Raw genomic sequence first — 56410 nt, 5'->3', positions numbered from 1 at the left:
TTGCGAGGCGAAGCCGGCGCCCACCGCGACCACCGCGCTCACGGGCAGGAAGGCGAGGCCCGCCCGCAGCGGGCTGAAGCCGAGCACGATCTGGACGAAGAGCGTCAGGAAGAAGAACATGCCGAAGATCGCGCAGGCGAGGAACAGCATGATCCCGTACGTGCCGGCCCGGTTGCGGTCGGCGAACATGTGCAGCGGGGTGATCGGCTGGGGCGAGCGCCGCTCGTTGAGGAAGAACAGGGTCAGCAGGACCACGGCGGCGCCGAAGGAGGCGAGCGTCCACGGGTCGCGCCAGCCCTCCTGGGCCGCGCGGATGAACCCGTAGACGAGCGCGACCATGCCGAGGGTGGACAGCAGCGCGCCCGCGAAGTCGAAGTGGCCCGGGTGCCGTTCGGACTCGCGGATGACCTTCGCGGCCAGCAGGGCGATGAGCAGGGCGATCGGGACGTTGACGAAGAGCACCCAGCGCCAGTCGAGCCAGGTGACCAGCATGCCGCCCGCGAGGAGTCCGATCGCGCCGCCGCCGGCCGAGACCCCGGCGAACACGCCGAAGGCGCGGTTGCGGGCGGGGCCTTCGCGGAAGGTGGTGGTGATCAGCGCGAGGGAGGTCGGGGAGGCGATGGCGCCGCCGACGCCCTGGAGGGCTCGGGCGGCCATCAACTGGCCCGCGTTCTGGGCGAGTCCGCCGAGGAGGGAGGCGAGCCCGAAGAGCAGGATGCCGAAGATGAAGACCCGCTTGCGGCCGAGGATGTCGCCGGTGCGCCCGCCCAGCAGCAGCAGGCCGCCGAAGGTGAGGGTGTAGGCGTTGACCACCCAGGACAGGCTCTCGGTGGAGAAGTCGAGTGCGGTCTGGATGTGCGGCAGCGCGATGTTCACGATGGTGATGTCGAGGACCACCATGAGCTGGCAGGAGGCGATGACGAACAGGGCGAGCCCGTTCCCGCTCCCTCGGACCTTGCCTTCGGTCCCGGTGCTGGTCGGCGTTGCGTTCGGGTCCACCCTGTCGACGCTAAGCCCGCATGCGGAGGGTCACCACTCGAACAGCCTAGGCGATGTGATATTTCACATGTCACACTACGATCATGGATGACTTCCTCAGGCTCTCCGCGAGCACCGCCCGGTTCACGCACGGCGCCCCGCGCGCCTTCGCTTTCGGCGACGGCGGACGGCTCCTCTGGTTCCTCCGGTCCACCGGCGCCACCGACCCCTTCGACAGCCTCTGGGTCCTCGACACGGCCACCGGCACCGAGTCCTGCCTTGCCGATCCCCGCGAGCTGTGCCCCGAGCCCGGCGAGCTCCCCGCCGCCGAGCGCCGGCTCCGAGAGCGGATACGCCTCGTCGCCGCCGGCATCGGCTCGTACGCGCTCTCCGGCGACGGCCGGCGCGCCGTCTTCGCGCTCTACGGGCGGCTGTACGGGGTCACCGCCGGCGGGACCGGACGGCCCGAGCCGATCGCGACCGCCGGACCCGCCCTGGACCCCCGCCCCAACGCCGACGGCTCCCGCACCGCGTACGTCAGCGACGACGCCCTGTACGTCGCCCCGGGCGGCCGGGTCAGCCCCGAGGACGGGGCCCGCTGGGGCGTCGCCGAGTTCGCGGCCGCCGAGGAACTGGACCGCGCCCGCGGACACTGGTGGTCCCCGGACGGGGTCACCCTGCTGGCGGCCCGCGTGGACGAATCCGCCCTCCAGCGGCGGTACTTCGCCGACCCGGCGCAGCCGGAGCTCCCGGCCGAGGACTTCGCGTACCCGGAGGCGGGCGGGCCCAACGCCGACGTCCAGCTCTGGGTGCTGGGCCCGGACGGGAACCGGGTACGGCTCGACTGGGACGCCGAGACCTACCCGTACGTCTCCGACGCCGGCTGGCACGCCGGTGACACGGCAGCCGAGGAGATCCTGCTGACAGTCCGGGACCGGCTCCAGCAGAACGTACTGCTGCTCTCCGCCGACCCGGCCACCGGCCGCACCCGGGAGCTGTCCCGCACCACGCACCCGCAGTGGGTGGACCCCCTGGTCCCTGGCACTCCGGCGCGCCTGCCCGACGGGCGGATGCTGACCGCCGCCGACACCACCGGCGGGGCCGCCCGCGCCCTCGCGGTGGACGGCGAACTGCTCACCGGCGACGGGATCCAGGTCCGCCGGGTGGCCGGGGTCCACGAGGGCCGGCTGCTGATCGAGGCCGGGCTGCGCGGCCCCGCCGAACAGCAGGTGCTGCTGCTCGACCTCGCGACCGGAGAGCCGACCCCGCTCGCCGACGGGCCCGGGGTGCACAGCGTGTCCGCCTCGGCCGGGACCCTGCTGCTGACCTCCGCCGACACCGACGGCATCCGGCGCACCGTACGCACCGCGGACGGGCGGGAGTTCACCCCCGCCGACCTGTCCCAGCCGCTGCCGTACCGAGTGGTGCCGGTCCTGGAGCGGGTCACCGAGCACGGCGTCCCCACCGCCCTGGTCCTCCCCCGCGACCACGTCCCCGGGCGGCGGCTGCCCGTCCTGATGGACAGCTACGGCGGCCCGGGCTTCCAGGACGTGTCCGCCGAGCCGCGCCGCTGGCAGGCCAGGCAGTGGTGGGCCGACCAGGGCTTCGCCGTGGTGACCGTCGACAACCGCGGGACCCCGTACGTCTCCCCCGCCTTCACGCACGCGATGTACCGCGGGTTCTCCGAGGTCACCCTGGAGGACCAGGTCGCGGCGCTCCAGGCGCTCGGCGCCCGCCACCCCGACCTCGACCTCGGCCGGGTCGGCATCCGCGGCTGGTCCTACGGCGGCTACCTGTCGGCCCTGGCGGTTCTGCGCCGCCCGGACGTCTTCCACGCGGCGGCCGCGGGCGCGGCACCGACCGACTTCCGGCAGTACGACACGGCGTACACCGAGCGGTACCTGGGCCTGCCCCAGGACAACCCGGAGGTCTACGAACGGGACTCGCTCCTCGCCGACGCCCCGAAGCTGAGCCGCCCCCTCCTCCTGGTCACCGGCCTGGCCGACGACAACGTCCACCCCTCCCACACCCTGCGCCTCTCCCAGTCCCTGACGGAAGCGGGCCGCCCCCACCAACTCCTGGCGCTGCCCGGCGTCACCCACATGACCCCGGGCGGCACGAGGGAGAAGGTAATGGCCCTGGAACTGGAGTTCTTCAAGCGGGAACTCGGCTGCTGATTTCGGCACGCCGCCCCTGCCCACAGGGCCCCGGAGACGCCTTTGGCTCCGGGGCCCTGCCTTCCCTGGTTCCCCGTCAGTCACCCGGGAAGTGGCAGGCCACCTCTCGGGAGGCGGCGAGCTGCAGGAGCGGGCGCTCCGTGCGGCAGAGGTCCTGGGCCTTGGGGCAGCGCGGGTGGAAGGTGCAGCCCGGGGGTGGGGCGGCCGGGCTCGGGGGGTCGCCGAGCAGCACGATCCGCTCCCGGCGCCGTTCCGCCGCCGGGTCGGGGAGGGGGACGGCGGACAGCAGGGCCCTGGTGTAGGGGTGTTGGGGGTCTTCGTACAGGGAGTGCTTGTCGCCGATCTCCACGATCCTGCCGAGGTACATGACCGCGACGCGGTCGCTGACGCGTTTGACGACGGAGAGGTCGTGCGCGATGAACACGTAGGCGAGGCCCAGTTCGGTGCGCAGCCGTTCCATCAGGTTGACGATCTGCGCCTGTACGGAGACGTCGAGGGCGGAGACCGGCTCGTCGGCGATGACGAGGCGGGGGCTGGTCGCGAGGGAGCGGGCTATGCCGATGCGCTGGGCCTGGCCGCCGGAGAACTCGTGCGGGTAGCGGTCGATGTGCTCGGGGATCAGGCCGACCAGCTCCATCAGGTCGCCCGCGCGGCGGCGGGCGTCGCCCGCGCTCCAGCCCTGGACCAGGAGCGGGTCGGAGATGATGCGCGCCACCGTCTGGCGGGGGTTGAGGGAGGAGTGCGGGTCCTGGAACACCATCTGGATGTTCTTGCGGAGCGGGCGCAGGGCGGACGGGGAGAGGCGGCTGATGTCCTTGCCGTCGAAGGTGACGCTGCCCGCGGTGGGTTCGAGGAGGCGGACCAGCATGCGGCCGGTGGTGGACTTCCCGCAGCCCGACTCGCCGACCAGGCCGAGGGTCTGGCCGGCCGCCAGGTCGAAGGAGACCCCGTCCACGGCGCGCACGGGCGCCCCCCGGCGCCCGGTCGCGGACCGCTTCCCGGGGAAGGTCATGGTGAGGTCCCGTACGGACAGGAGCGGGTCGGTCGTCGCGGTCATCGGGCCGCCTCCTCAGCGGTACGGGCGCCGGCGAAGTGGCAGGCCACCGTCCGCGCCGGGGCGGCGCCGTCCCCGTACGGCTCCAGTTCCGGGCGCTCACCGGTGCACCGCGCGGCGGCGCGCGGACAGCGCGGGGCGAAGGCGCAGCCCGGTGCCGGGGCGAGCAGGGAGGGCGGGGAGCCGGGGATGGAGGGAAGCGGTTCGTCGTCGGCAGTGTCCAGGCGGGGCAGCGAGTCGAGCAGGCCCCGGGTGTAGGGGTGCGCGGGCTCGGCGAACAGGTCGTCGACCGGGGCCTGTTCGGCGGCCCGGCCGCCGTACATGACCAGCACCTCGTGGGCGACGCGGGCGACCACACCCAGGTCATGGGTGATCATCACCACGCCGAGCCCGCGCTCCTGCTGGAGCCTGGCGATCAGCTCCAGGATCTGTGCCTGGACGGTGACGTCCAGGGCGGTGGTGGGTTCGTCGGCGATCAGCAGGTCGGGCTCGCAGGCCAGGGCCATGGCGATCATCGCGCGCTGGCGCATGCCGCCGGAGAACTGGTGCGGGTACTCGCCCGCGCGGCGGGCCGGTTCCGGGATGCCGACCTCGCCGAGCATGTCCACGGCCCGTCTGCGCGCGGCGGCCCGCCCGGCCTTGAAGTGCACCCGGAAGTGCTCGGCGATCTGCTCGCCGACCGTGTAGTAGGGGTGGAGGCTGGAGAGCGGGTCCTGGAAGATCATCGCCATCGTGCGGCCGCGGATCTTGGACAGCTCCCTCCCGGAGAGGCCGGTCAGCTCCCGCCCGGAGAGGGCCACGGAGCCGGTGACCTCGGCCGCGCCCCGGTGCAGGCCCATGACGGCCAGCGAGGTGACGGACTTGCCGGAGCCGGATTCGCCGACGATGCCCAGCGTGCGGCCCGCCTCGACGGTGAAGCCGAGCGAGTCGACGGCCCGTACGGTGCCGTGCGGGGTGGTGAAGGTGACGCCCAGATCACGTACTTCGAGGAGCGGGGCGGTGGTGTGTGCGGCCATCAGTACCTCACCCTCGGGTCGACGACGGCGTACAGGAGGTCGACGACGAGGTTGGCGACGACGATGAAGAAGGCGGCGAGCAGGGTGACCCCGAGGACCACGGGCTGGTCGGAGCTGACCAGCGCGCCGTAGAACAGCCGCCCGATGCCGGGGAGCCCGAAGATGGACTCCGTGATCACGGCTCCGGCGAGCAGTCCGCCGAGGTCCATGCCGAAGATGGTGAGGATGGGGGTCATCCCGGAGCGCAGCCCGTGTTTGACGACGACGGTGCGCTCGGGCATGCCCTTGGCGCGGGCGGTACGGATGTACGGCTCGGCCATCGCCTCGATCATCGAACCACGGCTCTGGCGCGCGTACATGGCGGCGTAGAGCAGCGCGAGCGCGGTCCAGGGCAGCAGCAGGTTGGCGGCCCAGCCGAGCGGGTCGTCGGTGAGGGCCTGGTAGGTGGGGTAGGGCAGCAGGCCGGCGATGCGGATGACCCCGTAGATGAGCATCACGGAGGTGAAGTAGACGGGCAGGGAGGCGGCGGCGACCGCGCCGACCATCAGGGCCTTGTCGGTGGTGGTGTCCTTGCGCAGGGCGGCGGTGACCCCGGCGCCCAGGCCGAGGACGAGCCACAGCGCGGCGGCGCCGACGGCGAGGGAGGCGGAGACCGGGAGCCGGTCCATGAGCAGGTCCCAGACGGGCAGGGAGTTCTCGTACGAGTAGCCCAGGCAGGGGAAGTCGCACTGGACGGCGTACTGGCCGGTGCCGAGGGTGCGGCCGGTGAAGATGCCGGTCAGGAAGTCGGTGAACTGCCGCCACAGGGGCTGGTCGAGGCCCAGGTACGCCCGTACGTCGGCGAGGCGCTCGGCGCTGCAGGTCTTGCCGCAGGCGGCGGCGGCCGGGTCTGAGGGCAGTACGTAGAAGATGAGGAAGGTGACGGCGGCGATGGCGAGGAGCACACCGGCCAGGGCGAGGAGCCTGCGGGCGAGGTAGAGGATCAACTGCGGCCGCCCCTCGGGTCGAGGATGTCGCGCAGGGCGTCGCCGAGCAGGGTGAAGGCGAGCACGGCGAGGAAGAGGAAGACGCTCGGGATGACGAAGTACATGGGGTCGGTCTCGTAGAAGGCGACGGACTCGGCGATCATCTGGCCCCAGGAGGGGGTGGGCGGGCGGACTCCCACGCCGAGGTAGCTGAGCGCGGCCTCGGTGCTGATCATGCCGGGGATGAGCAGGGTGGTGTAGGCGATGACCGGGCCGGAGACTCCGGGGAGGATGTCGCGGGTCAGGATCCGCCAGGAGCTCGAACCGCCGACGCGGGCGGCGTCGACGTACTCGCGGTGTTTGAGGGAGAGGGTCTGGCCGCGGACGACGCGGGCGACGCCGGGCCAGCCGAAGACGCCGATGACCGCGGTCATGAGGACGATGCGGTTGACGTCCTTGGCCACGGACAGCATCGCGATCATGAAGATGAGGGACGGGAAGGACATGGTGAGGTCCATCAGCCGGGACAGGACGGCGTCGGTGCGGCCGCCGAAGTAGCCGGCGGCGATCCCCGCGGCGGTGCCCGCGAGGACCACGATGGCGGTGGCGGCGAAGGCGATGAGCAGGGAGACCTGGGCGCCGTGGACCACGCGCGCGAACAGGTCGCGGCCGGTGACGGGTTCGACGCCGAGCCAGTGTTCGGGGCTGATCCCGCCGAAGGAGCCGAGCGGCAGGCCCCCGAGGTAGGGGTCGACGGCGGTCTTGTCGAACTCCTCCGGGGACCAGCCGCCGAGCGCGCCCAGCCAGGGGGCGGTCACGGCCATGAGGACGAAGAGCAGGACGACGCAGAGGCTGACGCGGACGGCGGGGCGGCGGCGCAGTTCCCGCCGGGCGAGCTGCCAGGGGCTGCTGCCGGGCGCCGTTGCCGCGGGCCCGTCCTTGGCGGCGCCGGGTGCGGGTGCGCCGTCCGGGGCCGGGGCCGGGGCGGCCTGGCCGCCGGCGCCCGGTGCGGTGGTGGTCATGGTGTCGGTGGCTCCGGATTCCTCAGCCCTGGCTCTTCGAGGGGTCCTTGAGGCCGACGGTGGCGTAGTCGATGGTGCCGGTCCACACCGGGTGGCCGTAGGCGCCCGCGATGTTGGGGCCGACGAGCAGCGGCTTGCGCTCCAGCAGGAGCGGGATCGCCGGGGACTTCTTCATGATCTCGGCGTCGAGGTCGATCCAGGCCTGGTTGGCCTGCTTGGCGTCGGCCATGGCGTTGATCTCGTCGATCCGCTTCATGGTGGCGTCGTCGCGGAACTGGGAGTTGTTGCCCTGGTTGCCCTTCTCCTTGATGGTGCGCCCGTCGAAGACGAAGGGGATCCAGGTGGAGCCGGAGGGGTAGTCGGGGCACCAGCCGCTGAGCGTCATGTCGGGGGTGGTGGAGAGGTCGCCGATGACGTCGTAGTAGGCGCCGGGGTCGATGGTGTCGACGACGACCTCGATGCCGGCGCGGGACAGGCCCTGCTGGATGGCCTCCGCCTTGCCCTTGTCCCCGGTGGAGACGGCGAGGGAGACCTTCAGGGTCTCCTTGCCCGCGGCCTTGAGGAGTTCCTTGGCCTTGGCCGGGTCGCCCGCCGGGGCGATCTTGAGGGTGTCGGCCTGCTTTCCGCCGGAGAGGGCCGGGGGCAGGTAGGCGGTGGCGATTTCGTTGAGGGCCGGGCCGCCGCCCGCGGTGATCACGGCCTCCTTGTCGACGGCGTACTGCATGGCCTCGCGGACCTTGGGATCGTTGAAGGGCGCCCGGGAGTTGTTCAGGGAGAGCATCTCGGTACAGCCCTGGGACTCGGCGAGCAGCCGCGCCTTGACCTCCGGCTTGGGGAGCACCTTCGGCGCGCTCTCGGGCCGCATGTCGGCGTACTGGACGGCGGAGGCGTCGGCGCCCTCGCCGGCGATGATCCGGTCGTCGATCTGGCCGCCCTTGAGGCCCATGACGACCACGAACTTGTCCGGGTAGGCCTTGCGCACGGTGTCGGTCTTGGCGTCCCAGTGCTCGTTGCGGACCAGGACCAGCTTCTTGTCGCGGTCGTACGACTCGATCTTGTACGGGCCGGAGGAGAACGGGCGGGCGTCGTACTGGGTGCCCTTCTCCTGGGACTGGGGCACGGGCGCGAAGGTCGGCAGGGTGGCGGTCGCGGAGAACTCGGCGACGGGCCGCTTGAGTTCGAAGACGATCGTGCGGTCGTCGGGGGTCTTGACGGAGTCGAGGTGCTGCCCCTGGAGCGGGCCCTTGTAACCCTCGGCGCCGGCCAGGTACTGGGCGGCGTAGTCGGGGCCGCCGGTGAGGTCGGGGGCGAAGGAGCGCTCGACGTTGTACTTGATGTCCTGGGCCCTGATGGGCGAGCCGTCCTCGTACTTGACGCCTTCCTTGAGGGTGAAGGTCCAGGTGCGGCCGCCGTTGGAGGGGGTGCCGAGGTCGGTGGCGAGGTCGGGGACCAGTTCACTGCCGGCCTTGCCGGGCTCGGCCTTGAAGGTGACGAGCGTGCGGTAGAGCAGCCGGGTGCCGAAGTCCATGGTCGGCATGACCCAGTTGCGGGCGGGGTCGAGATGGGCGAAGTCCTGGTTGGACAGGACGGTGAGGGTGCCGCCCTTGACCGGGGTGCCGCCGAGGATCTTGCCGTCGTTGGCGGCGGCGGGGTTGGAGGCGCCGGCGCCCGCCGTGCCCTTCTTGGTGTCGGAGCAGCCCGAGGCGCCGAGTGCGAGAGCGGCCACCAGGGCGGTGGCGAGGGCGAGTTGGGTGCGCTTGGTCATGGGTCACTCCAGTGAAGGGCCGCGCTCTATGATGTGACCGGTAACATAGTAATGTGAAATTGTACTGACAAGGGGTTGGGCGGCCCGTTATCCAGCCGTGTCCAAATCCCGGCGCCGGACGCGGTGTTGGGGCGGTGGCCTACGATCGCGGATCATGGACATGAACGTGGACGTGGACGTGGACCGGGGCATGGCCGGGATACCGGCGCCCGAGGTCGCGCACCTGCGCGACGTACTCGACGGGCTGGCCGACAATCCGGCACTGCCGGACGACGTGGCCGTCCGGCTCCTGGCGTACCGGCAGGGCCACCGCCTGGCCGGGTGGCAGGGGTTCACGCCGTCCCCGGACCTCTGCGAGGCGTTCGTCGCCGCCGGGCAGTCCGAACACCTGGCCCGGGTGCCCTCCCTGCCCGGGAGCGTCGCCGCGAAGCTCGCCCTCGACCCGGACGCGGACGTACGCCGCGCCCTCGCGGACAACCCGCGCCTGGCACCGGAGCTCCTGGGCCGCCTGGCAGCCGATCCGGACGCCGGGGTACGGGCCGCGGCCGCGGCGGCGTGGACCGATCCGCCCGAGGAGGCCCTGCGCGCGCTGCTCACCGACCCGGACCCGAAGGTGCGGGTGGCGGCCTGCACCCGCCGGCCGCCCCGGGACCTGTACGGGGAACTGCTCGCCGGCCCGACCACCCGGCTGCGCGTGATTCCCCACCTCGAGCTGGACCGGGAGACCGCCGCCCTGCTGGCGGCCGACCCCGACGAGGACGTACGCCGGCGACTGGCCGGGCACCCGGAACTCGCCCCCGAGGTGCGGGACCTGCTCGCACGCGACCCGAACGCCGTCGTGCGCGGGGGCGTCTTCGAGCGCGCGGACACGCCGCCGGAACTCCGGGCGGAGATCCACGCGGGGTTGCTGGCCGGATCCCTCCGCGCCGACGAGGACCCGGCCGCCGCCGACGAGGACGACTTCCACTGCTATGTCGCCCTCGTCGCCTCGGAGTTGACCCCGTACCCCTGGGTGACGGCCGATCCGGTCCCCTACGCGGACTCCCCCTACCTCGGAATGCGGCGTGCGGCGGCCCGCAGCGGGGCGCTCCCGGACGAGCAGCGGCGGCGCATGTACGAGGACGAGGACGCGACCGTCCGGTTCTTCGCCTTCGCCGGGTCACCGGACCCGGACCCCGTCGTGGCCGAGGGGCTCGAACGGCGGCACGTGCAGGGCAAGTTCCCGGGACGGCCCGCCGACCGCGTCCGGTTCCCGGCCGAGACGCTGCGCCGGTTCGGGGCCGACCCGTCCCCGCGCCTGCGCGTGCTGGCGCTGCGGGATCCGGAGCTGCCGGCCGAGCTCGCCGAACGGCTGGCGGCGGACGAGGACGCGGCCGTCCGCCGCGAGGTGGCGGGCTCCGGACACCCCCGGCTGCCGCTGCCGGCGCTGCTGCGCCTGCTCGGCGACGCGGGACGGCTCGTCGCCGCGGCGGCCGCGTCCTCGCCGATGCTGCCGCAGGCCGTCATGCGGCAGATCGTGGACCGGGCGGACGCGGCGGGCGGCCCGCCCCTACCGGACGACGACGACTTCGACGACGACAGCGACTGCGACTGCGACTGCGACTGCGGCGCCGCCTAGATCCCCGAGCCGAGGCGTCCCGGAGCACGGCCCACCGGCTCGTCGCGGCCCTGTGCCCAGAGGGAGCGGACGTGGCCGAGGTGGCGGACCATGCAGGCCTCGGCCGCCGCCGCGTCACCGGAGAGCATCAGGTCGAGCAGTTCGAGGTGCTCCTCCGCCGAGGACACCAGCTTGCCGGCCTCGTCCAGGCCGGTCAGCCCGTACAGCCGCGAGCGCTTGCGCAGGTCGCCGACCGTCTCGACGAGGCGGTCGTTGCCCGCGAGGCCGAGCAGCGTCAGGTGGAAGCGGCGGTCCGCCTCCAGGTAGCCGATGAGGTTGTGCTCGCGCGCGCTGGTGACGATCTCCTCGGCGATGGGGCGCAGCGCCTCCAGCTGCTCGACCGTGGCGATCTTCGTGATCCGGCCGATGGTCGGCACCTCGATCATCGTGCGCAGCTCGGTGTACTGGTCGAGGTCGCGCTCGCTGACCTCGGTGATGCGGAACCCCTTGTTGCGGACCGGCTCGACCAGGCCCTCGCGGGCGAGGTCGAGCATCGCCTCGCGCACCGGGGTGGCCGAAACGCCGAGTTCGGCCGCGAGACCGGGGGCCGAGTAGACGCTTCCGGGCCGCAGCTCGCCCGCTATCAGGGCTGCTCGGAGGGCGTGGCCGACCTGGTCGCGAAGCCGTTCCTGGGCCTTGATGAGACTGTGCTGCTTCAGGTCACCCATTGCTTTTCCTCCGAGACGCCCGACACTCCCCCAGCTGCCGCCGGGGGCACCCCGGCGATGGGCAGAGGAACAGCGTACAATGTCACGTTTCTCTGCTCGCCCCGGCGGCCCGGAACAACGCGACCGCCACGGCAAGATCCTCCCAGGCCATGCCCACACTCTTGAAGAGCTGTGGACAACTCGGCGGTCCGCCCACGGGCATCCGGCCCGTGACGAGGTCGCCGAGGGTGCCGGTGATGTGCCCGGGCCCGATCGCCCCCTCGGCCTCCGGCACGAGCAGGTCCCCCGCCTCGCGCAGGGCCGCCGCCCGCGACTCCACGTACACCGCCGCGCGTCGCACGAGGGCGGTGTCCGTCTCCCGCGCCGTCGGCTCGTGCGAACCGACGGCGACGACCGTGGCGCCCGGGCCGACGAGGCGCCCGTCGAAGAGCGGTTCCCGGGCCGTGGTGCAGCAGACGACCAGATCGGCTCCGGCCACGTCTCCGGGCGTGCCGGTACGGGCGGCCGGGCCCAGGGTGCGGGCGTACGCGGCGAGCTCCTCCGCACCCTCGGGCCGCCGGGCGACCACCACCACCTCGGCCAACTCCCTGGCCGCCAGGATCGCTTCCAGGTGCCCGTACGCCTGCGGCCCGGAACCGAAGAGCACCAGCCGCAGCGGCCGCCCGGCCGGCGCCAGGTGGCGCAGCGCGAGCGCGGAGACCGCCGGGGTGCGCAGGGCGGTCAGCGCCGCGCCGTCGAGCAGGGCGAGCGGGCGCAGGGTGGGCCCGTCCAGCAGCAGGTAGGACCCGGTGATCCGGGGCAGCCCGCGGGCCGGGTTCCCGGGCGCGACCCCGGCGATCTTCACCCCGGCGTACGTGCCGGACGCGGCGGGCATCAGCAGCAGTTCACCCCCGCCGGGTACGGGGAGGGCGGTGCGCTGCGGGCAGCCCTCGGGGTCGAGGCCGCCGAGCAGGGCCTGCGCCAGGGCGTCGGCGGCGTCGGCCGGGGTCAGGAGACCGGCCAGGCCGTCCGCACCCAGCTGCGGGATCACAGCAGGAATCCGGCGCCGAGCGGGTCGTACGGGTCCACCGTGAAGGCGTGTTCGCCGGTGCGGTAGGCGGTGCCGGTGACCTCGGTGACGCCACCGGGGAGGATCCGCCCGGTGAACACCGTGCCCGTGACCGACTCGTGCAGCAGGTCCTCGCCGGGGCCGAGCCGTCCGTCCTCCGCGAGCAGCGCGAGCCTCGCCGAGGTGCCGGAGCCGCAGGGCGAGCGGTCGATCTGCCCGTCGGCGAAGACGGTGACGTTGCGCTGGTGCGGCCCGAAGGGAGTGTCGGGCAGCTCCTCGTGGAGGATCACCCCGTAGACCCCGGACAGGAGCGGGCTGTCGGGGTGCCAGGTGGCGGGGTGCGCGGCCAGCGCGGCCCGGATCTCCTGCCCGGCCCGCACCAGGTCGGGCAGGGCGGCCCGGGTGACGTCCAGGCCGAGGTCCCGGGCGCGGACCGACGCGTAACAGGCCCCGGCGTGCGCGATGTCCGCCTCCGCCATGCCGAGGGTGGTCGCCACCGGCACCTTGCGGGCGCTCACCCGCGCCGCGACGTTGCGGAAGGTGACGCCGGTGGTGCGGCCGCCGTCCCGGTGCACGGTCGCGGCGACCCGCCCGGACGGTACGTCGATGCGCACCTGGGCGTCCCCGTCGTGGGGGGCGGCGACCCGGCCGGTGTCCACGGCCCACACGCCGAGGGCCATGGTGCCGTGGCCGCACGCGGTGGAGTAGCCGTCCTTGTGCCAGAACAGCACCCCGAAGTGGGCCCCGTCGTCGTCGGCCGGGACGACGAAGCCCCCGTACATCCCGGCGTGCCCGCGCGGCTCCTGCACGAGCATCCGCCGTACGTCGTCCAGCGCGCCCCGGCGCGGAGCGGTCCCGGAGCCTCCGGGGCCGATGGCGGTGGCGCAGCGCTCGGCGACGGTGTCCCCGGGGACGGCCGGGATCCCCGTCTCGACGCCGCTGACCCCGTCGACGATGCGGAAGGGCTCGCCGGCGGTGTGGTAGTCCGTGGTGCGGACGGTGATCACAGGAGGAAGCCTCCGGGGAAGGGGTCGGCCGGATCGAGGAAGTACTGGGCGGTGCCGGTGATCCACGCCCGGCCGGTGACGGTGGGGACCACGGCGGGGAGCCCGCCGACGGTGGTCTCGCCGATCAGCCGGCCGGTGAACTCGGTTCCGATGAAGGACTCGTTGACGAAGTCGGTGTCGAGGCCGAGCCGGCCGCGGGCGTGCAGCTGGGCCATGCGCGCGCTGGTGCCCGTACCGCAGGGCGAGCGGTCGAACCAGCCGGGGTGGATGGCCATCGCGTGCCGGGAGCGGCGGGCGTCGGAGCCGGGGGCGGCGAGGTAGACGTGCTTGACCCCGGCGATGGAGGGGTTCTCGGGGTGGACGGGACGGTCGTCGCTCCCGTTGATCGCGTCCATGACCGCGAGGCCCGCGGAGACCAGGTCGTCCTTGCGGTCGCGGTCGAAGGGCAGGCCGAGGGCGTCGAGTTCGACGAAGGCGTAGAAGTTGCCGCCGTAGGCGAGGTCGTAGGTGACCGTGCCGAAGCCGGGCACCTCGGCCTTGAGGTCGAGGCCGACGCAGAAGGACGGGACGTTGGTGAAGGTGACGGCGGTGGCCGCCCCGTCCTCGACGCGGACGTCGACGCCCACCAGGCCGGCCGGGGTGTCGAGCCGGACGGTGGTGACCGGCTCGACGACCGGCACCATGCCGGTCTCGACCAGGACGGTGGCGACCCCGATGGTGCCGTGCCCGCACATGGGCAGCAGCCCCGACACCTCGATGTAGAGCACGCCGAAGTCGGCGTCGGGCCGGGTGGGGGGCTGGAGGATGGCGCCGCTCATCGCGGCGTGCCCGCGCGGCTCGTACATGAGCAGGGTCCGCACGTGGTCCATGTGCTCGATGAAGTGGAGCCGCTTCTCCGCCATGGTGGCGCCGGGGATCACCCCGATGCCTCCGGTGATGACGCGGGTCGGCATGCCCTCGGTGTGCGAGTCCACCGCGTGGTAGACGTGGCGCGTACGCATGGGGTCCCCCCGTTCTGCTAGTTGAGGCCCTCGGCGAGGGCCTTTCCGGTGGCGGCGCGGACGGCGGCCTCGATCTCGCCGGCGAGCGGGAAGCGCGGCGGGCGGGTGGCACCGCCTGGGCGGCCTGCGAGGTCCATGGAGAGCTTGATGGCCTGCACGAATTCGGTCTTGGAGTCCCAGCGCAGCAGCGAGTGCAGGGACTTGTACAGCGGCAGGGCGGTGGCGAGGTCGCCGGCGACGGCGGCCCGGTAGAGGGTGGCGCAGGACTGCGGGAGGGCGTTGGGGTAGCCGGCGATCCAGCCGACCGCGCCGGCGAGGGCGAGTTCGAGGAGGACGTCGTCCGCGCCGATGAGCAGGTCCAGGCCGGGGGCGAGTTCGGCGATCTCGTAGGCGCGGCGCACGTCTCCGCTGAACTCCTTGACGGCGACGATGGATCCGTCGGCGTGCAGCCGGGCCAGCAGGGCGGGGACCAGGTCCACCTTCGTGTCGTACGGGTTGTTGTACGCGACGACGGGCAGCCCGGCGCGGGCGACCTCGGCGTAGTGGGCGCGTACGGTCTGCTCGTCGGCCCGGAAGGCGTTGGGGGGCAGCAGGAGCACGGAGCCGGCCCCGGCCTCGGCGGCCTGGTCGGCCCAGCGGCGGGCTTCGGCGCTGCCGTAGGCGGCGACGCCGGGCATGACGCGGGCGCCGTCGCCCGCGGCCTCGACGGCGGTACGGACGACGCGGGCCCGCTCCTCGTCGGTGAGGGTCTGGTACTCGCCGAGGGAGCCGTTGGGGACCACGCCGTCGCAGCCGTTGGCGATGAGCCAGGCCACGTGTTCGGCGTAGGCGTCGTAGTCGACGCTGAGGTCCTCTCGCAGCGGGAGCGCGGTGGCGACCATGATGCCGTGCCAGGGGCGGGTGCGGGTGTCCGTGCCGGTGGGCGTACCGGTGGGCGTGTCCGCGGTCGTGGCGGTCGTCGTGCGGGGCGCGGGGGTGGGCGCGTCGGTCATGAGGTGACTCCCTAGTGTGGTGTGTGACATTTTACTAGCGGGTGTGAGTCGGCCACAAGGGCCGGGACGGTCCGATCAGGGGGCGTCCGGGGGAAGTTCGGCGAGCCGGCGCAGCGGGACCGGGCAGGACAGCGGCCGCCGGTCGGGCGCCGGGTCCTCGCCGGCGAGGGCGGCCACGGCCGGGCCGCACATCCGGCCCTGGCACCAGCCCATGCCCGCGCGGGTGAGGAGTTTGACGGTACGGGCGTCCCGCGCGCCGAGTTCCCCGGCGGCCTCGCGGATCCGGCCGGCCGGCACCTCCTCGCAGCGGCACACGACGGCGTCGTCCCGGAGCCAGCCGGTCCAGCCGCTGCCCGGGCGGTGGGCGGCGGCCATCGCGTCGGCGAAGGCGCGGAGCCGGTCGCGGGCCCGGGTGAGCGCGGCGGGAACGGGGCGTCCGGCGATCGCGTGGGCCGCGATCTCCCCCTCGGCGAGGGCGAGTCCGGCGCCGCCGATGCCGCCCGTCTCCCCCGCCGACCAGACGCCGGGGACGGAGGTCCGCTGCTCGGCGTCCAGGTCCAGGGCGACCGTGCCGTCCGGGCTGCGGCGGGTGGCGCAGCCGAGGCCGGTGGCGAGCTCCAGCTGGGGGACGAGCCCGTGGCCCACGGCGAGGGCGTCGCACGGGATCCGGCGGGCCGTGCCGGGCAGCGGCCGCCAGTCTCGGTCGAGGCGGGCGAGGGTGACGGCCTCGACCCGGTCGGTGCCGTGGGCCTCGGTGACGGCGTGCCGGCTCAGGAGGCGGACGTGGTGCCGGGCCAGTGCGGCGCCGTAGGTCGCGGCTTCGGCGAGCTTGCCGGGGTTGCGCAGCAGGACCGGGATGCGGGTCGCATACGCGGTGTAGGCGGCGGCCTCGACGACCGCGGGGACGGTGGCTCCGGCGGCGGCGAGGGATCCGGCCACGGCGAGCAGCAGCGGGCCGCTGCCGGCGACCACCACGCGCTTGCCGGGCAGCACCAGCCCGGCCTTGAGCATGGCCTGGGCCCCGCCGGCGCCGATGACTCCGGGCAGGGTCCAGCCGGGGAAAGGGAGTTGGCGTTCGTAGGCGCCGGTGGCCAGGAGCACGGCGGCAGCGTGGACGGTGGCCGCCTGCTCTTCGGGGCCCGCCACGGCGTGCAGGGTCCACTCCGCGGCGGGTCCGGCGGCGGCCTGGCCGCGCGGGCCCGTGTCCGTGTCCGTGTCCGTGCGCCTGCCCGCGCCCGCGCCCGCGCCCGCGCCCGGGACCACCGTCCACACGTGGTGGGCCCTCAGGTACGTGATCCTGCCGGCCGATTCGTGGGCGCGCAGCGCGGCTTCGCGGGTGGCGAAGTCGGGCCAGGCGTGGTGGAGGGCCTCGGGGCGGGCGGCGCCGAGGGCGGGTGCGGGGTGTCGGTAGAACTGCCCGCCGGGGCGCTCCCCCGCGTCGAGGACGGTGACGCGCAGGCCCAGCTCGGCGGCGGTGACGGCGGCGGCCAGACCGGCGGGCCCGGCACCGACCACGGCGAGGTCGGCGGGCTCAGACGGCGAGGTCGGCATGGCCGGTTCCCTCCTGGGTGGTGACGGCGTCGCCCTCGTGGGCGGGGACCAGGCAGGCCCGCTGGTTCGGGCGGCCGTTGACGGTGACGAGGCAGTCGTAGCAGCTGCCGATCCCGCAGAAGGCGCCGCGCGGGGCGCCGCCGTCGCGGGTGGTGCGCCAGGCGAGGATCCCGGCGGACCACAGGACGGCGGCGATGGACTGGCCCGCCTCGGCGGGGAGTTCGCGGCCGTCGAAGCCGATGGTGTAGGTGGCCGCGGGGCTGCCGCCGACCAACGAGCGGGGGCTGCGTCTCATCAGGGGGTCCTCCTCGGGTTGGCGCGGGGGCCGGGGCCGTCCCCGGCGGCCGAGTCGCCGAAGCGGTCCGGGCGGAACGGGTGCAGGGGGACCGCTGGTTCGCTTCCCGTCAGGGCGGCGGCGATCAGGGCGCCGGTCGCCGGGGCCAGGCCGATGCCGGCGCCCTCGTGGCCGCAGGCGTGCAGGAGGCCCGGGCGGCGGGGGTCCGGGCCGATCGCCGGGAGGTGGTCCGGGAGGTAGGGGCGGAAGCCGTGGTAGGCGCGCAGGACCTTGACGTCGGCCAGGACGGGGAAGAGGGCTGCGGCTTGGGTGGCGAGGCGGCGCAGGGCCTCCGTGGACAGGGTGCGGTCGAAGCCGACGCGTTCGCGGGTGGCGCCGATCAGGACCGGGCCCGCCGGGGTGCCCTCGACCACGGCCGAGGACTGCAGGGCCGCGGAGCCGCTGGCCACGTCCGCGATGTAGTCGGCGGCGTAGACCTTGTGCCGGACCACCCTGGGCAGCGGCTCGGTCACCAGGACGAAGCCGCGGCGCGGCAGGACGGGCAGGCTCACGCCCGCCAGTTCCGCCACGGCGCCGGCCCAGGTGCCCGCCGCGTTCACCACGGCGGGGGCCAGGAGTTCGCGGCGTGCGGTGCGGACCCCGCGGATCGTCTCCCCGGAGCGCACGAAGCCCGTCACCTCCTCGCCGAGGTGGACCTCGGCGCCCGAGGCGGCGAGCAGCCGGGCCGCCGCCTGGGCGGGCTGGACCTGGGCGTCCTGCGGGTAGCGGAAGCCGCCCGCGAGGCCTTGTGCCAGATGGGGTTCCAGGCTGCGCAGGTCTTCGGGGCCCGCCTCGAGCGCCTCGACCCCGGCTTTGCGCTGGCCTTCGGCGAAGGTGCGCAGGGCCTCGAGCGAAGCCTGGTTCGGGGCGACGACGAGGCCGCCCTTGGCCTCGTACTCGATCTCCTTCGGGAGGACCGCCGCGAGTTCCTGCCAGAGCCCGGTGGACAGGAGGGCGAGGTCGAGTTCGGGGCCCGCCTCCTTGTCGGAGACGAGCAGGTTGCCCTCGCCGGCGCCGGTCGTGCCGCCCGCTACGGGGCCGCGGTCGACCACGGCCACGGAGAGTCCGGCGCGGGCCGCGTAGTAGGCGCAGGCCGCTCCGACGACGCCGGCGCCGATGATCACGGCGTCCAGGGAGTGTCTCTTGAGCACGACAGTAATATGTCACATTCTTCAGTGGCTGCCCAGACCGGCCCCGCCCCTCCTGTGGGACGGAACCGGTCCGGATACGGGTCAGCTGCGGAGCGGGCCCTCGCAGCTGTAACTCGAGGTTGCCGCCGCCTTGTTCGCCCAGATCTCCACCGGGCCGAAGGAGCAGTTCATGTCGGCCAGGTTGTTCGAGGCCGCGCCGGCGCGGTCGAGGATGAAGTAGTCGACCGTCTCGGACATGTCCTTGAAGTTCTGGTCGTCACTGCGCCAGTTCGACAGGTTCGCGGTGATGCGTCCGGTACAGGTGAAGCGGCGCTTGCCGGGGTCGCCGTTCTCCACGCAGTCCGGCGTGTTGTACGTGGCCGTGGCGAAGGAGGACTTCACCGAGGCCAGCGCCGCGTCGCGCAGCTGGTCGTTGGGGGTGAAGGTGGTGTTCGGCACGAAGAGCCGGTCCACCTTGGCGATCTGCGCGTCCAGGAAGCGGTCGTAGTCGCGCTGGAGGTAGGTGTCGGAGCTCAGGCGGTGGCGCCAGGCGTCGTAGGCCGTCACGTCGTCGGCCCGCAGGTGCGTGTACATCTCGCGCAGCAGGCTCGGCTTCTCCGTCCACAGGAACTCGAAGAAGGTGCCGGCGTAGCTGTAGAAGCGGAAGCCGTCGCCGTCGTAGGTGGCGTTCAGCAGCTGCTCGACCGACATGCGCGGGCCCCCGCCCGCGGTGTCGTTGATGATGCTCTTGACCAGGGACTTGCGGACGGCGATGCCGTTGTCTCGGGTCGCGCCGTCGAAGAACTCGGCCGTGCCCTCGTCCATGGCGGTCGTACGGTCGCCCTCGTACCAGGGGCCTTCGCCGAAGAAGCCGGGGACGGCGAAGCGGCCGTTGAGGTAGTGGGTGTACTCGTGGCGGAAGAGCTCCTCGAGGGTGAGGGAGGAGTCCTGCGGGACGCGGCGCTGGTAGGTGTAGAAGGTGGCGCCGTTCTCGATGTAGATGCCGCCGTTGTTGGTGTCGTAGCCCGTCAGGATCGGGTGGTAGTTCTCGTAGTCGGCGCGGGAGGCGTACAGCACGATGTTCAGCGTGGTGTTGGGGTCGCCGGCCAGCGGCTGGTCGGTGCCGATGACGCGGTGGAACTGCGTCTTGACCTGCTTGCTCGCGTAGTAGAGCTGGTCGACGGTGGCCCGGTCGAGGCCGGTGCGGACCTTGATGGCGCCGTTGTCGTAGACGAAGGTGTTCGGGAAGATCTGCTTCTCGATGTCCTCCTTGCACACCCCGTACTGCTTGCACGCCTCGTAGACGTTGAGCCAGGAGACGACCTTGGCCCAGGGCTCGGTGCCGAGCGCGGCCTTCACCGGCTCGAGCATGGCGCCGAGGTCGGCGACGACCTGGTCCCGCAGGCCCTGGACCTGGCCGAACCGGCCGTATTCGCTGAGGGCGTCGCGCGCCACCCAGGCGTTCCCCGTGCCCTTGAGGTGGGTGTAGTTCGCGAAGGCCTTGAAGGTGGCGCGGTAGGAGGCGTCGGCGGCCACGGCGGCATGGAAGGCCGTGTCCTGGTTGCCCGGATAGACGCCCAGGTAGTTGACGGAGAGGGCGGCGAGGGCGGCGCCCGCCCAGCCGGCGTCGAGGTGGGTGGCCGGGTGGGCCGGGTCCATGGTGGCCAGGACCTTCTTGATGAGGCCGAGCTGGTGCTGGCGCAGGCCGGGTGCGCTGGCCGCGTAGAGGGCCTCCCGCAGGGTGCGGGCGTTGGACGCGGTCACGTCGAAGGTGCGGGCGGCGTTGCCGAAGTCGGCGACGGCCTGGCGCATGGCGTTCACGGTCGGCGCGTCGGTGACGTCGATCTCGGAGCGCGAGTAGTCGTGGTAGGCGACCGCGTGCAGGTAGGTGAACATCTCCTCCAGGTGGGAGGAGTTACGGCCGTCGTGGGCGGCGGCCAGGCTGGATATCCGGCGCGAGACGGCCTGGACGTGCGCGTCCGACATCACCGGGGCGAGGCGTGCGTCCCAGGTCCAGATGAGGCCGCGCAGGCAGCCGTCGGCGGTGACCGCCTGGTCGGCGAGGAAGTCGGCGAACTGCTCCGGGGTGAGGCTCTTGATCCCGTCGAGGGTGCAGGGGACGCCCGCCGCGACACTGCGGGCGAGGGGGGCCGCCTGGGCGGCCGCCTTGCGGCTCTTCTCGGTGCGCTCGGCGGGCGCGGCGGCGGCCGTGGCCGCACCGGGAACCTGTCCGGTGATGGCCTGCCCGCCGGGGGCCGGGGCCGGGGCGGGGGCCGCCTCGGACGCGTTGGCGAGGTGGTCGACCTCGTCGAACGGGTTCGGCGCGGGCGCCGGGTCGGCCTGGGCGCCGCCGAAGGTCGCCGCGGCCCCGGCCCCGGTCGCAGCCTCGGCGGCCTGCGTGGTGGCCTGCCCGGCGGAGGCGAGGAGGGTCACCGCTACGGCGGAGGCAAGGAGGGACGAGCGCACAGCTCTGTGCTTGAACACCGAGAACTCCTGTGGGAGAGGTGAAGTGGGGGGTGGTGCGGTGAACGGCCCTGCGTCACACGGCGTTTGACGGGGATTAACGTGCCGCGGTGTGAGCTGTAACATAGTAATGTGAAATTGCACTGACAAGACCTGTGCGCCCATCAGTTCGCGCCTTCTTGAGGGAGACCCCGTGACCGACACTCCGTCCCGCCTCCACACGGGCAGCCACGACCTGCCGGTATCCCCGGAGTTGTCCCGTTTCATGGCGGGCCGTTGGGCCGCGTCCCCGCTGCCCGGCTCCGACCGCGTCCCCGGTCACGCCGTCACCCCGGCCCGCCGGGCGCGGCTCTCGGCCCGCTTCCCGGGCGAACGGCTGATCATCCCGGCGGGCGGGCTGAAGGTCCGCTCCAACGACTGCGACTACCGCTTCCGCCCGCACAGCGCGTACGCCTGGCTGACCGGCCTGACGGGCGAGGACCAGGCGGGCCACGTCCTGGTCATGGAACCCTCGGGCCCGCACGCGCACGAGGCGGTGCTGTACCTGCGGCCGCGCTCGCCGCGCGGTGACGGCAGCGAGGAGTTCTTCCGCGACCGCCGGTACGGGGAGTTCTGGGTGGGCCGCCGCCCGGACCTGGCGGAGGCGGAGCGCCTCACCGGCATCCGCTGCGCGCACCTGGACCAGCTGGGCTCCCCGGCCGGCCGCGACGCGTCCACCGACGCCGAACTGGCCGCGGCGCTCTCGGAGTTGCGTCTGGTGAAGGACGCGTGGGAGGTCGAGCAGCTCCAGCTGGCGGTCGACCACACGGCGGCGGGCTTCGAAGACGTCGTACGGGCACTGCCGCGCGCCCTGGCGCACCCGCGCGGGGAGCGGTGGATCGAGGGGGTCTTCGACCTGCGCGCCCGGGCCGAGGGCAACGGCACGGGGTACGAGACGATCGCCGCGGCGGGCGCGCACGCGTGCACCCTGCACTGGATCCGCAACGACGGCCGGCTGAACGGGGACGAACTGCTGCTCCTGGACGCGGGCGTGGAGACGGACACCCTGTACACGGCGGACATCACCCGCACCCTCCCCCTGTCGGGCCGTTTCACCTCCGTCCAGCGGCAGGTGTACGAACTGGTCCTGGCGGCCCAGGAGGCGGGCATCGCCGCGCTGCGCCCCGGGGCGAGCTTCGGGGACTTCCACCGGGCCGGGATGCGGGTGATCGCGGAGGGTCTGGCGGAGTGGGGCGTCCTGAAGGACGCGCAGGGCGACCTGCACCGGCGGTACACGCTGTGCAGCAGTGGGCACATGCTGGGCCTGGACGTCCACGACTGCGCGAAGGCGCGCGCGGAGACCTACCTGGCAGGGGTCCTGGAGGAGGGCCAGGTCCTGACGGTGGAACCGGGCCTGTACCTCCAGCCGGACGACGAGACCCTCCCGCCGGAACTGCGCGGCATCGGGGTGCGCGTCGAGGACGACCTGGTCATCACGGCGGACGGCGCCCGCCTGATGTCGGGCGCCCTGCCGCGCACGGTGGCGGGGATCGAGGAGTGGATGGGCCGCCTGCTGGAGGGCTGAGCCGGAGTTGACCGCCTAGGCCGTCTCTTCCGGATCTTGCCTGATCCACGCCGCCCGGCAAGATCCGAAAGAGACGACCTAGCTGCTGATCGGGGCGGTGAGGAGGGTGGTGAGTTCCTCGACGAAGGCCTCGAGGTGGGGCGGGCGCGGGCCGGTCCGGGTGGCGCAGAACCAGGTGCGGGTCAGCGGCTCCTCGCCGATGCGGACCAGCGCGAGGCCGTGCGAGGAGACGTACGGGGCGGCCACCCAGTTGGGGAGCACGGTCACGCCCTGGCCGCCCGCCACCATCTCGATCACCAGGTCGGTCACCACCGGCATGGTGGTGATCCGGCCCGGCCGGGCCCCGGCCGGGATCGGCAGGGGCATCGACGGGATGCGGTTCTGGTCGTAGCCGTCGTAGAGGACCAGGTCGGCGCCGTCGAAATCACGCGCGGTCAGGTGCCCGAGGGAGGCCCACGGGTGTGCGGCGGGCACCACGGCCATCATCTCGTCGTCGAACAGCTTGGTCAGGGACACCCGGTCCATCTGCAGGTCCGGCTTGGTGACCAGCGCGACGTCGACCAGGTCGGCGAGCAGCGCCGGGATCGGGGCGTCGTCGGCGACGGCCTCGATGCGCACGTCGATGTCCGGCTCCCGCGCGCGGAAGGCGCGCAGCACGGGCGGCAGCCACGGGAAGGTGGTGCTGCACTGCGCGGTGAAGCGGACCCGCCGGCCGCGCCCGTCGCGGATCTCCCGCAGGTCTCGGGAGGCCGACTCCAGTTCGCCGAGGATCTGGCGGGCGGCGACCAGCAGCCGGCGGCCCGCCGCGTTGGGCACCAGGCGGCGGCCCTTGCGGTCGAAGAGCTGCATGCCGAGGCGGGCCTCCAGCCGGGTGAGCCGCTGGCTGAGGGCCGGCTGGCTGACGTACAGCCGCTCGGCGGCGGCCGTCAGGGAGCCTGCCTCGGCGGTGGCGTCGAGGAGCTCCAGGTCACGCAGATCCACATCCATAACCTGGGATTATCACACGCTCCAATCTACGTCGTGGTGTTATGGGTTGAGGGTTCATAGGTTCTGAGGTGTCAGCCGGACGGACCAGTCCGGCGATCCGCCCCGAAAGGCACCCGCCATGACCACTGCTCTCATCACCGGATCCTCCAGCGGCATCGGCCTGGACATCGCCCGGGCCTTCCTGGCGACCGGCGCGAACGTCGTCCTGAACGGCCGCGACGCCGACCGCCTCGCCAAGGCCGCCGCCGGCCTCGGCCATCCGGAGCGCACCGCGTGGGTCGCGGGCAGCATCGCCGAGCGGGAGACCGGCGAGGCCCTCGTGCGTACGGCGCTGGAGCGCTTCGGCCGCCTCGACGTCCTGGTCAACAACGCCGGCACCTTCGCCTCCAAGCCCTTCACCGAGGTCACCGAGGCCGAACTCGACGGCTTCCTGACGGGCAACCTCAAGGGCACGTACCTCACCACCCAGGCCGTGGTGCGGGCGCTGCGCGCGCAGGGCGAGGGCGGCAGCATCGTCAACATCGGCACCGTCCTGGTGGACCACGGGCTGGCCGGCTTCCCGGCCAGCGCGCCGGTGGTCAGCAAGGCCGGTGTGCACGGGCTGACCACGAGCCTGGCCGCCGAGCTGGCGGCCGACGGCATCCGCGTCAACCTCGTCTCGCCCGGCATCATCCGCACCCCCCTGCACGAGGGCGCCGACGTGGACGCCTTCGGCGGGCTCGCCCTCCTCAACCGGGTCGGGGAGGCCTCCGAGATCGCCGAGGCGGTGCTGTACCTCGCGGGCGCCGGCTTCGTGACGGGCCACGCCCTGCGCGTGGACGGCGGCCACGTCACCGGCCGCTCCTGACCGCTCCCCACCCCCCTCCCCCGGAAGGACTTCCGCCATGCCGTACGTCAACGTCAAGATCACCCGTGAGGGCGCCACCGCCGCCCAGAAGGCCGAGATCATCGCCGGTGTCACCGACCTGCTGGTCAAGGTCCTCGACAAGGACCCGGCGACCACCTTCGTCCTCATCGACGAGGTCGCCCTCGAGGACTGGGGCGTGGGCGGCGTCCCCACGGACGAGTACCGCCGCCGCCAAGCCCGCGGCTAGCCGACGGGGCCGCCGCCGCGCGGAGGCGGTCCCCTCCCGGCGCGGCGGGGCTTCGCGGCTACGGGAGGACGGCCACGCCGTCGAGTTCGATCAGCGCCTGGTCGTCCCAGAGGCGGGTCACGCCGATGACGGCCATCGCCGGGTAGTCGCGGCCGGCCAACCGCCGCCAGATCCGGCCGAGTTCCCCGGCGCAGCCCCGGTACGCCGCCACGTCCACCGCGTAGACGGTGACGCGGGCCAGGTGGGCCGGGGCTCCGCCGGACTCCGCGAGTGCCGTCAGCAAGTTGGCCAGGGCCCGCTCGAACTGCTCCGGCAGCGTCTCCCCCACCACCTTCCCCGACCCGTCCAGCGCCGTCTGGCCGGCCAGGAACACCAGCCGGGAACCGGTCGCCGCCACCGCGTGGGAGAAGCCGGTCGGCGGCGACAGCTCCGCCGGGTTGATCCGCTCGAGGCTCATCGCGCACCCACCCCCCGGTACAGCTCCTTCGCGATGATCGTGCGCTGCACCTCGCTGGCCCCCTCGTAGATCCTGGGCGCCCGCACCTCCCGGTAGAGGTGCTCCAGCAGGTGCCCCCGCCGCAGGGCGACCGCGCCGTGCAGCTGGACCGCGTGGTCCACCACGTACTGGGCGGTCTCCGTGGCCAGGAGTTTCGCCATGGCCGCGCGGCGCGGAACGTCCGCCGACCCTCCGTCATAGGCACCGGCCGCCGCATACACCAGCAGCCGCGCGGCCTCCGTACGGGTGGCCATCTCGGCCACCCGGTGCGCCACCGCCTGGAGGTCGCTCAGCCGTCCCCCGAACGCGGCCCGGTCCGCCGTGTGCGCGAGCGTCGCGTCGAGCGCCGCCCGGGCCATGCCCACCGCGAACGCCCCGACGCTCGGCCGGAACAGGTTCAGCGTGTCCATCGCCACCCGGAAGCCCTGCCCGGGCTCACCGAGCAGGTCCTCGCGGCCGACCGGGACACCGTCGAAGGCCAGCGAGCCGATGGGGTGCGGGGACAGCATGTCGAGCGGTTCGCCGGTGAGCCCGGGGCGGTCCGCGGGGACCAGGAAGGCCGACACCCCCTTGGCCCCCGGCCCTTCCCCCGTCCGGGCGAACACCGTGTAGAAGTCCGCCTCCGGGGCGTTGGAGATCCAGCACTTCTCGCCGCTGAGCCGCCAGCCCCCGCCGGAGGCGGCGGAATCGGGGGCCGCGGCCAGCGCCAGCGCCGCCGCGTCCGAGCCCGCTCCCGGCTCGCTCAGCGCGAAGGCCGCCACCGCCCGCCCGGCACGCACCTGCGGCAGCCAGCGCTCGCGCTGCACCGCGCTGCCCGCCCGCAGCACCGGGTACGCCCCCAGCCCCTGGAGGGCGAGCGCCGTCTCGGCCTCCGTGCAGCCGTAGGCGAGCGACTCCCGAAGCAGGCACAGTTCCAGCGCCCCCGAGGCGAACACCCGCTCCAGCAGGCCCAGCTCCCCCAGCGCCGCGAGCAGCGGCCGGTTGACCCGGCCCGGCTCCCCCTTCTCGGCGAGCGGCCTCAGCCGTTCGGCCGCCAGTGCGCGCAACTGCCCGCACCACTCCTCCTGGTCCGCCCCGAGCGCGAATCCGTTCATCGGAACATCCCCGCTTCTATCGCGTCCTGTTGACTGCCGTCACCATCACGATACGCTGCGACGGGGGTACCTCCCAGCGGTGGCTGGGGAAGCCCGCACGGCCGGCTCCACCCGCCCGGGACCGTCTCAAGGGGGCGAACCCGCCTTGGATCTCAAGCCTTCCGCTCACGCCGACACCTTTGCGCGCGACCACCTGCCACCACCGGACACCTGGCCGGAACTCCTCTTCGAACTGCCCGAACTGGCCTACCCGGACCGCCTGAACTGCGCGGCCGAGCTGCTCGACGCCACCATCGCCCGGTTCGGGGAGCAGGGCGGCGACCGGCCGGCCTTCCGCAGCGCCGCGGGCGAGGTGTGGACGTACGGCGGACTGCGCGAGCGCGTGGACCGCATCGCCCACGTGCTCACGGTCGACCTCGGCGTCGTCCCCGGCAACCGGGTGCTCCTGCGCGGACCGACCGGCCCCTGGCTCGCCGCCTGCTGGCTCGCGGTGGTCAAGGCGGGCGCGGTGGCGGTCACCGTACTGCCGCAGCAGCGCGCCCAGGAGCTCGCCACGGTCTGCGCGATGGCCCGGGTGCGGCACGCCCTGTGCCACGTGGGCGTACTGGACGACCTGGCCAAGGCCGAGGTGCCGGGGCTGCGGATCACCGCGTACGGGGGCGAGGCACCGGACGATCTGCTGCGCCTGGCCGAAGGGCACGACGGCCGGCCGTTCCCCGCCGTCGCGACCTCCGCCGACGACGTCGCCCTGATCGCCTTCACCTCCGGAACCACCGGACGGCCCAAGGGGTGCATGCATTTCCACCGCGACGTGCTCTCCGTCGCCGACACCTTCTCCCGCGGCGTGCTGCGCCCCCGCCCGGACGACGTCTTCGCGGGCAGCCCGCCGCTCGGGTTCACGTTCGGCCTCGGCGGGCTGGTGGTCTTCCCGCTGCGGGCCGGGGCGTCCGCGCTGCTGCTCGAGGAGGCGGGCCCGCGCCACCTGCTGCCCGCGCTCGCCGAGCACCGGGTGACGGTGCTGTTCACGGCGCCCACCGCGTACCGGACGATGCTGGACGCGCTGGGCCCGTACGACGTGGGCGCGTACGACCTCTCCGCGCTGCGCCGCTGCGTCTCGGCCGGGGAGAACCTGCCCGCCGCGACCTGGCGGGCCTGGTACGAGCGCACCGGCCTGCGGATCATCAACGGCATCGGGGCCACGGAGCTGCTGCACATCTTCATCTCCGCCGCCGACGAGGACATCCGGCCGGGTACCACCGGCCGGGTGGTGCCCGGCTGGCAGGCCCGGGTGGTGGACCGCTCCGGCCGCCCGGTCGCCGACAACGAGCCGGGCCTGCTGGCCGTGCGCGGCCCGGTCGGCTGCCGCTACCTGGCCGATCCGCGGCAGGGGGAGTACGTACGGGACGGCTGGAACCTGACCGGTGACACCTACGTACGCGATCCGGAGGGCTACTTCCGCTACGTCGCCCGCGCCGACGACATGATCATCTCTGCCGGGTACAACATCGCGGGCCCCGAGGTGGAGGAGGCCCTGCTGCGCCACCCGGACGTGGTGGAGGCCGCGGTGGTGGGCCGCCCGGACGAGCGACGCGGGCAGGTCGTCGTGGCGTACACCGTCACGCGTGAGGGCGCGGTGCTCACGGAGGAGGACCTGCGCGCCTTCATGCGGACCGAACTGGCCCCCCACAAGTGCCCGCGCTCCTTCGTCTTCCTGCCCGCTCTCCCCCGGACCGCCACGGGCAAGCTGCAACGGTTCAGGCTGAGGGATCTAGAGTGAAGCCGTGGTCGAGCAGCACACTCCGCGATCTCTGATCGTCACGTTCTACGGAGCCTACGGGCGGGCCTTCGAGGGCCCGGTCCCGGTGTCCGCGCTGATCCGCCTGCTGGGCGCGGCCGGCATGGACGCCCCGTCGGTCCGCTCGTCGGTGTCCCGGCTGAAGCGGCGCGGCTTCCTGCTGCCCGCGCGCGCGGCGGACGGTTCGGCGGCGTACGAGCTCTCCGCGGAGGCGCGGCAGCTGCTGGACGACGGCGACCGCCGGATCTACGGGAGCCCCGCCGCCGGGGCAGGGGCGGCGGAGGACTGGCTGGTGGCCGTGTTCTCCGTCCCGGAGCAGGAGCGGCACAAGCGGCACCTGCTGCGCTCCCGGCTGTCCCGGCTCGGCTTCGGGTCGGTGGCGCCGGGCGTGTGGATCGCCCCGGCCCGGCTGTACGGGGAGACGGGGCACACGCTGGAGCGGCTGCACCTGACCCCGTACGTGGAACTCTTCCGCGGCGCGCACCTCGGCTTCGCCCCGACCGCCGAGGCCGTGGCCCGCTGGTGGGACCTGACGGCCCTGGCCAAGCAGCACGAGGAGTTCCTCGACCTGCACGAACCCGCCCTGCGCGCCCTGCGGTCGGGCCCCGAGCCGACGCCGGAGGAGGCCTACCGCGGCTACCTCCTCGCCCTGGACAGCTGGCGCCGCCTGCCGTACGCCGACCCGGGCCTGCCGCCCGAACTGCTCCCGGCGGACTGGCCGGGCGACCGCGCGGCGGCCGTGTTCGCCGAGCTCCACGCCCGGCTGCGGGACGCGGGCGCCCGGTTCGCGCAGCCGTGACCGGCCGCGCCTCGCCGTAGCCCGCGGGAAATGCGGGTGCGCGGGGGTCCGGCGCCGCGCCAGGATGTGCCATGACCTGGACCTTCACCTCAGACCTTGCCGCCTATCTGGCCGCGGCGGGCCCGGCCGTGGCCGCGCAGCCCGTGTCCAACACCCTCCTGCTGACCGTGGCCGACGCGCTGGAACGGCGCGGATCCCATGCCTACGGCCCGGCAGACCCCTTCTTCGGCTGGTGGACCGAACCCGACGGCACGGTCGCCGCCGGCCTGCTGTGCACCCCGCCCTACCCCCTCCAGCTCGGTGCGCTGCCCGCGGAGGCGGTCGGGGCGCTGGCGGACGCGCTCTCCGCCGAGCCGCTGCTCGCCGGGCTCCACGGCTTCAACGCCCGCCGCCCCGACGCGGAGGTACTGGCGCGGGCCTGGGGCCGGCCCACCCGCGTGGCCGAGGAGACCCGGCTCTACCGGCTGGGCGGGCTCGTCGCGCCGGATCCCGCTCCGGCCGGGCGGGCCCGGCGCGCCACCGGTGCGGAACTTCCGCTGCTGCGGGAGTGGATCACGGCCTTCGACGAGGAGTTGGGGCTGCCGGGTCCCGCGTCCGAGGCCGCGCTGCGTGACCGGATCTCCTACGGCGGCTTCCTGCTCTGGGAGCACGCCGGGGTCCCCGTCTCGCTGGCGTCCTTCTCCCGCCCGATCGGTTCGGCCGCCCGCGTCGGCCCGGTCTACACCCCGCCCGAGCTCCGCGGCCGCGGCTACGCCGCCGGGGTCACGCACGCGGCGAGCGAAGCGGCGTACGCGGCGGGCGCCTCGGAGGTCCTGCTCTTCACGGACCTGGCCAACCCGACGAGCAACGGCATCTACCTGCGCCTGGGCTACACCCCCGTCGAGGACCGCGCCGAGTTCGTCCCGGCATAGCGGGGGGCTTCAGCCGCGGCCCGTCGGGGGCTTGCGGCTGCCCGCCCGGTAGGGCAGCGGCCAGGGCGCGGCCGGGCCTTCGTAGGACTGGTCGGCGGCCGCGTGCAGGGTCCAGTGGGGGTCGTAGAGGTGGGGCCGGCCGACGGCGCACAGGTCCGCGCGCCCGGCCAGGAGCAGGGAGTTCACGTCGTCCCAGGAGGAGATGGCGCCCACGGCGATGACGGGGACGCCCAGCGCGTTGCGGATCCGGTCGGCGTACGGGGTCTGGTACGAGCGCCCGTACTCGGGGGCCTCGTCCGCGACGACCTGGCCGGTCGAGACGTCGATGGCGTCCGCGCCGCGGGCGGCGAAGGCGGCCGCGATCTCCACGGCCTCCTCGGGGGAGGTGCCGCCCGGCGCCCAGTCGGTGGCCGAGAGGCGGACCGTCATCGGCCGGTCCTCGGGCCATACGGCGCGGACCGCGTCGAAGACCTCCAGCGGGAAGCGCAGCCGGTTCTCCAGGCTGCCGCCGTAGGCGTCCGTGCGGTGGTTGGTCAGCGGTGAGAGGAACCCGGAGAGCAGGTAGCCGTGGGCGCAGTGCAGTTCGAGCAGGTCGAAACCGCTGTCGGCGGCGCGGACCGCGGCGGCCGCGAACTCCGAGCGGACGGCTGCCATGTCCGCGTGCGTCAGGGCGCGGGGGACCGCGGAGACGCCCGGCCGGTAGGGCAGTTCGGAGGCGGCCACGAGCGGCCAGTTGCCTTCCGGGAGGGGGTCGTCCATCCCCTCCCACATCAGGCGGGTGGAGCCCTTGCGGCCCGAGTGCCCCAGCTGGACGCCGAGCGCGGTGCCGGGCGCCGAGGTGTGGACGAAGTCGGTGATCCGCTGCCAGGCGGCGGCCTGTTCCCGGGTGTAGAGGCCGGTGCAGCCGGGGGTGATCCGGCCCTCGGCGCTGACGCACACCATCTCCGTCATGACCAGGGCGGCCCCGCCGAGGGCCCGCGCGCCGAGGTGCACCAGGTGGAAGTCGCCGGGTACGCCGTCCCGGGCCGCGTACATGTCCATGGGCGAGACGACGACCCGGTTGCGCAAGGTCAGCCCGCGCAGGGTGAAGGGGGTGAACATCGGCGGGGTCCGCTCGTCGGGGCAGCCGAAGTCCCGTTCCACGGACCGTGTGAACCGTTCGTCGCGCAGGCGCAGGTTGTCGTGGGTGACCCGGCGGCTGCGCGTGAGCAGGTTGAAGGCGAACTGCCGGGCGGGCTGGCCGGTGTAGCCGGCGATCTCCTCGAACCAGCGCATGCTGGCCGCCGCGGCCCGCTGGGTGCTGGCGACCGCCGGCCGCCGCGCCGCCTCGTACGCCGCGAGCGCGGCCGGTACGTCCGGTTCGGCGCGGACCGCCTCGGCGAGGGCGAGGGCGTCCTCGACGGCCAGTTTGGTGCCGGAGCCGATGGAGAAGTGCGCGGTGTGGGCGGCGTCGCCGAGCAGGACCACGTTTCCGTGCGACCAGCGCTCGTTGACGACGGTACGGAACTGGGTCCAGGCGGAGCGGTTGCCGTGCAGCGGGCGCCCGCGCAGGGCCTCGCTGAAGATCTTGGCGCAGCGGGCCGCCGACTCGTCCTCGTCGCACAGGTCGAAGCCGGCCGCCCGCCAGACCTCTTCGCGCATCTCGACGATGACGGTGGAGGCGTCCGCCGCGAACGGATAGGCGTGGAGCTGCATCACGCCGTGCTCGGTCTCCGCGATCTCGAAGCGGAAGGCGTCGAAGGCGAAGTCGGCGGCGAGCCAGACGTAGCGGCAGCGCCCGCCGGTCACGGTCGGCGCGAAGCGGCCGGCTCCGGCCTGCCGGGTCGCGCTGTGCACCCCGTCCGCCGCGACCACCAGGTCGTGCGAGCCGGCCAGGGCGAAGGCGTCGGGGGCCTCGGCGCGGAAGCGGAGCCGGACGCCCAGCCCGGCGCAGCGCTCGTGCAGGATCTCCAGCAGCCTGCGCCGCCCGAGGGCCGCGAAACCGTGGCCGCCGGAGGCCAGCAGCCGTCCGCGGTGCACGATGTCCACGTCGTCCCAGCGCACGAACTCCGCGCTCAGGGCCGCGTACACCATGGAATCGGCCTGCTCGATCCCGCCGAGGGTCTCGTCGGAGAGGACCACGCCGAAGCCGAACGTGTCGTCCGGCGCGTTGCGTTCCCAGACCTCGACGCGGTGGCCCTGGCGGGCCAGCAGCGCGGCGGCGTACAGCCCGCCCGGTCCGCCGCCGACGACGGCGACCCGCATGGCGTCCGCGGACATGCGGCTACCTGCCCTTCCACTGCGCCTTGGAGAAGCGCGGCGGCCGCTTCTCCGTGAAGGCCGCGTGGAACTCCGCGTAGTCGTGCCCGGTCATCAGCAGGGCCTGGGTGCTGGCGTCCAGTTCCACGGACGCGGCCAGGGGCATGTCGAGCTCGGCGGTGAGCAGGGCCTTGGTCTGCGCGTAGGCGAGGGCGGGTCCGGCGGCGAGGTGCGCGGCGAGTTCGGCGGCCCGTACGTGGGCCTTGCCCTCCTCGGTGAGCTCGCTGAGCAGGCCGATGCGTTCGGCCTCGGGGGCCCGTACGGGCTCTCCGAGCATCAGCAGCCGGGTGGCGTGGCCGAGGCCCACGACGCGGGGCAGCAGGTAGGCGGCGCCCATGTCCCCGCCGGAGAGTCCGACGCGGGTGAAGAGGAACGCGAAGCGGGCGGTGGGGTCGGCGATGCGGAAGTCGGCGGCGAGCGCCAGGACGGCTCCGGCTCCGGCGGCCACCCCGTGCACGGCGGCGATCACCGGGAAGGGGCATTCGCGGATCGCGCGGACGACCTGGCCGGTCATCCGGTTGAAGTCGAGGAGCTGGGCGGTGTCCATGGCGAGGGTGGCGCCGATGATCTCGTCCACGTCGCCGCCGGAGCAGAAGCCGCGTCCCTCGCCGCCGAGCACGAGGGCGCGTACGGACCGCTCACGGGACAGTTCGGCCAGCAGGTCGCGAAGGTCGGCGTAGGCGCCGAAGGTCAGCGCGTTCAGTTTCTCCGGGCGGTCGAGGGTGACGGTGGCCACGCCGTCCTGCCGGGTCACCCGCAGGTGGCGCCACCGTTCGGTCGCTTCTGTGGAACCGGTGAAGGGGCTCACACGATCGACGGTATCACCGGATCGTGACTGCCGTCACAGAAACGCGACATATTCGTCCGGACGGTCCGCCACACGAGGCGAAGGGCCCCTCCGCTCGACGCCCTGGTCCCCTGCGGTTCCGCCGGGGTGCCCTACTGGGTCGCAATTCGACTTCGTATGGTTGAAACCAGGATTTCCCGCTGCGTCCACCTCCCGCCCCCTTACGCCCCACGGATCGAGGGACCGCCGTGCCCGACGCGCCCGCCTGGCGGATCGCCCTGCCCCACACGGCGGCCGCCGTTCCCCTGGCCCGCGCCCTCGTCCGTACCGCGCTGGCCGACGTCCACGCGCCCGCGGACAGGGACACGGCGGAGCTGCTGACCGCGGAGCTGGTCGCGAACGCCGTCGAGCACACCCGTCCGGGCGCCCCCATCGAGCTGGTCGTGGAACTGCTGGCGGGCGGCTGCCAGGTGGAGGTCCACGACGGCGATCCGCAGCCGCCCGGCAACCTGGCGGCCCGCCCGGGCGGCGCCCACCCCGACCCCTGGCAGGAGCACGGCCGCGGACTGCTGCTGATCCGCACCCTGAGCTCGGCCTGCGGGCACCGGCCCACCGCGCAGGGCAAGGCCGTGTGGTTCACCCTGCCGGCGCGCGTATGACTATGCGCCAGATCCCGCGCCCGGCTTCGCGAGCGTCGCGACGAGCACGGCCTTGATGGTGTGCAGCCGGTTCTCGGCCTCGTCGAAGACGACGGAGTGCGCGGACTCGAACACCTCGTCCGTCACCTCCAGCGATTCCAGCCCGTGCCGCTCGTGGATCTCCCGGGCCACCTTGGTCCCCAGGTCGTGGAAGGCCGGCAGGCAGTGCATGAACTTCACGTCCGGATTGCCGGTGGCCCGCAGCACGTCCATGGTCACCGCGTACGGGGACAGCGCCCCGATCCGCTCGTCCCAGACCTCCTTGGGCTCGCCCATGGAGACCCAGATGTCGGTCACCACGAAGTCGGCCTGGGCCACGCCCTCGGCGATCTCCTCGGTCAGGGTGATCCGGGCGCCGCTCCGCGCCGCGAGCTCGCGCGCCGCGGCCACCACGGGCTCGGCCGGCCAGTAGGCCTTCGGCGCGACGATCCGTACGTCCATGCCCAGCAGGGCGCCGGTCACCAGGTAGGAGTTGCCCATGTTGAAGCGGGCGTCACCGAGGTAGGCGAAGGAGATCCGGTCCAGCGGCTTGGCGCAGTGCTCGGTCATGGTGAGGACGTCGGCCAGCATCTGGGTGGGGTGCCAGTCGTCGGTCAGGCCGTTGAAGACGGGGACCCCGGCGTGGGCCGCGAGCTCCTCGACCGCTTCCTGGCTGTCGCCCCGGTACTCGATCCCGTCGAACATCCGGCCCAGCACCCGCGCGGTGTCCTTGACCGACTCCTTGTGCCCCATCTGCGAGCCGGCGGGGTCCAGGTAGGTCGTCCGGGCGCCCTGGTCGGCCGCGGCGACCTCGAAGGCGCAGCGGGTGCGCGTCGAGGTCTTCTCGAAGATCAGCGCGATGTTCCGGCCCTGGAGCAGGGGCTGCTCGACTCCGGCCTTCTTGGCCGCCTTGAGTGCGGCGGCGAGCTCGATCAGGCCGCGGAACTCGGCGGCGGTGAAGTCGAGCTCCTTGAGAAAACTGCGGCCGGCGAGGTCGGTGGCCATGGGGTCGCTCCAGCGTCACGGTGACAGGGGATGATGACTGGAAGTCTATACGATGCTCCGTATTGATATACGGAAGTGAGCGGCACCTCACTCCTCCGCCGCCGGCCCCCGCCCGATCCGCCTTCCGCGCCCCGGCCCGACCCGCCCCGCTCAGGCCACGGCATCCCGCTCCACCGGACAGCTCATGCAGCGCGGCCCGCCACGGCCCCGGCCCAGTTCGCTGCCCGGGATCTCGATGACCTCGATGCCCTCCTTGCGCAGGTGGGTGTTGGTCGTCACGTTCCGCTCGTACGCGACCACCACCCCCGGTTCGACGGCCAGCACGTTGCAGCCGTCGTCCCACTGCTCGCGCTCCGCCGAGTGCACGTCCTGCGTCGCCGTCAGCACCCGGATCGCGTCCAGCCCGAGCGCCGCCGCGATGGCCCGGTGCATGTGCTCCGGCGCGTGGTCGGTCACCTTCAGCTCGTGCGCCCCGGCGCCCGGCTCGATCGTGTAGGAGCGGAGCATGCCGAGCCCCGCGTACTGAGTGAACGTATCTCCGTCGACCATCGTCATCACCGTGTCCAGGTGCATGAACGCCCGTCGCTTCGGCATGTCGAGGGCCACGATGCTGGTCGCCGACCCGGCGGCGAACAGGCCCCGCGCCAGCATCTCCACCGCCTGCGGGGTGGTCCGCTCGCTCATCCCGATGAGCACCGCGCCGTTCCCGATCACCAGCACGTCACCGCCCTCGATGGTCGAGGGGTAGTCGGCCTGCCCCTGCGACCAGTAGTGGAAGGCGCCCGAGGAGGTGAAGAGCGGGTGGTGCTTGTAGATCGCCTCGAAGTGGACGGTCTCCCGCTGCCGCGCCGGCCAGCGCATCGCGTTGATGGACACCCCGTCGTAGATCCACGCGGAGGTGTCCCGGGTGAACAGGTGGTTGGGCAGCGGCCCCAGCAGGAAGTCGTCCAGTTCCATGGCGTGGAAGCGCACCGACACCGGCTCGGCGTGCCGCTCCAGGAACTCCCGCTTCGTCATCCCGCCGACCAGCGCCTCCGCCAGCTCGGCCGAGCTCAGCCCGTCGAAGACCGCTCTGAGGTGGTCGGTGGCGAGCGGCCCGTACTCCTTCTCGTCGAACACCCGGTCCAGGACGAGGTGTCGTGCCTCCGGGATGTCGAGGGCCTCGCACAGCAGGTCGCCGAAGAGGTGCACCGCCACGCCCCGGTCGCGCAGCACGTCCGCGAAACCGTCGTGCTCCTGACGGGCCCGGCGCACCCACAGCACGTCGTCGAACAGGAGCGCGTCCTTGTTGCTCGGTGTGAGCCGCTTCAGCTCCAGGTCGGGCCGGTGGAGGATGACGCGGCGAAGCCGCCCGGTCTCGGAGTCGACATGGAATCCCATGGCGTACACGTTCCCAGACCGGACGGCTTTTTGACGTGGCGTCCGCTCAGCGAGGGGTGCCGAGGCCGAGAAGTGCCGACGGGGCGCCGACGAGCTCCGGGCCGACCACGCCCAGCTTGGGCATGGTCAGGTTCGGCAGCCCGGAGTTGGAGGCGTCCGGCATCGTCAGCGGAAGGCCGAGGACCGCACCGGGGGTCCGGGCGCGCATGGTGGTGGCCGGCGCCTCCAGGGAGCCCTCGCCGTCCGTCGACGGCTCGCCCAGCAGGTTCGGCACCGGGGACGTGATGAGGGTGTTGCCGAGCTCGGTGGCGATCGGGACCGCGGGGAGCAGTGGGGTCGGGAGCATGTCCCCCGAGTGGAAGCGGGGCGCCTCGGGCGCTCCGGCGACCGGCACCGGCACCCCGGTGGCCACGCGGGGGGTGTCCACGCCCAGCGTGGTCTCCACGGCCTCCAGCGGGACTCCGACCGGGACCGAGCCGGCCACGGCCGGGGTGGCCGCTCCGGCCGCCGCCATACAGGTCAAGAGCGCCGCAAAGCTTCCGCGCGCGGTCATCTTCATAGGTGATGTTCCGTCCTTCCAGGGTCGCGGACAGTCCGCTCCCTGGATGAACGATCCCGCCGGTGGTTTTCCCGGCGTTCTCCGCGAAAGTTCCCCCATACGACCTAATTCGCGGCCGTACGGGGGCCTCCGCTTTACGCGCGTGCACCCGGCCGGGTCGCCCCGGGCGGTGTCAGAGGCGGGGGTCGACCGGCTCCGACTCGAGGGCGAGCACCGCGAAGACGGCCTCGTGGACCCGCCACAGCGGCTCGCCGGCCGCCAGCCGGTCCAGCGCCTCCAGCCCGAGCGCGTACTCGCGCAGGGCCAGCGAGCGCTTGTGGCCGAGGAAGCGCTCGCGCAGCCGCTCCAGGTGGTCGGGGCGGGTGTACTCCGGACCGTAGATGATCCGCAGGTACTCGCGTCCGCGGACCTTGACCCCGGGCTGGACCAGGCGGCCCTTGCCGTCCCGGGCGTACGCCTGGAGCGGCTTGACGACCATGCCCTCGCCCCCGGCGGCCGTCAGCTCCAGCCACCAGTCGGTGCCCGCCCGTACGGAGTCCTCGTCCGCGGTGTCCACCAGGATCCGGCCGGTGCGGCGCAGCAGCCCGGTGCCCGCCGCCTCGTCCGCGGCGACCAGCCGGTCCAGCCAGAACAGCTGCTCGTCGTGGGGTACGGCGGCCAGCGACCGCCCGGCCGCGGCCAGCAGCTGGAACGGCGCGAACCGTACGCCGTCCAGCCCGTCCGTGGTCCAGCAGTAGCGCCGGTACGCCTCGGTGAAGGCGGCCGCGTCGGCGGCCCGGCCGCGCTGGCGCTCCAGCAGCTCGCCGGTGTCGATGCCCCGTGCGGCGGCCGCCTCCAGGGCGGCGATCGCGTCCGGGAAGACGGCGCCGGAGGCCGCGCCCACGGCGGCGTACTGGTTGCGCAGCAGGCCGCCGGACTTCAGGGACCAGGGCAGCAGCTCGCCGTCGATCAGCAGCCAGTCCGTGCCGAGTTCCTCCCACAGGCCGGCGTCGGTGACCGCCGAGCGCAGCCGCTTGAGGACCTCCTCGGTGGCCTCCGGGTCCTTGAAGAAGGGCCGCCCGGTACGGGTGTAGACGGACCCGGTCGGTCCGTCCACGCCGAAGCGCTCGCGGGCGGCGCCGGCGTCCTTGCAGACCAGGACGGTGGCGCGGGAGCCCATGTGCTTCTCCTCGCACACCACCTGGGCGATGCCGTCCTTGCGGTACTGGGCGAAGGCCTCGGCCGGGTGCTCCAGACAGCCGTCCTCTGTGGAGGTCGCCGTGGGCGCCATGGTCGGCGGCAGGTACGGGACCAGCCGCGGGTCGACCGCGAAGCGGCTCATGACCTCCAGGGCCGCGGCCGCGTTCTCCTCGCGCACGGTGACGTTGCCCAGGTGGCGGGTCTCCACGATCCGGCGCCCGTGCACGTCGGCCAGGTCCAGCGGACGGCCGTCGACTCCGCCCGGCGCCTCGGCGGCGAGCGGCTTGACCGGCTCGTACCAGACCTTCTCGGCCGGTACGTCGACCAGTTCGCGCTCGGGCCAGCGCAGGGCGGTCATCTTCCCGCCGAAGACGGCTCCGGTGTCGAGGCAGATGGTGTTGTTGATCCAGGCGGTGGTCGGGACCGGGGTGTGGCCGTAGACCACGGCCGCCTTGCCGCGGTAGTCCTCGGCCCACGGGTAGCGCACGGGCAGGCCGAACTCGTCGGTCTCGCCGGTGGTGTCCCCGTACAGGGCGTGCGAGCGGACCCGGCCGGAGGTGCGGCCGTGGTACTTCTCGGGCAGCCCCGCGTGGCAGACCACCAGCCTGCCGCCGTCGAGCACGTAGTGGCTGACGAGGCCGCGGATGAACTCCCGTACCTCCTGGACGAACTCCTCCGGCTCCCCCTCCAGCTGCTCGATGGTCTCGGCGAGGCCGTGGGTCCGCTGGACCTTGGAGCCCTTCAGGTAACGGCCGAGCTTGTTCTCGTGGTTCCCGGGCACGCAGAGGGCGTTGCCGGACCTGACCATGCCCATCACGCGGCGCAGGACGCCGGGGCTGTCCGGGCCGCGGTCGACGAGGTCGCCGACGAAGACCGCGGTGCGCCCCCCGGGGTGGACCCCGTCCTCGTACCCGAGCTTGGCGAGCAGGGTCTCCAGCTCGGAGGAGCAGCCGTGGATGTCACCGATGATGTCGAAGGGGCCGGTGAGGTGGGTGAGGTCGTTGAAGCGCTTCTCCAGGACGACCTCGGCGGCCTCCGCCTCTTCGACGGAACGCAGCACGTGCACCTTGCGGAAGCCCTCGCGCTCCAGTCCGCGCAGCGAACGCCGCAGATCGCGTCGGTGGCGCTGGATGACCGCGCGCGGCAGCCCGGCCCGGTCGGGGCGGGCCGCGTTGCGCTCGGCGCAGACCTCTTCGGGCAGGTCGAGGACGATGGCGATGGGCAGGACGTCGTGCTCGCGGGCGAGCTGGACCAGGCCGCGGCGGGCGTCGGCCTGGACGCTGGTCGCGTCGACGACGGTGAGCCGGCCCGCGGCCAGCCGCTTGCCGGCGATGAAGTGCAGGACCTCGAAGGCGTCCCGGCTGGCGCTCTGGTCGTTCTCGTCGTCGGAGACGAGCCCGCGGCAGTAGTCGGAGGAGATGACCTCGGTCGGCTTGAAGTGCTTGCGGGCGAAGGTGGACTTGCCCGAGCCGGTCGCCCCGATCAGGACGACGAGGGACAGATCGGTGACGGGAAGGACGCGGTGGGTCCCGGTCTCGGTCGCGGTGGTCATGCTGCCTCACCCTCCTTCGGGGTGTCGGTGGCGGTGGCGGTGTCGGTCTGGGTGAAGACGGCCATCTGGGTCGGCGGCCCGACCTCGGGGTCGTCTTCCCCGACCGGGACGAAATCGACGCCGTACCCGTGCCGTTCGGCGACGGATCCGGCCCAGGCGCGGAACTCCTCGCGGGTCCACTCGAAGCGGTGGTCGCCGTGCCGGACGTGCCCGGCGGGCAGGGACTCCCAGCGGACGTTGTACTCGACGTTCGGCGTGGTGACGAGGACGGTCCGCGGGCGGGCCGAACCGAACACCGCGTACTCCAGCACGGGCAGCCGCTCCGGGTCCAGGTGCTCGATGACCTCGCTGAGCACGGCCGCGTCGTAGCCGGCCAGCCGCTTGTCGGTGTAGGCGAGCGAGCCCTGGAGCAGCCGGACGCGCGTGCTCTGCCGCTCCCCCATCCGCTCCAGCCGCAGCCGCTTGGCCGCGAGGTTCAGGGCCCGCACGGACACGTCCATGCCGACGATCTCGGAGTATGCCGGATCCTTGAGCAGCGCCTGGACCAACTGCCCCTGCCCGCAGCCGAGGTCCAGCACCCGCTGGGCGCCCGCGCCGCGCAGGGCGGCGAGGATCGCGTCCCGCCGCTGCACGGCGAGCGGCACCGGCCGCTCTTCCGTATCGCGAGACTCGTCGACGGCGTTGTCGAGCTCCTCGACCTCGGTGCCGTCGGCCTCCGCGAGGCGGACCAGCTCCAGGCGCTCGAGGGCGTCCTGGGTCAGCCGCTTGTGGCGGGCCAGGTAGCGGGAGCTGATCAGACCGTTCTCGGGGTGCGCGGCCAGCCAGCCGTCTCCGGCACGGAGCAGCTTGTCGACCTCGTCGGGGGCGATCCAGTAGTGCTTGGCGTCGTCGAGCACGGGCAGCAGGACGTACAGCTGGCGCAGGGCGTCGGCGAGCCGGAGCTCGCCCTCCAGGACGAGCCGTACGTACCGGGAGTCCCCCCACTCGGGGAACCGCTCGTCGAGCGGTACGGGCTCGGCCCGTACGAGGTCCCAGCCGAGCGGGTCGAACAGCCGGTGCACGAGCTCCGTCCCGCCGCGCGCGGGCAGCGCCGGAATCTCGACGCGCAGCGGCCGTGCCTGCTCCGGCAGCTCCGGGCGGGCGGCGCACTGGCCCTTGAGCGCACTGCGGAACACCCCGCTGAGCGCGACGGCGAGCAGCGAGGAGGCCGCGTACGGCCGGTCGTTGACGTACTGCGCGAGCGCGGCGTCGGGCGCTCCGCCCCGGCCCTTGCCCTGTCCGCGCCGCACGAGCGCGACGGGATCCACCTCCAGCATCAGGGCCGCCGTGCACCGCTGCGCGGTGGCCTCGGGGTAGAACACGTGGGCGGTGCCGTGGGAGGTGGAGAACGCCTGCGTCTTCCCGGGATGCTTGTGCAGCAGGTAGCCCAGGTCGGTAGCGGGTCGTTCAGGGGAGCCGGTGGTGGAGATCGTCAGGAACACACGACCGATTGTTGCTGGTCACCGCTCTTCGATGCCCCCCATTTTCCGGCGGAGGGCGGCGATCCGGTCGGGGCCGACGCGGCAGCAGCCGCCGAGGAGGCGGGCGCCCGTACGGTGCCAGGCGGTGGTGGGCCAGGAGGGCTGGGTCCGGGGGGCGTGCCAGGTCGCGGTGGCGGCCTCCCAGACGGAGCCGTCGTTGGGGTAGGCCAGGAGCGGCGTGCGGGTGGTGGCGGCGGCCGCTTCGAGGGCGGGCAGGACCTGCGCCGGGTCACAGCAGTTGACGCCGACCGCGATGACCTGCGGGGCGGCCGCCGCGAGGGCGAAGGCCTCGGCGAGGGGTGCGCCGGAGCGGGTGCGGCCGCCGGCGACGGTGTAGCTCAGCCAGGTCGGGGCGCCCGTCTCCGCGAGGACGGTGAGCAGGGCCTCCGCCTCGTCGGGGTCGGGGACGGTCTCCAGGGCGAGCACGTCCGGGCCGGCGGCGAGCAGGGCCTCGATGCGGGGGCGGTGGAAGGCGGCGAGTTCGCGCACGCTCAGGCCGTACCGGCCGCGGTATTCGGAGCCGTCCGCGAGCACCGCCCCGTACGGGCCCACGGAGGCGGCCACCCACACCTCGTGGTCGGCTGCGTCGGCGACGCGGGCGGCGAGGGCGACGCTGCGGTGCAGCAGGTCGGCGGCGCGGGGGTGGCCGGGGCCGATCTGGTAGCTCGCGGTGATCAGCACCTCGGCGCCGGCCCGCGCGTACGCCGTGTGGGCGGCCTCCACCTGGTCGGGCCGCTCGTCGAGCACCCGGCCCGTCCACAGGCCGCCGGACAGGTCGCAGCCCTGGGCGGCGAGCTGGTTGCTCAGCCCGCCGTCCAGGAGCACGGTCCGCTGGGCGAGGGCTTCGGCGAGCGGGCCGTACGCGCGTGGCATCGCTGCTGGGCCCCCGTCAGCCGAGCTGGGTCAGGACCTGGGAGGAGATCAGCTCCAGGTGGTCCAGGTCGTCGAGGTCGAGCAGCTGGAGGTAGACGCGGGAGGAGCCGATGGCGCCGTAGGTCCCGATCTTCTCCACGATCTCGGCCGGGGAGCCGGCCAGGCCGTTGGCCTTGAGTTCGTCCACGTCCCGGCCGATGGCGGCGGCCCGGCGGGCGACCTCGGCGTCGTCCTTGCCGGCGCAGACCACGAGGGCGTTGGAGTAGACGAGGTCGTCGGCCTTGCGCCCGGCTTCCTCGGCGGCCTCCCGGACCCGCCGGAACTGCCGCTCGCTGTCGGCGAGGGAGGCGAAGGGCATGTTGAACTCGTCGGCGTACCGGGCGGCGAGGCGCGGGGTCCGCCGCGCCCCGTGGCCGCCGATGAGCACGGGCACCTTGGCCTGGGCGGGCTTGGGCAGCGCGGGCGAGTTCTCCACCTGGTAGTGGCTGCCCGCGTAGTCGAAGGTGGCGCCGGTCTCGGTGGCCCACAGGCCGGTGACGATGGCCAGCTGCTCCTCCAGCCGGGCCATCCGCTCGGCCGGGAAGGGGATTCCGTACGCCTTGTGCTCCTCCTCGAACCAGCCTGCGCCCAGGCCCAGTTCGATCCGGCCGCCGGACATCTGGTCGACCTGGGCGACCTGGATGGCGAGCACGCCGGGCAGCCGGAAGGTGCCGGCCGTCATCAGGGTGCCCAGCCGGATCCGCCGGGTCTCGCGGGCCAGGCCCGCGAGGGTGATCCAGGCGTCGGTGGGCCCGGGCAGGCCGTCGGCCGTGCCCATTTTCAGATAGTGGTCGGAGCGGAAGAACGCATCGAAGCCCAGGTCCTCGGTGGCCTTGGCGACGGTCAGGAGGGTGTCGTAGCTCGCGCCCTGCTGGGGTTCGGTGAAAATGCGAAGATCCATGCCCCCCATCCTGCCCGTCCCACCCCTGCCGGGTGAATCTGCGTCAACCGGACGGTCCACCCCGGACGCCGCCAGTGACCACCCCGGAAAGGGATCGTTGGCTCGGACGGAGCCGGACCGCCCGGCCCGCGCGCCGGCGGCAGCATCGCCGGTGCGTCCACCGCGCCCTTCCGCCCCGGAAGGGCCAGGGCCGAGGAGGCCGCCATGTCCCACGAGGTCGTGCCGGAGACCCCCCGACAGACCGGACAGTCCGGACAGGCAGCACACGACGACGCATGCCAGGAGTCCCCGGTTCCCGCCGGGGGCGGCGCACCGAAGGGCCTGCTGCAGCAGATGGAAGAGCTGATGGCGGCGCTGAACGCCGACCTGTCGCAGCTCGACGCCGACCTCCAGGCCTCCACCGACCGCGCCCCGGGCACGCCCGCTCCCGAGGGCGAGCGCCCGTCCTACCGGTCGCTCTGACCGTGCGGGTCCCGTCGGGCGCGGCGGGACCCGTGTGACACCTCGCCGCCTCGCGACCTCGCCGCCTCAGGCCACGCCGCCTCAGGCCACGCCCGAGGCGGATCCCCGCTCTCGCACCGCCATGCGGCGCAGGATCGCCCGCACCCGGTCGCTCGACTCGTCAGCCGCGTCGATCGACTCTATGCACTGCCAGTACAGGGTCTCCTCGTCCGTCCCGCAGGCCACCCCGACCAGGGCTATGCCCACTTCGCCGAGCAGTGCCTGGAGTCCGAGCAGCGCTTGGCGGACGTCCGACACCGCCGTCAACTGCGCGGCCCGCGGCGGATAGTCGGGCGCACTGCCCTCTCCGCGCAGGGCCGCCCGGTCGATCACCCCGCAGCCTCTGCCTCCCGCTTCCCCCAGTCCCCGTGCCTCCGCTCTCATCTCCGGCGGCCCGGTGACCGCCAGATAGCTCCCTACGCCCTGTGCGAGCGCCTGGGCCTGCCAGGCCTCGCCCACGATGTCCCACGCAGCCCCACTCTGTGCCAGCGCGTGCCGGCCGGCCGCGATGAGCCGTACCGCATCCATATGCCGTCCCCCGTCCGCACGACATCCCACCTTCTCACCACTACCCAGAGTGAGGGCAATGAGTCAGTAAAGCCAGGGGTATTCGGAAAATGTGGACACAAATGTGATTGTGAGGGAGTCCATCACTCCGAAGAGTGACGATTCGGTGCCGGTGCACCCGCCACCGGGAAGCGGAGCTCGTTCCTCTCGATCTTCGCGGCGAGCGCATCCAGCACATCCACCCCGAGAACCTCACAGAACTGCAGCAGATACGCCAGTACGTCGGCCACCTCATCGGCCACGCGGTGGGCCGTCTCCGGCTTCTCCATGACCTTCGCCGACTGTTCCGGCGTCAGCCACTGGAAGATCTCGACCAGTTCGGCCGCCTCCACGCTCAGCGCCACCGCGAGGTTCTTGGGCGTGTGGTACGGCTCCCAGCCGCGCGCCGCGGCGAATTCGGCGAGCCTGCGCTGCAGCAGGTCCAGCCGCTCGCGGCGCGGTACGCGGCTCTCCCCGGTGTCGTTCGTGTCGTGCTCGTCGTTCGCGTCCTTGGCTTCGCTCATGGATCACCGATTTCTCCCAGGGGCCCCGGCCTTCGGGCCGGGGAGGAATCAAAGGTCTACCACCGTGACACCCGGCAGGAGCCGCGCGGCCGCCGCGGTCTCCTCCCCGGCCGCCGCCACCAGCCGGACATGGCCGCGCCCGCCCGACAACAGGGCCAGGCGGAGCAGTTCGGCGCTCTGGCGCCGGTCCAGGCCGCGGTCGAAGCCGTCGGCGAGCACCGTCAGGGCCTGCTGCGCGGAGAGCAGTTCGGCGGCCGGATCCATGGCGAGCACGCCCGGGCCGGTCAGCAGGACCAGCGCCAGCGCGAGGAAGCGCAGTTCGCCCGCGCCGAGGCGGGCCAGCTCCGTGGCGGGCCGGTCGGGGCCGCGGTCCAGTACCGCCGTGACCGGGCCGCCGGCGGGAGCCCGTACGTCCAGCCCGGCGACGGGTCCCGCGCAGCCGGTGCGGGCGGCCTCGGCCAGCAGCGCGTGCCGGGTGCCGCATTCATGGCGGGTCCGGCGCAGTACGTCGGCCAGGTTGGCGCAGTCGCCGAGCAGCCGGCCCTCCCCCGGCGGGACCGGCGCGCGCATCCGCCCGGGCCGGGGGTCGCACGGGAACACCGAGCGCAGCGCGACCACCACCTGCTCGGCGGCGGCCAGGACCTGGCGCTGGCCGGCCGTGGCACCGGCCACGCGGAGCGGGAGCAGGGCGGTGCCGAGCCGGTCGTCCGGCAGCGGGGCCCGGGTGACGCCGATGGCGCCGCCGGTCAGCCAGGCGCCCTGCACGGAGCGCCGGCCGGGGTCGCGCAGCGCGGTGGCGAGCAGGATCTGCCCCGGCTGCGAGAGGCGTTCGCCCACGATGCGCAGCGTGGGCTCGGCTTGGACGGCGAGGTCGAGGCGGACCGGTCCGGCCGGGCCGTCGACGGTGCAGCCGATACGGAAGCCGCGCCGCCGGTCGGCGTCGGGCACGGCCTGGTCGGGGATGCGGGCGCGCGGCTCGGGGAAGGCCTCCTCGAGGGTGGCTCCGGAACCGAGCGCGGCGAGGGCCCCGTAGGCGGCCAGGGCCTGGGACTTGCCGCTGCCGCTCGGCCCGGCGAGGAGGGTGACGGGGCCGAGCGCGATGGCGGCGCCGCGGTGCGGTCCGAAGGCGGACAGCCGCAGTTCGGTGATCCCGGGCCGGTGCAGCCGTACGGCCTGCGCGGGTACGGTCCGCGCGGGCACGGCCGGATGGCCGTCGCCGGCTAACCCGGTGGTGGGACGGGCGGCGGGGACCCCGGCCGGGACGACCGCGGGCAACTCGGCCGAGACGGCGGCGGACAGGGCGGCGGAGGCAGCGGCGGGGAGCCCTGCAGGGAGAGCGGCAGGGAGAGCGACGGGAAGACCGGCAGGGAGCGCAGCCGGGCGGGCCGCAGGGAGGGTGGCGTCCATGCGGCGGACGGTACGGGCCGCCGGACCCCGCGGGGGCCCGGCGAACCGTTACGTCGCGGCGACCTTCCTACGATCGGGGGACGGCCGCGGCCGCGATCCCCTCGACCTCGGTCCCGACGGGCGCCAGCAGGAAGACGTTCCGGTCCACCCGGTGCATTCCGCTGCCGAGTCCGAAGACCACACCACTGCTGAAGTCCAGGATCCGCTTGGCCACTTCGCTGTCGGCCCCGGTGAGGTCGAGCAGCACCGGGATCTGCGCGATCAGGTACTCCGCCACCTCCCGCGCGTCCGCGAAGATCTGAACCCGGATCACCACGAAGCGCCGCTGCTCCGCCGCCGACGCGCCGGGCGCGGTGGGGATGGTGCGGTGGTCCACCCGGGACGGCCATTCGTTGCGGCTGCGCAGGGGGACCACCTGCGCGAGCCCCTCCCACTGTTCGTCGGTGACGTCGTACCTGCTCACCGGGCCGCCTCGGCCGCGCGCTTCATGTGCATCCCCCCATCCTCTCGCGTTTCACCCGTTCAGCCCAACACCGACACGAACCAGACCGGCTACTCCCCGCGAAGGAATTGAGTTAGGTTAGGCATACCTAAGTTCTCGGGACGATGGAGAGATCCAGATGCGCATGTCCGGTGCCCCTGCCACCCCGGCCACCCTGCCCACCGACGCCGAGCGGGTGCGGTCCATCCTGGCCGCCGCCCACTCCATGACCGCGGTCACCGACGGGCTGCGCACCGAGGTCCGCCACCTCGACGGCGGCGACCCGATGGGGCGGCTGCACCTGCATCCCGCCGAACCGGGCGGGCACGCCGAGCACCGGCCCGCGATCCGGCTGGAGTTCACGGACGTCGCCCCGACCCCGGTACGCGACCGGGTGCGGGCCCGGGTGACCATCGTGGGCCGCCTGCTCACCCCGTACACGGGCGAGGGCGCCGGCTTCCCGAACGGCAGCGACAGCGACAGCACCTGCATGGAGTTCGGACAGGCCGTCCTCGAGACGGCGGACGGCTTCGCGCACATCGGGCTCGAAGAGCTGGACGCGGCCCGCCCCGACCCGCTGGCCCCGTACGAGGCGGGCATGCTGACGCACCTCCTCGACGACCACGCGGACCTCGTCACCCTGCTGCTGCGCCTGGTCCAGCCGCTGCCCGCCGCCTCGGTGCTCCGCGCGCTGCCGGTCGCCATGGACCGCTACGGGATCACCCTGCGGCTCGAGGAGCGGCGCGGCCACCGCGACGTCCGGCTGCCCTTCCCCTCGCCGCTCGACGACGTCGAGCAGTCGGGCGCCCAGATCCAGGCCCTCTTCAGCGCGGCCCGGCGGCGCTCGCACCGCAACACCCTGCCCGCCTGAGCCCTGTCGGAACCGGCGGTCTCGCGGTGCGGCCGTCACGCGCGCACTGCGCCGCTCGCGTAGCGGTTGGCGGGGCGCGGCAGGCCGTAGTTCTCGCGCAGGGTGCGGCCGGTGTACTCGGTGCGGAAGAGTCCGCGGCGCTGCAGGATCGGCACGACCTGGTCGACGAAGTCGGTCAGGCCGGTGGGCAGGACGGGCGCCATGATGTTGAAGCCGTCGGCGGCGCCCCGGGTGAACCACTCCTCCAGCTGGTCGGCGATCTGCTCGGGGGTGCCGGCGAAGACCCGGTGGCCCCGGCCGGCTCCGAGGCGGGCGATCAGCTCGCGCAGGGTGAGGCCTTCCCGGCGGGCCAGTTCGGCGACGAGGGTGAAACGGCTCTTGTTCCCGTTGATGTCCCGCTCCTGCGGGAGGTCGGGCAGCGTGCCGTCGAGGGGGCGGCCGGTGAGGTCGACGCCGAGCATCTGGGACAGCTGGGCGAGGCCGTACTCCGGCACTTGGAGGTCGGTGAGCTGCCGCTCCAGGGCCTTGGCCTCGGCCTCGGTGGAGCCGATGACGGGCGCGATGCCGGGCAGGACGAGCAGGTCGCCCTCGGCCCGGCCGTACGCGGCCAGGCGCGACTTGAGGTCCTTGTAGAAGGTCTGGCCGTCGGCGAGGGTCTGCTGGGCGGTGAAGACGGCTTCGGCGTACCGGGCGGCGAACTCCTTGCCGTCCTCGGAGGAGCCGGCCTGCACCAGGAGCGGGTGGCCCTGCGGCGAGCGGGGCACGTTGAGCGGCCCGGCCACGGCGAAGTGCTCGCCGCGGTGGGCGGCGGGGTGGAGCTTGTCGGTGTCGGCGTAGATGCCGCGCTCCTTGTCGAGGACGATCGCGTCGTCCTCCCAGCTGTCCCAGAGCTTGGTGGCGACCTCGAGGAACTCGCGGGCCCGGTCGTAGCGGCGGCCGTGTTCCAGGTGCTCGTCCCGGTTGAAGTTGCGGGCCTCGTCGGCGCTGCCGGAGGTGACGATGTTCCAGCCGGCGCGGCCGCCGCTGATGTGGTCGAGGGAGGCGAACTTCCGGGCCAGGTTGTAGGGCTCGTTGAAGGTGGTGGAGACGGTCGCGATCAGCCCGATGTGCTCGGTGACGGCGGCGATGGCGGAGAGCAGGGTGAGCGGCTCGAACCCGCCGACGGCGTTGTAGCGGGCTTTGCCCCAGAGGGCGACCCCGTCGGCGAAGAAGATCGAGTCGAGCCGTCCGCGCTCGGCGGTGCGGGCCAGTTCCTGGAAGTACCGCAGGTCGGTGACGCGTTCGGGGGTGCTGTCGGGGTGGCGCCAGGCGGCGTCGTGGTGTCCGGCGTTCATGAGGAAGGCGTTGAGGTGGAGGGTCCGGGGGGCCGGGGCGGCCGCGGGGTTGGTCATGGCGTGTCCTCGGGTGGGTCGGCGGAGAGGGGGGCGGGCGGCGTCAGGCGGAAGGGACGCGCCAGAGGCTGAGGCGGCGTTCGACGGTGACCAGCAGCTGGTTGAAGGCCACGCCGATGGCGGAGATGGTGACGATGCCCGCGTACATCTGCGGGATCGCGAAGTTGAACTGCGAGGCGTTGATCAGATAGCCGAGTCCCGCCTTCGCGCCGATCATCTCGGCGGCCACCAGGACGAGGATGGAGACGGCTCCGGCGAGCCGGATGCCCGTGAAGACGGCCGGCACGGACGCCGGGAGGATCACCTTCTGGAACAGCCGGGGCGTGGAGAGGTCCATCGACCGCGCGAGCCGGACCAGGGTGGGGTCGGCGTTGCGGACGGCGCTGATGGTGTTGAGCAGCACCGGCCAGAGGCAGGCGTAGACGACGATCGACACCTTCGAGGTCTCGCCGATGCCGAGGAGCAGCACGAAGACGGGGAGCAGCGCGAGGGCGGCGGTGTTGCGGAAGACCTCCAGCAGCGGCCCGAGGAAGTCGGCGAGGGGCCGGTACCAGCCGATGAGCAGGCCGAGCGGGACGGCGACGGCCACGGCGATCCCGAAGCCGCCGAAGGAGCGGATCAGGCTGGCCCGGGTGTGCTCGGCGAGCCGGCCGTCCCCGGCCAGCTCCCACCAGGCGACCGCCACCTCGCTGACGGGCGGCAGGAAGGTGGCGTCGACCAGGCCGGCCCGGGGGGCCACCTCCCAGAGGGCGATCAGGGCGAGGATCGCCGCGGACCGGACGGCGACGGCCTGCAGAGCGCGTACGACGGCCGCCGCACCGGTCCTCGTACGGGCTGCGACCGCGCCGGAGGCGGCGGCCGGTGCCGGTGCATGCGCGGCCGGGGCGCCGGCCGCCGTGCTCCCCGCCGCCGGGGCCGGCCCGCCCGGGGCCGGGGCCTTGCGGAGCGGGGTGGCCGGGGTCGCGGACGGGGCCGTGACGCCTGCCGCCGCGAGGGCAGTGGTGTCGGTTCCGGTGCTCATGCTGCTGCCGCCTCCTTCTCCAGTAGCTGGGCTCGGGCCACCTCGTCGTGGAGGAGGTTCCAGATCTCGTGCCGGTAGCGGGCGAACTCCGGGCTGGACCGCAGTGCCTCCCCCAGCAGTCCGTCGCTGTCGGCGAAGGAGACCGGTACGACCTCCTTGACCCGGCCGGGCCGCGAGGTCATGACGGCCACCCGCTGCCCCAGGTACACGGCCTCCTCGATGCCGTGCGTGATGAACACGACCGTCTTGCCGGTGCGCTGCCAGATGCGGCGCAGCTCGTCCTGGAGGGACTCGCGGGTCTGCGCGTCGAGCGCGGCGAACGGCTCGTCCATCAGCAGGACGTCGGGGTCGTAGGCCAGCGCGCGGGCGATCGCGACCCGCTGGCGCATGCCGCCGGACAGCTGGTGCGGGTGCCGGTCCTCGAAGCCGGTCAGTCCGACCAGGTCGAGGAACTCCCGCGCGCGGGCGGCGCGCTGCCTGCGCGGCACCCCGGTGGCCTCCAGGCCGAACTCGACGTTCCCCTGGGCGGTGCGCCACGGCAGCAGCGCGTACTGCTGGAAGACGATGCCCCGGTCCAGGCCCGGGCCGGTGACCGGCTTCCCGTCGAGCAGGATCCGGCCCCCCGTCGGGCTCGACAGCCCGCCGAGGAGGTCCAGGAGGGTGGACTTGCCGCAGCCGCTGGGGCCGACCACCACGAGGAACTCGCCGCTTCCGATCTCCAGGTCGATGCCGTCGAGGGCGGTGAAGTCCCCGAACGTCTTGCGCACTCCCTCGAACACGATCTTCGCCATGGCGGCCGTCACCCTCTTCCGTAGCCGTTGAACTCGTTGGTGTAGAGGTCGGCGGGCTTGAACTGCCCCGGCTTGATCTCGCCGCGCTCGCCGAGCCAGTCGATCCAGAGCTGGAAGGACCGGTCGGGTATCCGGCCGCCCGGCTCGGCGATCCCGAAGGAGCGCCAGTACTGGAGGGCTGCGGTGTCCTCGTTGCGCCCGCGCTTCTCGACGATCTCGGTCATCCGGGCGACGGCTTCCTCGCGCGGGGTGCTGCGGGACCACTCGATGGCCTTGGCCACGCCGGTGGTGAAGGTCCGTACGGTGTCCGGGTTCTGCCGGATGAACCGCTCGGTCATGATGTAGGTGCCTGCGCTGAACGGGCCGAGCAGGTCCACATCGGTGAACAGCGGGCGGATGCCGCCGGTGGCGAGGGCCTTGTCCCGCAGGATTCCGGTGAGTACGCCGACCTCGATCTGCCGGGCCCGCAGCGCCTGTTCGGTGTTGACGGGCGGCACCACCAGGGCCTCGACCTTGGCCGCGTCCGCCGTGGAGAGGCCGTTGCGGCTCAGGTACAGGTCGAGCAGGGCCTGGTAGTGGGCGCCCAGGGTGTTCATGCCGACCTTCTTGCCGATGAGGTCGCGGGCGGACCGGATCGGGCTGTCCTCCAGGACGAAGTAGCCGCCGTAGGAGTACTGGTCGGAACCGTAGGAGGAGATGACGGCCTTGATCGGGGCGTTGCCGGCGGCGAGTTTGATGACCGCGCCGTTGAAGGCGCTGCCGAAATGGGTCTGGCCGGTGGCGGCGGACTGGATGTCCTGCGGTCCGCTGATGGTGTTGCCGACCCATTCGAGTCTGATGTCCTCGAAGTAGCCGAGATCGGCGGCGAGTTCCGGGAGCGTGACGGCGCCGACGGCCCCCTGGTACTTCAGGGTCTTGACCTGTGCGCCGGATCCGCCGCCGTCGGCGGTGGCCGTGCCGCAGCTCACCGCGGCCGCCGAGATGCCGAGCAGGGTGAGGAACTGGCGCCGGGAGGTGGTGGTCGGGGGGAAGGCTGCGGGCATGTCGGGTCCTTGTCGGTGCGGGGGTTGCCTGGTGGCCGGGGCGTTATGCGGGGGCGGCGAGCGCGGTCGTGTGTGCGGCGCCGCGCAGGGCGTCCGCGAACTCGTCCACGGCCTGGAAGAGGTCCAGCTCGGCCTCGGGCCGCAGCCGGTCGGGGCCGGAGCCGCGCTCGACGGAGGAGTCCAGGACGAACCGACCGGCGGTGACGTGCCGGGCGCCGAGGGCGCAGAGCACGGGGCGCAGGGCGTAGTCGATGGTCAGGACGTGGGCGAGGCTGCCTCCGGTGACGAGCGGGAGCACCGTCTTGCCGACGAGGCCGTCCTGCGGGAGCAGGTCGAGGAAGGCCTTGAGCAGGCCGGTGTACGAGGCCTTGTAGACGGGGGTCGCGATGACGATGCCGTCGGCCTCGGCGACGGCCTCCAGGGCCCGGCGGATCTCGGGCTCGCCGCGGCGGGCGGACAGCAGGTCGGCTGCGGGCAGTTCGCGTACGGAGAGGTGCGCGGTGGCGAAGCCGGCGTGCGCCAGGCGGCGCAGCACGTGGTCGGCGACGACGGCGGTACGGGAGTGGGCGGAGGGGCTGCCGGTGATGGCGAGCAGCTGGGGCACGGGGGCTCCTTGGGCGTCGTACGGGAGCGGACGGTCAGGCGGCGGTGGCGGCGGTCGGGGTGGTCGCCGTGGTCTCGGTGGCGGTCGGAGCGGCTGGGGCGGAGGCACCGGAGGCGATGCCGAAGGCCGGGGCCGGGACGGCCTCGGGGCTGATCAGCCGGGACGGGACGCCGTCGGGCCCGACCGGGGCGTCTCCGTCCACCGTCACGCGGCGCAGGGTGCGCTCGTGGTCGTCGGAGTCGTCCACGCCGTAGTGCTGGGTGGCGCGGTTGTCCCAGATCGCGACGTCGCCGGACCGCCACGCCCAGCGGACGGTGTTCTCGGGGCTCTCGATGTGCGCCTGGAAGAGGTCCTGGAGCACGCGGGAGTCGCGGCCGGTGAGGCCCTTGATGCGCTGGACGAAGTTGCCGAGGAGCAGGGTGCGTTCGCCGGTCTCGGGGTGGACGCGGACGACCGGGTGCTCGGTGAGGAACTTCGTGGAGGTGAAGACCTCGCGGTACTCGGCCAGGGCCTCGGGCAGGGCCTCGGGCTTCAGGGCGGCGTAGTCGTACTCGTTGGAGTGGACGGCGCGCAGGCTGTCGGCGAGGGCGCGCAGTGGCTGCGGGAGGTGGGCGTAGGCGGTGGCGGTGTTGGCCCACAGGGTGTTGCCGCCGTACGGGGGGACGGTCACGGCGCGCAGGACGGAGAAGGCCGGGTAGGCGGGGACGAAGGTGACGTCGGTGTGCCACTGGTTGGCGCGGGCGCCGTGGTGGGAGTCGATGCCGAGGGCGTAGCGGCCGTCCGCGGAAGGGACGGTGGGGTGGGCGACGGGGGCGCCGAGCAGGTGGGCGAAGGCCTCGTGGCCGGCCTCGTCGAGGTGGTCCTGGCCGCGGAGGAAGACGACCTTGTGGGTGAGGAGCGCGGCGCGGATCTCGGCGACGGTGGCGGCGGGCAGGTCCCCGCCGAGCCGTACGCCGCCGAGCTCGGCCCCGATGCGGCCGCCGATCTTCGTGACGGTGACGGAGGTGGTGGCAGTGGCCATGAGGACTCCCTGGTCAGGGCGCGGATGAATGGTTTCGGCAGGCGCGGGCCGCTGCTGGCGGGCAGGAGGCAGCGCGGTACGAGGCGATGCGGGCCGTACGGGAGCAGGCGCGGGTCCGGTGCCACGGGGCCGGCCCGGCCCGGCGGGGGTGGGGTCGCCGGGCCCCGGCCCTGGCCGCCAAGGCCTTGGGTTGCCAGGCCTCGGGTTGCCAGGCCTCGGGTTGCCAGGCCTCGGGTTGCCAGGCCTCGGGTTGCCAGGCTTTGGGCCGCTAGGCGTCGGGACCACGGGCCGTCGGGACCGTCGGGACCGTGAGGCCGGACCCCCGCGCCTCAGACGCCGGCGGGGCTGGGTTGTGCCCTGCCGCCGGGCAGCGAGGCCGCGAGGGACCCGGGTCCCGGGCATGGACCGGGGCAAGCCGGGAAGCCGCCAAGCGGCGGGCCGCCATGCCTCAGGGACAGGGGCTCGGCCCGCCGGGCCCTCAGGCCATGCGGCCTCAGGGGCTGGCGGCCGTCGGGCCGTCAGGCCCCGGGCCGTCGGGACGCGCGATCGGGGTCAGGCGCGGTGGGGGGCCGGACAGCGGCCCGGACACTCGCCGGGCTCGGTACGGAGGCCCGGGGTGTGGAGCCGCGGGACGAGGAGTGCGTTCGCGGTCATGGCTCGGAGCCTGACAGCGCACCCGCACCCGGTCAATCACCCCGAACGCCCCCGGCGGGCCCTCGGCCGAAACCCCCGACGGCTCCCGCACACCCGCGGTGACCTGGTACTTCCCCGTCACCGGGCACATTGCGCCACCCCGCCCCGACGGCCGAAAACGGTGGCCGGATTTCACGGTCCCGCAACGCCGCCGCCACGCCGGACCCCTGCCGGGTGGACGCGCGTGCCGGGAAACCCCGCCCGCGGGGGTCCGCGTGACGCGTCGGCCCGATGACGCTCGGGCAGCGGCCACGCCACGCCCGCCCGGCCGCCGCCGCGGCTCTTCTGTCGGATGTCTTCAATCCGGCGGGCCTTCGCCCCGACCGAGCGGTCGAGCGTCCCGCACGACGGCCCGAGCCCGCGGATCCGCGCCGCCGCGGCGGCGCCCGGGCCGCTCCGCGACGCCCCCGAGCGGCCCGCGCTCCCGCACCCGCGTGCGGCCGTACTCCCGGAAGCGACTGCAACGGTGCTGCTCAGCCGGGTCTCCCGTGACCCCTGCCGCTCACATGAGAGGGCGAGATCACACTCGTCGGTATAGTGCCGCTTGAGCGTCCTCCCCTACATTCGAGGCCATGACGGTCCTGCCTGACGACGGGCTCTCCCTGGCCGCCGAGTTCCCTGACGCGACGCATGAGCAGTGGCAGCGCCTTGTAGAGGGCGTACTGCGCAAGTCGGGCAAGGAAGCCTCCGGCGAGGGTGCTGAACAAGCGTTGTCCACACCACTCGAGGACGGGCTCACCACCCGCCCGCTGTACACCGCGCCGCCCGACGGGACGGCCCCCGACACCGGTTTGCCCGGGTTCGCACCCTTCGTACGGGGCGGCAAGCCGGAGGGCACCACCGCGAACGGCTGGGACGTACGCCAGCGCCTGGTGGGCACCGATCCGGCTCGCGTGAACGAGGCTGCCCTCGCCGACCTCGAGAACGGGGTCACCTCCCTCTGGCTGACCGCGGGCCGCGGCGGCATCCCGGTCGACGGTCTCCCGCGCGCACTGGACGGGGTCTACCTGGACCTCGCCCCGGTGGTCCTGGACGCCGGAGCCGAATACGCCGGGGCCGCCCGTACGCTGCTCGGCCTGTACGCCGAGCGCGGCGTCTCCCCCGAGGCCGCCCGCGCCTCCCTCGGCGCCGACCCGCTGGGACACGAGGCCCGGACCGGTGAGGCGCTGGACCCGGCGGGCGCCGTGGAGCTGGCCCTGGAGGCCGCCGCCGGCTGGCCCGGGGTCCGCGCCCTGACCGTGGACGCCCTGCCCTACCACGAGGCCGGCGGCAGCGCCGCCGAGGAGCTGGCCCTGTCGCTGGCCACCGGCGTGGCGTACCTGCGCGCCCTGACCGAGGCCGGTCTGAGCACCGAAGCGGCCCTGGGCCAGCTGGAGTTCCGCTACGCGGCCACGGCCGACCAGTTCCTCACCATCGCCAAGCTGCGCGCCGCGCGCCGTCTGTGGTCCCGTGTCGCCGAGGCCTCGGGGGCCCCGGCGGCGGGCGCCCAGCTCCAGCACGCGGTGACCTCGCCGGTGATGATGACCCGCCGCGACCCGTGGGTGAACATGCTGCGCACCACCGTGGCCTGCATGGCCGCGGGTGTGGGCGGCGCCGACTCGGTCACCGTGCTCCCCTTCGACCACGAGCTGGGCCTGCCGGACGCCTTCGCGCGCCGCATCGCCCGCAACACCTCCACCATCCTGCTGGAGGAGTCGCACCTGGCCCGCGTGATCGACCCGGCCGGCGGCTCGTACTACGTCGAGCGGCTGACGGACGAACTCGCGCACGCCGCCTGGGAGTTCTTCCAGATCCTGGAGAAGGCGGGCGGCCAGGCCGCCGCCCTGCGCTCCGGGCTGGTCGCCGAGCGGCTCGCCGCCACCTGGGCCGCGCGCTCGAAGAAGCTGGCCAAGCGCCGCGAACCGATCACCGGCGTCAGCGAGTTCCCGCTGCTGTCGGAGAAGCCGGTCGTACGCGAGAGCGCACCCCCGGCGCCCGCCGGCGGCCTGCCGCGCGTCCGGCGCGACGAGGCGTACGAGGCGCTGCGCGCCCGCAGCGACGCGCACCTGGCGGCGACCGGCGCCCGCCCGAGGATCTTCCTCGCGGCCCTGGGCCCCGCGGCCGCGCACACCGCCCGCGCCACCTTCACCTCCAACCTGTTCCAGGCGGGCGGTGTCGAGCCCGTGCACGACCCGGTTTCGGTGGACCCGCAGACGGCCGCCGCGGCCTATGCCGCGAGCGGCGCGGACGGCATGGCCGTGCTCTGCTCCAGCGACGCGCTGTACGAGGAGCAGGCCGAGGCGGTGGCCGCGGCCCTGCGCGCGGCGGGCGCCACGACCGTGTTCCTCGCGGGCAAGCCGGGCACCGCAGGGGCTTCCGTGGACGAGTACGTCTTCGCCGGCTGTGACGCCGTCGCCGTGCTGTCCTCCGTACTCGACCGGATGGGAGTGCCCGCATGAGCATCCCCGATTTCTCCGAGCTGGCGCTCGGCCCCACCGCCGCCGCCGGAGTCACCGAGGACCAGTGGCGCTCCGCGGTGAAGGAGTCCACCGGCACCGCCGCCGCCGACCTGCTGTGGGAGACCCCCGAGGGCATCGGCGTCAAGCCGCTGTACACGGGCCGGGACGTGGAGGGCCTGGACTTCCTCCACACCTACCCGGGCGTGGCCCCGTACCTGCGCGGCCCGTACCCGACGATGTACGTCAACCAGCCCTGGACGATCCGCCAGTACGCCGGCTTCTCCACGGCCGAGGAGTCGAACGCCTTCTACCGGCGCAACCTGGCCGCCGGCCAGAAGGGCCTGTCGGTCGCCTTCGACCTGCCGACGCACCGCGGCTACGACAGCGACCACCCGCGCGTGACCGGCGATGTCGGCATGGCGGGCGTGGCCATCGACTCGATCTATGACATGCGGCAGCTGTTCGACGGGATCCCGCTGGACAAGATGTCGGTGTCGATGACGATGAACGGCGCGGTGCTGCCCGTTCTCGCCCTCTACATCGTGGCGGCGGAGGAGCAGGGCGTCTCCCCCGACAAGCTCGCCGGGACCATCCAGAACGACATCCTCAAAGAGTTCATGGTCCGCAACACCTACATCTACCCGCCCAAGCCCTCGATGCGGATCATCTCCGACATCTTCTCGTTCACCTCGCAGAAGATGCCGCGGTACAACTCGATCTCCATCTCCGGCTACCACATC

Annotated in this window: 50 protein-coding genes (2 of these 50 cut by a window edge); 13 read left to right on the top strand and 37 right to left on the bottom strand. The window is 73.4% G+C overall.

What is annotated here, in order from left to right:
• A protein-coding gene (locus tag ACIPUC_RS24030; protein WP_446592031.1) for an MFS transporter crosses the window boundary here: on the bottom strand, positions 1–999 show its 5' portion. Its footprint begins 549 nt before the window's first position; only the first 999 of its 1548 coding nucleotides appear in the window; the start codon lies at positions 997–999; its stop codon lies off the left edge, out of view.
• Between the two features lie 83 nt (positions 1000–1082).
• Between ACIPUC_RS24030 and ACIPUC_RS24025 the strand changes: the two genes are divergently transcribed.
• A complete protein-coding gene (locus tag ACIPUC_RS24025) occupies positions 1083–3155 on the top strand; it encodes a prolyl oligopeptidase family serine peptidase (protein ID WP_446592030.1) in 2073 nt (690 codons plus the stop codon).
• A gap of 76 nt (positions 3156–3231) precedes the next feature.
• Here the strand turns inward: ACIPUC_RS24025 and ACIPUC_RS24020 are convergent, their stop codons facing one another.
• From ACIPUC_RS24020 to ACIPUC_RS24000, 5 genes are read right to left on the bottom strand one after another with little or no spacing between them, the layout of a single operon-like run.
• Positions 3232–4212 (bottom strand): ABC transporter ATP-binding protein, encoded by a 981-nt coding sequence (locus ACIPUC_RS24020; RefSeq protein ID WP_446592029.1) that lies wholly within the window; start codon positions 4210–4212, stop codon positions 3232–3234.
• The gene (locus tag ACIPUC_RS24015) at positions 4209–5225 is read right to left on the bottom strand and encodes an ABC transporter ATP-binding protein (protein ID WP_446592028.1); all 1017 of its coding nucleotides are present in this window, start codon (positions 5223–5225) and stop codon (positions 4209–4211) included. The genes ACIPUC_RS24020 and ACIPUC_RS24015 overlap by 4 nt, the downstream gene beginning before the upstream one ends.
• Positions 5225–6211 (bottom strand): ABC transporter permease, encoded by a 987-nt coding sequence (locus ACIPUC_RS24010; RefSeq protein WP_446592027.1) that lies wholly within the window; start codon positions 6209–6211, stop codon positions 5225–5227. Before ACIPUC_RS24010 ends, ACIPUC_RS24015 begins: the two co-directional genes overlap by 1 nt.
• On the bottom strand, positions 6208–7212 hold the full coding sequence (locus ACIPUC_RS24005; protein ID WP_446592026.1) for an ABC transporter permease: 1005 nt from the start codon (positions 7210–7212) through the stop codon (positions 6208–6210). The genes ACIPUC_RS24010 and ACIPUC_RS24005 overlap by 4 nt, the downstream gene beginning before the upstream one ends.
• Positions 7213–7234: 22 nt before the next feature.
• Positions 7235–8977 (bottom strand): ABC transporter substrate-binding protein, encoded by a 1743-nt coding sequence (locus ACIPUC_RS24000; protein WP_446592024.1) that lies wholly within the window; start codon positions 8975–8977, stop codon positions 7235–7237.
• Positions 8978–9131: 154 nt separating this feature from the next.
• Here ACIPUC_RS24000 and ACIPUC_RS23995 point away from each other — a divergent pair, with 154 nt between their 5' ends.
• A complete protein-coding gene (locus tag ACIPUC_RS23995) occupies positions 9132–10595 on the top strand; it encodes a hypothetical protein (protein ID WP_446592023.1) in 1464 nt (487 codons plus the stop codon).
• Here ACIPUC_RS23995 and ACIPUC_RS23990 read toward each other — a convergent pair.
• The 9 genes from ACIPUC_RS23990 to ACIPUC_RS23950 form a co-directional block, all read right to left on the bottom strand.
• Positions 10592–11302, bottom strand: a complete 711-nt coding sequence (locus ACIPUC_RS23990; protein ID WP_446592021.1) for a GntR family transcriptional regulator — start codon at positions 11300–11302, stop codon at positions 10592–10594. The genes ACIPUC_RS23995 and ACIPUC_RS23990 overlap by 4 nt on opposite strands.
• An 82-nt stretch (positions 11303–11384) precedes the next feature.
• Positions 11385–12332, bottom strand: a complete 948-nt coding sequence (locus ACIPUC_RS23985) for an ornithine cyclodeaminase family protein (RefSeq protein WP_446592019.1) — start codon at positions 12330–12332, stop codon at positions 11385–11387.
• Positions 12329–13357 (bottom strand): proline racemase family protein, encoded by a 1029-nt coding sequence (locus tag ACIPUC_RS23980; RefSeq protein ID WP_446592017.1) that lies wholly within the window; start codon positions 13355–13357, stop codon positions 12329–12331. The genes ACIPUC_RS23985 and ACIPUC_RS23980 overlap by 4 nt, the downstream gene beginning before the upstream one ends.
• Complete coding sequence (locus tag ACIPUC_RS23975; protein ID WP_446592016.1) at positions 13354–14358, bottom strand: proline racemase family protein; 1005 nt, start codon at positions 14356–14358, stop codon at positions 13354–13356. The genes ACIPUC_RS23980 and ACIPUC_RS23975 overlap by 4 nt, the downstream gene beginning before the upstream one ends.
• Before the next feature lie 17 nt (positions 14359–14375).
• Complete coding sequence (locus tag ACIPUC_RS23970; RefSeq protein WP_446592270.1) at positions 14376–15239, bottom strand: dihydrodipicolinate synthase family protein; 864 nt, start codon at positions 15237–15239, stop codon at positions 14376–14378.
• Between the two features lie 186 nt (positions 15240–15425).
• Positions 15426–16901, bottom strand: a complete 1476-nt coding sequence (locus ACIPUC_RS23965; RefSeq protein ID WP_446592015.1) for an FAD/NAD(P)-dependent oxidoreductase — start codon at positions 16899–16901, stop codon at positions 15426–15428.
• Positions 16882–17196, bottom strand: coding sequence for a (2Fe-2S)-binding protein (locus ACIPUC_RS23960; RefSeq protein WP_446592013.1), 315 nt, complete (start codon positions 17194–17196; stop codon positions 16882–16884). The genes ACIPUC_RS23965 and ACIPUC_RS23960 overlap by 20 nt, the downstream gene beginning before the upstream one ends.
• On the bottom strand, positions 17196–18386 hold the full coding sequence (locus ACIPUC_RS23955; protein WP_446592012.1) for an NAD(P)/FAD-dependent oxidoreductase: 1191 nt from the start codon (positions 18384–18386) through the stop codon (positions 17196–17198). The genes ACIPUC_RS23960 and ACIPUC_RS23955 overlap by 1 nt, the downstream gene beginning before the upstream one ends.
• 81 nt (positions 18387–18467) lie before the next feature.
• The gene (locus ACIPUC_RS23950) at positions 18468–20849 is read right to left on the bottom strand and encodes a collagenase (protein ID WP_446592011.1); all 2382 of its coding nucleotides are present in this window, start codon (positions 20847–20849) and stop codon (positions 18468–18470) included.
• 172 nt (positions 20850–21021) lie between these two features.
• Here ACIPUC_RS23950 and ACIPUC_RS23945 point away from each other — a divergent pair, with 172 nt between their 5' ends.
• Entirely contained in the window at positions 21022–22392 is a 1371-nt protein-coding gene (locus ACIPUC_RS23945; protein WP_446592010.1) for an aminopeptidase P family protein, read from the top strand.
• Between the two features lie 78 nt (positions 22393–22470).
• Here ACIPUC_RS23945 and ACIPUC_RS23940 read toward each other — a convergent pair whose 3' ends face one another.
• Entirely contained in the window at positions 22471–23379 is a 909-nt protein-coding gene (locus ACIPUC_RS23940) for a LysR family transcriptional regulator (protein ID WP_446592009.1), read from the bottom strand.
• A gap of 118 nt (positions 23380–23497) precedes the next feature.
• Here ACIPUC_RS23940 and ACIPUC_RS23935 point away from each other — a divergent pair, with 118 nt between their 5' ends.
• Positions 23498–24226 carry an SDR family NAD(P)-dependent oxidoreductase gene (locus ACIPUC_RS23935; RefSeq protein ID WP_446592008.1) on the top strand — a complete coding sequence of 243 codons (729 nt, stop codon included), beginning with the start codon at positions 23498–23500 and terminating at the stop codon, positions 24224–24226.
• Between the two features lie 37 nt (positions 24227–24263).
• Positions 24264–24473 (top strand): tautomerase family protein, encoded by a 210-nt coding sequence (locus ACIPUC_RS23930; RefSeq protein ID WP_362739440.1) that lies wholly within the window; start codon positions 24264–24266, stop codon positions 24471–24473.
• Positions 24474–24531: 58 nt separating this feature from the next.
• On the opposite strand, the gene ACIPUC_RS23925 is transcribed toward ACIPUC_RS23930, so the two are convergent.
• Together ACIPUC_RS23925 and ACIPUC_RS23920 are read right to left on the bottom strand one after the other, a co-directional pair.
• A complete protein-coding gene (locus ACIPUC_RS23925; protein ID WP_446592006.1) occupies positions 24532–24930 on the bottom strand; it encodes a RidA family protein in 399 nt (132 codons plus the stop codon).
• The gene (locus tag ACIPUC_RS23920; protein ID WP_446592005.1) at positions 24927–26063 is read right to left on the bottom strand and encodes an acyl-CoA dehydrogenase family protein; all 1137 of its coding nucleotides are present in this window, start codon (positions 26061–26063) and stop codon (positions 24927–24929) included. Before ACIPUC_RS23920 ends, ACIPUC_RS23925 begins: the two co-directional genes overlap by 4 nt.
• Positions 26064–26208: 145 nt before the next feature.
• On the opposite strand from ACIPUC_RS23920, the gene ACIPUC_RS23915 reads away from it, so the two are divergent.
• From ACIPUC_RS23915 to ACIPUC_RS23905, 3 genes are all read left to right on the top strand, one after another.
• A complete protein-coding gene (locus ACIPUC_RS23915; RefSeq protein ID WP_446592004.1) occupies positions 26209–27840 on the top strand; it encodes an AMP-binding protein in 1632 nt (543 codons plus the stop codon).
• A gap of 4 nt (positions 27841–27844) precedes the next feature.
• Positions 27845–28657: a PaaX family transcriptional regulator gene (locus tag ACIPUC_RS23910; RefSeq protein ID WP_446592003.1), complete on the top strand. Its 813-nt coding sequence runs from the start codon at positions 27845–27847 to the stop codon at positions 28655–28657.
• A gap of 71 nt (positions 28658–28728) precedes the next feature.
• Positions 28729–29568 (top strand): GNAT family N-acetyltransferase, encoded by an 840-nt coding sequence (locus tag ACIPUC_RS23905; RefSeq protein WP_446592002.1) that lies wholly within the window; start codon positions 28729–28731, stop codon positions 29566–29568.
• Positions 29569–29577: 9 nt separating this feature from the next.
• Here ACIPUC_RS23905 and ACIPUC_RS23900 read toward each other — a convergent pair whose 3' ends face one another.
• On the bottom strand, positions 29578–31827 hold the full coding sequence (locus ACIPUC_RS23900) for a bifunctional salicylyl-CoA 5-hydroxylase/oxidoreductase (RefSeq protein WP_446592001.1): 2250 nt from the start codon (positions 31825–31827) through the stop codon (positions 29578–29580).
• A gap of 4 nt (positions 31828–31831) precedes the next feature.
• The gene (locus tag ACIPUC_RS23895) at positions 31832–32674 is read right to left on the bottom strand and encodes an enoyl-CoA hydratase family protein (protein ID WP_446591999.1); all 843 of its coding nucleotides are present in this window, start codon (positions 32672–32674) and stop codon (positions 31832–31834) included.
• 227 nt (positions 32675–32901) lie between these two features.
• Between ACIPUC_RS23895 and ACIPUC_RS23890 the strand changes: the two genes are divergently transcribed.
• Complete coding sequence (locus ACIPUC_RS23890) at positions 32902–33312, top strand: ATP-binding protein (protein WP_446591998.1); 411 nt, start codon at positions 32902–32904, stop codon at positions 33310–33312.
• On the opposite strand, the gene argF is transcribed toward ACIPUC_RS23890, so the two are convergent.
• The 7 genes from argF to ACIPUC_RS23855 form a co-directional block, all read right to left on the bottom strand.
• Positions 33313–34335 (bottom strand): ornithine carbamoyltransferase, encoded by a 1023-nt coding sequence (argF, locus tag ACIPUC_RS23885; RefSeq protein WP_446591996.1) that lies wholly within the window; start codon positions 34333–34335, stop codon positions 33313–33315.
• A gap of 150 nt (positions 34336–34485) precedes the next feature.
• On the bottom strand, positions 34486–35715 hold the full coding sequence (locus ACIPUC_RS23880) for an arginine deiminase (RefSeq protein WP_446591995.1): 1230 nt from the start codon (positions 35713–35715) through the stop codon (positions 34486–34488).
• 46 nt (positions 35716–35761) lie between these two features.
• Positions 35762–36274 (bottom strand): hypothetical protein, encoded by a 513-nt coding sequence (locus ACIPUC_RS23875; protein ID WP_446591993.1) that lies wholly within the window; start codon positions 36272–36274, stop codon positions 35762–35764.
• 172 nt (positions 36275–36446) lie between these two features.
• Positions 36447–39005: a polynucleotide kinase-phosphatase gene (locus tag ACIPUC_RS23870; protein ID WP_446591992.1), complete on the bottom strand. Its 2559-nt coding sequence runs from the start codon at positions 39003–39005 to the stop codon at positions 36447–36449.
• Positions 39002–40486 (bottom strand): 3' terminal RNA ribose 2'-O-methyltransferase Hen1, encoded by a 1485-nt coding sequence (locus tag ACIPUC_RS23865; RefSeq protein ID WP_446591991.1) that lies wholly within the window; start codon positions 40484–40486, stop codon positions 39002–39004. Before ACIPUC_RS23865 ends, ACIPUC_RS23870 begins: the two co-directional genes overlap by 4 nt.
• An 18-nt stretch (positions 40487–40504) precedes the next feature.
• On the bottom strand, positions 40505–41398 hold the full coding sequence (gene mmuM / locus ACIPUC_RS23860; RefSeq protein WP_446591990.1) for a homocysteine S-methyltransferase: 894 nt from the start codon (positions 41396–41398) through the stop codon (positions 40505–40507).
• A gap of 16 nt (positions 41399–41414) precedes the next feature.
• Positions 41415–42338 carry an LLM class F420-dependent oxidoreductase gene (locus tag ACIPUC_RS23855; protein ID WP_446591989.1) on the bottom strand — a complete coding sequence of 308 codons (924 nt, stop codon included), beginning with the start codon at positions 42336–42338 and terminating at the stop codon, positions 41415–41417.
• Between the two features lie 204 nt (positions 42339–42542).
• On the opposite strand from ACIPUC_RS23855, the gene ACIPUC_RS23850 reads away from it, so the two are divergent.
• A complete protein-coding gene (locus tag ACIPUC_RS23850) occupies positions 42543–42800 on the top strand; it encodes a hypothetical protein (protein WP_446591988.1) in 258 nt (85 codons plus the stop codon).
• Between the two features lie 81 nt (positions 42801–42881).
• On the opposite strand, the gene ACIPUC_RS23845 is transcribed toward ACIPUC_RS23850, so the two are convergent.
• The 4 genes from ACIPUC_RS23845 to ACIPUC_RS23830 form a co-directional block, all read right to left on the bottom strand.
• Complete coding sequence (locus ACIPUC_RS23845; RefSeq protein ID WP_446591987.1) at positions 42882–43367, bottom strand: DUF6099 family protein; 486 nt, start codon at positions 43365–43367, stop codon at positions 42882–42884.
• A gap of 122 nt (positions 43368–43489) precedes the next feature.
• Entirely contained in the window at positions 43490–43909 is a 420-nt protein-coding gene (locus ACIPUC_RS23840) for a nucleotide pyrophosphohydrolase (protein ID WP_446591986.1), read from the bottom strand.
• Between the two features lie 48 nt (positions 43910–43957).
• On the bottom strand, positions 43958–45316 hold the full coding sequence (locus ACIPUC_RS23835; protein WP_446591985.1) for an ATP-binding protein: 1359 nt from the start codon (positions 45314–45316) through the stop codon (positions 43958–43960).
• A 67-nt stretch (positions 45317–45383) separates the two neighbouring features.
• The gene (locus ACIPUC_RS23830) at positions 45384–45779 is read right to left on the bottom strand and encodes a cell division protein SepF (RefSeq protein ID WP_030012729.1); all 396 of its coding nucleotides are present in this window, start codon (positions 45777–45779) and stop codon (positions 45384–45386) included.
• A 157-nt stretch (positions 45780–45936) separates the two neighbouring features.
• On the opposite strand from ACIPUC_RS23830, the gene ACIPUC_RS23825 reads away from it, so the two are divergent.
• Complete coding sequence (locus tag ACIPUC_RS23825; RefSeq protein ID WP_446591984.1) at positions 45937–46668, top strand: DUF2470 domain-containing protein; 732 nt, start codon at positions 45937–45939, stop codon at positions 46666–46668.
• A gap of 35 nt (positions 46669–46703) precedes the next feature.
• Here the strand turns inward: ACIPUC_RS23825 and ACIPUC_RS23820 are convergent, their stop codons facing one another.
• From ACIPUC_RS23820 to ACIPUC_RS23795, 6 genes are read right to left on the bottom strand one after another with little or no spacing between them, the layout of a single operon-like run.
• Positions 46704–48059 (bottom strand): LLM class flavin-dependent oxidoreductase, encoded by a 1356-nt coding sequence (locus ACIPUC_RS23820; protein ID WP_446591982.1) that lies wholly within the window; start codon positions 48057–48059, stop codon positions 46704–46706.
• Between the two features lie 43 nt (positions 48060–48102).
• The gene (locus tag ACIPUC_RS23815) at positions 48103–49080 is read right to left on the bottom strand and encodes an ABC transporter permease (RefSeq protein WP_446591981.1); all 978 of its coding nucleotides are present in this window, start codon (positions 49078–49080) and stop codon (positions 48103–48105) included.
• Entirely contained in the window at positions 49077–49871 is a 795-nt protein-coding gene (locus ACIPUC_RS23810; protein WP_446591980.1) for an ABC transporter ATP-binding protein, read from the bottom strand. Before ACIPUC_RS23810 ends, ACIPUC_RS23815 begins: the two co-directional genes overlap by 4 nt.
• Positions 49872–49879: 8 nt before the next feature.
• Positions 49880–50914, bottom strand: coding sequence for an ABC transporter substrate-binding protein (locus ACIPUC_RS23805; protein ID WP_446591979.1), 1035 nt, complete (start codon positions 50912–50914; stop codon positions 49880–49882).
• A 43-nt stretch (positions 50915–50957) separates the two neighbouring features.
• Entirely contained in the window at positions 50958–51518 is a 561-nt protein-coding gene (ssuE, locus tag ACIPUC_RS23800; RefSeq protein ID WP_446591978.1) for an NADPH-dependent FMN reductase, read from the bottom strand.
• Positions 51519–51552: 34 nt separating this feature from the next.
• Entirely contained in the window at positions 51553–52539 is a 987-nt protein-coding gene (locus ACIPUC_RS23795) for a TauD/TfdA dioxygenase family protein (RefSeq protein WP_446591977.1), read from the bottom strand.
• 1265 nt (positions 52540–53804) lie between these two features.
• On the opposite strand from ACIPUC_RS23795, the gene ACIPUC_RS23790 reads away from it, so the two are divergent.
• Together ACIPUC_RS23790 and scpA are read left to right on the top strand one after the other, a co-directional pair.
• Positions 53805–55670, top strand: coding sequence for a methylmalonyl-CoA mutase family protein (locus ACIPUC_RS23790; RefSeq protein ID WP_446591976.1), 1866 nt, complete (start codon positions 53805–53807; stop codon positions 55668–55670).
• Positions 55667–56410, top strand: the 5' portion of a protein-coding gene (gene scpA / locus ACIPUC_RS23785; RefSeq protein ID WP_446591975.1) for a methylmalonyl-CoA mutase. The gene runs 1461 nt beyond the window's last position; only the first 744 of its 2205 coding nucleotides appear in the window; it begins with the start codon at positions 55667–55669; its stop codon lies beyond the right edge, outside the window. Before ACIPUC_RS23790 ends, scpA begins: the two co-directional genes overlap by 4 nt.

It is taken from the genome of Streptomyces sp. LARHCF249, from assembly GCF_052871255.1.
This window is presented reverse-complemented; position numbering and strand designations above follow the sequence as displayed.

What these genes read in the sequence shown, in the direction of transcription:
- ACIPUC_RS23960 (WP_446592013.1), bottom strand. Translation starts at nt 17,196, where the DNA reads ATGAGACGCAGCCCCCGCTCGTTGGTCGGCGGCAGCCCCGCGGCCACC.
- ACIPUC_RS23900 (WP_446592001.1), bottom strand. Translation starts at nt 31,827, where the DNA reads ATGTCCGCGGACGCCATGCGGGTCGCCGTCGTCGGCGGCGGACCGGGC.
- ACIPUC_RS23790 (WP_446591976.1), top strand. Translation starts at nt 53,805, where the DNA reads ATGACGGTCCTGCCTGACGACGGGCTCTCCCTGGCCGCCGAGTTCCCT.
- ACIPUC_RS23875 (WP_446591993.1), bottom strand. Translation starts at nt 36,274, where the DNA reads ATGAAGATGACCGCGCGCGGAAGCTTTGCGGCGCTCTTGACCTGTATG.
- ACIPUC_RS23880 (WP_446591995.1), bottom strand. Translation starts at nt 35,715, where the DNA reads ATGGGATTCCATGTCGACTCCGAGACCGGGCGGCTTCGCCGCGTCATC.
- ACIPUC_RS23965 (WP_446592015.1), bottom strand. Translation starts at nt 16,901, where the DNA reads ATGCCGACCTCGCCGTCTGAGCCCGCCGACCTCGCCGTGGTCGGTGCC.
- ACIPUC_RS23825 (WP_446591984.1), top strand. Translation starts at nt 45,937, where the DNA reads ATGCGCATGTCCGGTGCCCCTGCCACCCCGGCCACCCTGCCCACCGAC.
- ACIPUC_RS23935 (WP_446592008.1), top strand. Translation starts at nt 23,498, where the DNA reads ATGACCACTGCTCTCATCACCGGATCCTCCAGCGGCATCGGCCTGGAC.
- ACIPUC_RS23870 (WP_446591992.1), bottom strand. Translation starts at nt 39,005, where the DNA reads ATGACCACCGCGACCGAGACCGGGACCCACCGCGTCCTTCCCGTCACC.
- ACIPUC_RS23970 (WP_446592270.1), bottom strand. Translation starts at nt 15,239, where the DNA reads ATGGTCGCCACCGCGCTCCCGCTGCGAGAGGACCTCAGCGTCGACTAC.
- ACIPUC_RS23840 (WP_446591986.1), bottom strand. Translation starts at nt 43,909, where the DNA reads ATGAGCGAAGCCAAGGACGCGAACGACGAGCACGACACGAACGACACC.
- ACIPUC_RS23940 (WP_446592009.1), bottom strand. Translation starts at nt 23,379, where the DNA reads ATGGATGTGGATCTGCGTGACCTGGAGCTCCTCGACGCCACCGCCGAG.
- ACIPUC_RS23815 (WP_446591981.1), bottom strand. Translation starts at nt 49,080, where the DNA reads ATGAGCACCGGAACCGACACCACTGCCCTCGCGGCGGCAGGCGTCACG.
- ACIPUC_RS23850 (WP_446591988.1), top strand. Translation starts at nt 42,543, where the DNA reads ATGTCCCACGAGGTCGTGCCGGAGACCCCCCGACAGACCGGACAGTCC.
- ACIPUC_RS24025 (WP_446592030.1), top strand. Translation starts at nt 1,083, where the DNA reads ATGGATGACTTCCTCAGGCTCTCCGCGAGCACCGCCCGGTTCACGCAC.
- ACIPUC_RS23855 (WP_446591989.1), bottom strand. Translation starts at nt 42,338, where the DNA reads ATGGATCTTCGCATTTTCACCGAACCCCAGCAGGGCGCGAGCTACGAC.
- ACIPUC_RS23810 (WP_446591980.1), bottom strand. Translation starts at nt 49,871, where the DNA reads ATGGCGAAGATCGTGTTCGAGGGAGTGCGCAAGACGTTCGGGGACTTC.
- ACIPUC_RS24005 (WP_446592026.1), bottom strand. Translation starts at nt 7,212, where the DNA reads ATGACCACCACCGCACCGGGCGCCGGCGGCCAGGCCGCCCCGGCCCCG.
- ACIPUC_RS23820 (WP_446591982.1), bottom strand. Translation starts at nt 48,059, where the DNA reads ATGACCAACCCCGCGGCCGCCCCGGCCCCCCGGACCCTCCACCTCAAC.
- ACIPUC_RS23905 (WP_446592002.1), top strand. Translation starts at nt 28,729, where the DNA reads ATGACCTGGACCTTCACCTCAGACCTTGCCGCCTATCTGGCCGCGGCG.
- ACIPUC_RS23835 (WP_446591985.1), bottom strand. Translation starts at nt 45,316, where the DNA reads ATGGACGCCACCCTCCCTGCGGCCCGCCCGGCTGCGCTCCCTGCCGGT.
- ACIPUC_RS23795 (WP_446591977.1), bottom strand. Translation starts at nt 52,539, where the DNA reads ATGGCCACTGCCACCACCTCCGTCACCGTCACGAAGATCGGCGGCCGC.
- ACIPUC_RS23930 (WP_362739440.1), top strand. Translation starts at nt 24,264, where the DNA reads ATGCCGTACGTCAACGTCAAGATCACCCGTGAGGGCGCCACCGCCGCC.
- ACIPUC_RS23990 (WP_446592021.1), bottom strand. Translation starts at nt 11,302, where the DNA reads ATGGGTGACCTGAAGCAGCACAGTCTCATCAAGGCCCAGGAACGGCTT.
- ACIPUC_RS24015 (WP_446592028.1), bottom strand. Translation starts at nt 5,225, where the DNA reads ATGGCCGCACACACCACCGCCCCGCTCCTCGAAGTACGTGATCTGGGC.
- ACIPUC_RS23925 (WP_446592006.1), bottom strand. Translation starts at nt 24,930, where the DNA reads ATGAGCCTCGAGCGGATCAACCCGGCGGAGCTGTCGCCGCCGACCGGC.
- ACIPUC_RS24020 (WP_446592029.1), bottom strand. Translation starts at nt 4,212, where the DNA reads ATGACCGCGACGACCGACCCGCTCCTGTCCGTACGGGACCTCACCATG.
- ACIPUC_RS24000 (WP_446592024.1), bottom strand. Translation starts at nt 8,977, where the DNA reads ATGACCAAGCGCACCCAACTCGCCCTCGCCACCGCCCTGGTGGCCGCT.
- ACIPUC_RS23995 (WP_446592023.1), top strand. Translation starts at nt 9,132, where the DNA reads ATGGACATGAACGTGGACGTGGACGTGGACCGGGGCATGGCCGGGATA.
- ACIPUC_RS23845 (WP_446591987.1), bottom strand. Translation starts at nt 43,367, where the DNA reads ATGGATGCGGTACGGCTCATCGCGGCCGGCCGGCACGCGCTGGCACAG.
- ACIPUC_RS23805 (WP_446591979.1), bottom strand. Translation starts at nt 50,914, where the DNA reads ATGCCCGCAGCCTTCCCCCCGACCACCACCTCCCGGCGCCAGTTCCTC.
- ACIPUC_RS23975 (WP_446592016.1), bottom strand. Translation starts at nt 14,358, where the DNA reads ATGCGTACGCGCCACGTCTACCACGCGGTGGACTCGCACACCGAGGGC.
- mmuM (WP_446591990.1), bottom strand. Translation starts at nt 41,398, where the DNA reads ATGCCACGCGCGTACGGCCCGCTCGCCGAAGCCCTCGCCCAGCGGACC.
- ACIPUC_RS23920 (WP_446592005.1), bottom strand. Translation starts at nt 26,063, where the DNA reads ATGAACGGATTCGCGCTCGGGGCGGACCAGGAGGAGTGGTGCGGGCAG.
- argF (WP_446591996.1), bottom strand. Translation starts at nt 34,335, where the DNA reads ATGGCCACCGACCTCGCCGGCCGCAGTTTTCTCAAGGAGCTCGACTTC.